The 52,690-nt window shown below is 70.8% G+C and carries 45 protein-coding genes and 2 pseudogenes (1 of these 47 running past the window's edge); 27 read left to right on the forward strand and 20 right to left on the reverse strand.

Translation table 11 applies throughout. The annotated features are described in order from the left end of the window. Both ON759_RS08480 and ON759_RS08485 read right to left on the reverse strand, forming a co-directional pair. Positions 1 to 432, reverse strand: partial view of a DUF4852 domain-containing protein gene (locus ON759_RS08480; RefSeq protein WP_271679939.1) — the 5' portion only. Its footprint begins 408 nt before the window's first position; only the first 432 of its 840 coding nucleotides appear in the window; the start codon lies at positions 430 to 432; its stop codon lies off the left edge, out of view. Positions 433 to 474: 42 nt separating this feature from the next. Then, positions 475 to 1,248: a hypothetical protein gene (locus ON759_RS08485; RefSeq protein WP_271679940.1), complete on the reverse strand. Its 774-nt coding sequence runs from the start codon at positions 1,246 to 1,248 to the stop codon at positions 475 to 477. Between the two features lie 197 nt (positions 1,249 to 1,445). Here ON759_RS08485 and ON759_RS08490 point away from each other — a divergent pair, with 197 nt between their 5' ends. After that, positions 1,446 to 4,190, forward strand: a complete 2,745-nt coding sequence (locus tag ON759_RS08490; protein WP_271679941.1) for a protein kinase domain-containing protein — start codon at positions 1,446 to 1,448, stop codon at positions 4,188 to 4,190. Positions 4,191 to 4,259: 69 nt separating this feature from the next. On the opposite strand, the gene ON759_RS08495 is transcribed toward ON759_RS08490, so the two are convergent. The 3 genes from ON759_RS08495 to ON759_RS08505 all read right to left on the reverse strand — a co-directional run bounded on the left by ON759_RS08495 (position 4,260) and on the right by ON759_RS08505 (position 7,325). Then, a complete protein-coding gene (locus ON759_RS08495) occupies positions 4,260 to 5,510 on the reverse strand; it encodes a heme biosynthesis protein HemY (protein WP_271679942.1) in 1,251 nt (416 codons plus the stop codon). A gap of 69 nt (positions 5,511 to 5,579) precedes the next feature. Beyond that, complete coding sequence (locus tag ON759_RS08500; protein ID WP_271679943.1) at positions 5,580 to 6,539, reverse strand: uroporphyrinogen-III C-methyltransferase; 960 nt, start codon at positions 6,537 to 6,539, stop codon at positions 5,580 to 5,582. Between the two features lie 9 nt (positions 6,540 to 6,548). After that, on the reverse strand, positions 6,549 to 7,325 hold the full coding sequence (locus tag ON759_RS08505) for a uroporphyrinogen-III synthase (protein WP_271679944.1): 777 nt from the start codon (positions 7,323 to 7,325) through the stop codon (positions 6,549 to 6,551). 46 nt (positions 7,326 to 7,371) lie between these two features. Between ON759_RS08505 and ON759_RS08510 the strand changes: the two genes are divergently transcribed. From ON759_RS08510 to ON759_RS08530, 5 genes are all read left to right on the forward strand, one after another. After that, a complete protein-coding gene (locus tag ON759_RS08510; protein WP_271679945.1) occupies positions 7,372 to 7,830 on the forward strand; it encodes a YiiD C-terminal domain-containing protein in 459 nt (152 codons plus the stop codon). Positions 7,831 to 7,885: 55 nt separating this feature from the next. After that, entirely contained in the window at positions 7,886 to 8,305 is a 420-nt protein-coding gene (locus ON759_RS08515) for a hypothetical protein (protein WP_271679946.1), read from the forward strand. Between the two features lie 60 nt (positions 8,306 to 8,365). After that, positions 8,366 to 8,803, forward strand: a complete 438-nt coding sequence (locus ON759_RS08520) for a rhodanese-like domain-containing protein (RefSeq protein WP_271679947.1) — start codon at positions 8,366 to 8,368, stop codon at positions 8,801 to 8,803. 122 nt (positions 8,804 to 8,925) lie between these two features. Next, entirely contained in the window at positions 8,926 to 9,462 is a 537-nt protein-coding gene (gene secB, locus ON759_RS08525; protein WP_271679948.1) for a protein-export chaperone SecB, read from the forward strand. Positions 9,463 to 9,474: 12 nt separating this feature from the next. Beyond that, a complete protein-coding gene (locus ON759_RS08530; protein WP_271679949.1) occupies positions 9,475 to 10,521 on the forward strand; it encodes an NAD(P)H-dependent glycerol-3-phosphate dehydrogenase in 1,047 nt (348 codons plus the stop codon). A 156-nt stretch (positions 10,522 to 10,677) separates the two neighbouring features. On the opposite strand, the gene ON759_RS08535 is transcribed toward ON759_RS08530, so the two are convergent. The 3 genes from ON759_RS08535 to ON759_RS08545 all read right to left on the reverse strand — a co-directional run bounded on the left by ON759_RS08535 (position 10,678) and on the right by ON759_RS08545 (position 12,696). Further along, positions 10,678 to 11,250: an OmpO family porin gene (locus tag ON759_RS08535; RefSeq protein WP_271679950.1), complete on the reverse strand. Its 573-nt coding sequence runs from the start codon at positions 11,248 to 11,250 to the stop codon at positions 10,678 to 10,680. A 137-nt stretch (positions 11,251 to 11,387) separates the two neighbouring features. Next, positions 11,388 to 11,876 carry a tRNA (cytidine(34)-2'-O)-methyltransferase gene (locus ON759_RS08540; protein ID WP_271679951.1) on the reverse strand — a complete coding sequence of 163 codons (489 nt, stop codon included), beginning with the start codon at positions 11,874 to 11,876 and terminating at the stop codon, positions 11,388 to 11,390. Positions 11,877 to 11,991: 115 nt separating this feature from the next. Next, a complete protein-coding gene (locus tag ON759_RS08545) occupies positions 11,992 to 12,696 on the reverse strand; it encodes an SDR family oxidoreductase (RefSeq protein ID WP_271679952.1) in 705 nt (234 codons plus the stop codon). Between the two features lie 91 nt (positions 12,697 to 12,787). Here ON759_RS08545 and ON759_RS08550 point away from each other — a divergent pair, with 91 nt between their 5' ends. The 5 genes from ON759_RS08550 (at position 12,788) to ubiM (ending at position 19,413) form a co-directional block, all read left to right on the forward strand. Beyond that, positions 12,788 to 15,628 (forward strand): M16 family metallopeptidase, encoded by a 2,841-nt coding sequence (locus ON759_RS08550; RefSeq protein WP_271679953.1) that lies wholly within the window; start codon positions 12,788 to 12,790, stop codon positions 15,626 to 15,628. Positions 15,629 to 15,697: 69 nt separating this feature from the next. Beyond that, positions 15,698 to 16,006 (forward strand): DUF4156 domain-containing protein, encoded by a 309-nt coding sequence (locus ON759_RS08555; RefSeq protein WP_271679954.1) that lies wholly within the window; start codon positions 15,698 to 15,700, stop codon positions 16,004 to 16,006. Positions 16,007 to 16,126: 120 nt separating this feature from the next. Continuing rightward, a complete protein-coding gene (locus ON759_RS08560; protein WP_271679955.1) occupies positions 16,127 to 17,143 on the forward strand; it encodes a 3-oxoacyl-ACP synthase III in 1,017 nt (338 codons plus the stop codon). A 58-nt stretch (positions 17,144 to 17,201) separates the two neighbouring features. Further along, positions 17,202 to 18,119 (forward strand): alpha/beta fold hydrolase, encoded by a 918-nt coding sequence (locus tag ON759_RS08565; RefSeq protein ID WP_271679956.1) that lies wholly within the window; start codon positions 17,202 to 17,204, stop codon positions 18,117 to 18,119. 64 nt (positions 18,120 to 18,183) lie between these two features. Next, the gene (gene ubiM / locus ON759_RS08570) at positions 18,184 to 19,413 is read left to right on the forward strand and encodes a 5-demethoxyubiquinol-8 5-hydroxylase UbiM (RefSeq protein ID WP_271679957.1); all 1,230 of its coding nucleotides are present in this window, start codon (positions 18,184 to 18,186) and stop codon (positions 19,411 to 19,413) included. A 3-nt stretch (positions 19,414 to 19,416) separates the two neighbouring features. Here the strand turns inward: ubiM and ON759_RS08575 are convergent, their stop codons facing one another. Next, positions 19,417 to 19,806 (reverse strand): YkgJ family cysteine cluster protein, encoded by a 390-nt coding sequence (locus tag ON759_RS08575; RefSeq protein ID WP_271679958.1) that lies wholly within the window; start codon positions 19,804 to 19,806, stop codon positions 19,417 to 19,419. A 27-nt stretch (positions 19,807 to 19,833) separates the two neighbouring features. Here ON759_RS08575 and oleC point away from each other — a divergent pair, with 27 nt between their 5' ends. The 7 genes from oleC to ON759_RS08610 all read left to right on the forward strand — a co-directional run bounded on the left by oleC (position 19,834) and on the right by ON759_RS08610 (position 26,711). Further along, a complete protein-coding gene (oleC, locus tag ON759_RS08580) occupies positions 19,834 to 21,489 on the forward strand; it encodes an olefin beta-lactone synthetase (protein WP_271679959.1) in 1,656 nt (551 codons plus the stop codon). Further along, positions 21,486 to 22,481 carry a 2-alkyl-3-oxoalkanoate reductase gene (oleD, locus tag ON759_RS08585; RefSeq protein WP_271679960.1) on the forward strand — a complete coding sequence of 332 codons (996 nt, stop codon included), beginning with the start codon at positions 21,486 to 21,488 and terminating at the stop codon, positions 22,479 to 22,481. The genes oleC and oleD overlap by 4 nt, the downstream gene beginning before the upstream one ends. 147 nt (positions 22,482 to 22,628) lie before the next feature. Continuing rightward, positions 22,629 to 23,267, forward strand: a complete 639-nt coding sequence (locus tag ON759_RS08590; protein ID WP_271679961.1) for a ubiquinone biosynthesis accessory factor UbiJ — start codon at positions 22,629 to 22,631, stop codon at positions 23,265 to 23,267. After that, on the forward strand, positions 23,264 to 24,919 hold the full coding sequence (gene ubiB / locus ON759_RS08595; RefSeq protein WP_271679962.1) for a ubiquinone biosynthesis regulatory protein kinase UbiB: 1,656 nt from the start codon (positions 23,264 to 23,266) through the stop codon (positions 24,917 to 24,919). Before ON759_RS08590 ends, ubiB begins: the two co-directional genes overlap by 4 nt. After that, entirely contained in the window at positions 24,916 to 25,656 is a 741-nt protein-coding gene (locus ON759_RS08600) for a pseudouridine synthase (protein ID WP_271679963.1), read from the forward strand. Before ubiB ends, ON759_RS08600 begins: the two co-directional genes overlap by 4 nt. A 9-nt stretch (positions 25,657 to 25,665) precedes the next feature. After that, positions 25,666 to 26,079, forward strand: coding sequence for an alternative ribosome rescue aminoacyl-tRNA hydrolase ArfB (arfB, locus tag ON759_RS08605; RefSeq protein WP_271679964.1), 414 nt, complete (start codon positions 25,666 to 25,668; stop codon positions 26,077 to 26,079). 65 nt (positions 26,080 to 26,144) lie between these two features. Beyond that, the gene (locus ON759_RS08610; protein WP_271679965.1) at positions 26,145 to 26,711 is read left to right on the forward strand and encodes a lysophospholipid acyltransferase family protein; all 567 of its coding nucleotides are present in this window, start codon (positions 26,145 to 26,147) and stop codon (positions 26,709 to 26,711) included. Between the two features lie 106 nt (positions 26,712 to 26,817). Here ON759_RS08610 and ON759_RS08615 read toward each other — a convergent pair whose 3' ends face one another. From ON759_RS08615 to ON759_RS08625, 3 genes are all read right to left on the reverse strand, one after another. Further along, complete coding sequence (locus ON759_RS08615; protein WP_271679966.1) at positions 26,818 to 29,904, reverse strand: TonB-dependent receptor; 3,087 nt, start codon at positions 29,902 to 29,904, stop codon at positions 26,818 to 26,820. Between the two features lie 85 nt (positions 29,905 to 29,989). Next, on the reverse strand, positions 29,990 to 31,069 hold the full coding sequence (locus ON759_RS08620) for a FecR family protein (protein ID WP_271679967.1): 1,080 nt from the start codon (positions 31,067 to 31,069) through the stop codon (positions 29,990 to 29,992). Further along, entirely contained in the window at positions 31,047 to 31,619 is a 573-nt protein-coding gene (locus ON759_RS08625; RefSeq protein WP_271679968.1) for an RNA polymerase sigma factor, read from the reverse strand. The genes ON759_RS08620 and ON759_RS08625 overlap by 23 nt, the downstream gene beginning before the upstream one ends. 289 nt (positions 31,620 to 31,908) lie before the next feature. Here ON759_RS08625 and ON759_RS13945 point away from each other — a divergent pair. Next, positions 31,909 to 32,226 (forward strand): annotated as a pseudogene (locus tag ON759_RS13945) (Type 1 glutamine amidotransferase-like domain-containing protein); the annotation flags it as partial. 426 nt (positions 32,227 to 32,652) lie between these two features. Continuing rightward, on the forward strand, positions 32,653 to 33,660 hold the full coding sequence (locus ON759_RS13950; RefSeq protein ID WP_374380989.1) for an isoaspartyl peptidase/L-asparaginase family protein: 1,008 nt from the start codon (positions 32,653 to 32,655) through the stop codon (positions 33,658 to 33,660). 27 nt (positions 33,661 to 33,687) lie between these two features. On the opposite strand, the gene ON759_RS08635 is transcribed toward ON759_RS13950, so the two are convergent. Further along, positions 33,688 to 34,656 (reverse strand): LysR family transcriptional regulator, encoded by a 969-nt coding sequence (locus ON759_RS08635; RefSeq protein ID WP_271679970.1) that lies wholly within the window; start codon positions 34,654 to 34,656, stop codon positions 33,688 to 33,690. 117 nt (positions 34,657 to 34,773) lie between these two features. On the opposite strand from ON759_RS08635, the gene aceB reads away from it, so the two are divergent. The 4 genes from aceB (at position 34,774) to ON759_RS08655 (ending at position 41,449) form a co-directional block, all read left to right on the forward strand. Continuing rightward, complete coding sequence (gene aceB / locus ON759_RS08640) at positions 34,774 to 36,405, forward strand: malate synthase A (RefSeq protein ID WP_271679971.1); 1,632 nt, start codon at positions 34,774 to 34,776, stop codon at positions 36,403 to 36,405. Between the two features lie 46 nt (positions 36,406 to 36,451). After that, complete coding sequence (gene aceA / locus ON759_RS08645) at positions 36,452 to 37,750, forward strand: isocitrate lyase (protein ID WP_271679972.1); 1,299 nt, start codon at positions 36,452 to 36,454, stop codon at positions 37,748 to 37,750. A gap of 172 nt (positions 37,751 to 37,922) precedes the next feature. Next, complete coding sequence (locus ON759_RS08650) at positions 37,923 to 38,948, forward strand: GGDEF domain-containing protein (protein ID WP_271679973.1); 1,026 nt, start codon at positions 37,923 to 37,925, stop codon at positions 38,946 to 38,948. A 2-nt stretch (positions 38,949 to 38,950) separates the two neighbouring features. Next, positions 38,951 to 41,449, forward strand: coding sequence for a putative peptide modification system cyclase (locus ON759_RS08655; protein ID WP_271679974.1), 2,499 nt, complete (start codon positions 38,951 to 38,953; stop codon positions 41,447 to 41,449). Between the two features lie 65 nt (positions 41,450 to 41,514). Here the strand turns inward: ON759_RS08655 and ON759_RS08660 are convergent, their stop codons facing one another. Then, positions 41,515 to 41,793 (reverse strand): NHLP-related RiPP peptide, encoded by a 279-nt coding sequence (locus ON759_RS08660; RefSeq protein WP_271679975.1) that lies wholly within the window; start codon positions 41,791 to 41,793, stop codon positions 41,515 to 41,517. 65 nt (positions 41,794 to 41,858) lie between these two features. On the opposite strand from ON759_RS08660, the gene ON759_RS08665 reads away from it, so the two are divergent. Further along, a complete protein-coding gene (locus ON759_RS08665) occupies positions 41,859 to 43,097 on the forward strand; it encodes a putative peptide maturation dehydrogenase (RefSeq protein WP_271679976.1) in 1,239 nt (412 codons plus the stop codon). A 21-nt stretch (positions 43,098 to 43,118) separates the two neighbouring features. Here the strand turns inward: ON759_RS08665 and ON759_RS08670 are convergent, their stop codons facing one another. The 3 genes from ON759_RS08670 to ubiK form a co-directional block, all read right to left on the reverse strand. Beyond that, positions 43,119 to 45,197 carry a S9 family peptidase gene (locus tag ON759_RS08670; RefSeq protein ID WP_425608467.1) on the reverse strand — a complete coding sequence of 693 codons (2,079 nt, stop codon included), beginning with the start codon at positions 45,195 to 45,197 and terminating at the stop codon, positions 43,119 to 43,121. 80 nt (positions 45,198 to 45,277) lie between these two features. Continuing rightward, the gene (locus ON759_RS08675) at positions 45,278 to 46,792 is read right to left on the reverse strand and encodes a YifB family Mg chelatase-like AAA ATPase (protein ID WP_271679978.1); all 1,515 of its coding nucleotides are present in this window, start codon (positions 46,790 to 46,792) and stop codon (positions 45,278 to 45,280) included. An 11-nt stretch (positions 46,793 to 46,803) separates the two neighbouring features. Further along, a complete protein-coding gene (ubiK, locus tag ON759_RS08680) occupies positions 46,804 to 47,070 on the reverse strand; it encodes a ubiquinone biosynthesis accessory factor UbiK (RefSeq protein ID WP_271679988.1) in 267 nt (88 codons plus the stop codon). A gap of 184 nt (positions 47,071 to 47,254) precedes the next feature. Here ubiK and ON759_RS08685 point away from each other — a divergent pair, with 184 nt between their 5' ends. Then, positions 47,255 to 47,593 (forward strand): P-II family nitrogen regulator, encoded by a 339-nt coding sequence (locus ON759_RS08685; protein WP_271679979.1) that lies wholly within the window; start codon positions 47,255 to 47,257, stop codon positions 47,591 to 47,593. Between the two features lie 5 nt (positions 47,594 to 47,598). On the opposite strand, the gene ON759_RS08690 is transcribed toward ON759_RS08685, so the two are convergent. Next, positions 47,599 to 49,497 carry a tetratricopeptide repeat-containing diguanylate cyclase gene (locus ON759_RS08690; RefSeq protein ID WP_271679980.1) on the reverse strand — a complete coding sequence of 633 codons (1,899 nt, stop codon included), beginning with the start codon at positions 49,495 to 49,497 and terminating at the stop codon, positions 47,599 to 47,601. Between the two features lie 95 nt (positions 49,498 to 49,592). Beyond that, positions 49,593 to 50,450 carry a polyamine aminopropyltransferase gene (speE, locus tag ON759_RS08695; protein ID WP_271679981.1) on the reverse strand — a complete coding sequence of 286 codons (858 nt, stop codon included), beginning with the start codon at positions 50,448 to 50,450 and terminating at the stop codon, positions 49,593 to 49,595. A gap of 129 nt (positions 50,451 to 50,579) precedes the next feature. On the opposite strand from speE, the gene speA reads away from it, so the two are divergent. Continuing rightward, the gene (gene speA, locus ON759_RS08700; protein ID WP_271679982.1) at positions 50,580 to 52,469 is read left to right on the forward strand and encodes an arginine decarboxylase; all 1,890 of its coding nucleotides are present in this window, start codon (positions 50,580 to 50,582) and stop codon (positions 52,467 to 52,469) included. A 77-nt stretch (positions 52,470 to 52,546) separates the two neighbouring features. On the opposite strand, the pseudogene ON759_RS14015 reads toward speA, so the two are convergent. Further along, positions 52,547 to 52,690: pseudogene (locus tag ON759_RS14015) on the reverse strand (magnesium chelatase domain-containing protein); the annotation flags it as partial.

Genomic DNA, 52,690 nt, shown 5'->3' on the forward strand with positions numbered 1-52,690 from the left:
GGCGTCGTCCACTTCCATCCAGCCGTACGGGTCGGCGCTGGCCTGGGCGATCTTCTGCTCCAGTTGCGGCTTGATCGCTTGCAACAGGTCGTTCTGGCGGAAGGCGTCGCTGGTGTCGCGGAATTCCTTGGAGTAGGCGCTGGCCAGCTTGGTGTAGTCAGGTGGCAGCTTCGATGCCGCTACGTACAGGAACATGATCTGGTTGCCGCTTTCCAGTTCGGTATAGGTGGCCAACGGCTTGGCTGCATCGGGTTGCGCCAGGGAGGCCCTGGCTTCGGCGGCCTTGGCCTTGGCCGTAGCCTCGGCAGTGGCGTTGCCCAGCAGGCCGCTGGGAGCCGATGCTCCTTCAGGATTGGCTTCCGCGTCGTCCTTCTTGCACGCGGACAGGGCCATTACGGCCAGGATGGCGATGGAAGCGAATTTGACAGACATGTGGATGGCTCCTTGATTGATGGGCGAGGGGTATGCCTGTCGTCAGGCGGTGGGCGGCAACAAGACGCGCTTCAAACCGATCGCGCCGATGACGATCGCCGCCAAGACGCAGACCCAGGCGCCGGAGCCGATCTGGATGGCATCGATCAACTGCTCCACGATCTGGCGTTGCAGCCGTGACTCGAAGGAATCCCCAAGCGCACTGGTGGCCTTGGAAGCAGCCAATGCCAGGTCCAATGCCGGCTTGACGGTGGCGAGGATCGGAAACAAGAGCGCCAGCCATGCCAGGCGATTGCGCCAGAACACCGGCAACAAGATCGAGAGGATGGCAAGCCAGACCCAGAGTGCCCCTCCGACCGAGGTGCCCATGGCTTCCGAGGCCGCGGACAGGCCGCCCAAGGTGAAGCTTCGGCCCCCAAAACCGAGTGGGTTGATCGACAGAAACGGCAGCATCAGTGCCGAGAACGCGAAAATGCCGTGCGCGATGAGCAGCGGCTTGCCGAGGCGTTGCAGGGCACCCGTGGGCGCTTGTGAAATATTGCCAGGCGCGGCATCGCGTAGTGAGTGCAAGGCAGCTCCGCCAGCAGCCCCCAACTTGCCTGCCAGATCGGTCGCCTTTTCCTTCAACAGCACGTCATCCGTGACGCGCGTCACGCTTGTGGGCGTATCTCCGTCGAGGACCAGATCCACGACTTGGTTGATGGCAGGTGCGATCTCGCTCCGCCAGTGTGAAATTTCGAACGGAATCTGGCGCTGATTTGCCGAGATCAGCCCTTTCCCGTCGGTGCCGTTGTAGTGGATGATTCTTCCGCGCATTGATCCATGTCCTCGTCGGTTGCCTTGGGGTGGCGTTGCTGGACGAGGAATCTGCAGAGGGGGCGGTACGCCTGTCCTCTCGCTGCGCAAACGAAGTTCAAACGGATTGCAACCCGTTGAATTTCCGGTGTTCAGGGGCGCTAGGCAGGGACGCTAGGCGGCGGTCAACCAGGGAATCCGTCGATCGGAGTGGTGAGATGGCGTTGGATGCACGGGGGGAAGGCGCCGCTGGCGCGAGGACGTATTGCTGGACATTCGGCAACGCCGAATTCGATGAAGCGCGCTGGCAGTTGCGCGTTGCAGGACAGAATGTCGAACTGGAGCACAAGCCGCTGGAGGTGCTGCAGTACCTGCTCAGGCACGCGGGCGAAGCGGTCACCAAGGACGAGTTGCTGGCCTCGGTCTGGGCCGGGAGGGTCGTGGTCGAGGCGGTGCTGACCAATGCGGTCGGCAAGCTGCGGCGGGCACTCGCCGATGAGGCGCAGGACATCATCCAGACGCTGCCGCGTGTCGGTTACCGGTTGGCGGCGCCGGTCGCGCGCAAACCCGTCGAGTTCCTGCCGGATGCGAGTCGCATGGAAGCCGGCGATACCGTGCCGCGTCGACCGAACTGGAAGCTGGACACGCTCTTGGCGCGGACCGACGGCAACGAAGTCTGGGTGGCACGCCATGCCAAGACCCGCGAGACTCGGGTATTCAAGTTCAGCCTCGCCGGCAAGGGATTGGGTGGCCTGAAGCGCGAGGTCACGGTTGCCCGCCTGCTGCGTGAGGCGTTGGGCGAACGCGAGGACTTCGTCCGAGTGCTGGACTGGGATTTCGAGCAGGCCCCTTACTTCATCGAGTCCGAGTTCGGCGGCGTCAGCCTTGATCGATGGCCGGATGCCGACGGCATCGGGAAGATCCCACGCGAGTGTCGGCTGGCGCTATTCACGCAGGTGGTCGAAGCCGTGGGCGCTGCGCATGGTGTTGGCGTCCTGCACAAGGATCTCAAGCCGGCCAATTTCTTGGTGGACGGCGAGTGCGGACAGCCGCAAATTCGGGTCGCAGATTTCGGCAGCAGCCGCTTGTTCGAGTCTGGCGTGCTGGATGGACTGGGGATTACCCGCTTCGACTTGGTGCAGGGCGACTCGCCCTCGCCCGACAGCAGCACGCCGCTTTACCTCGCGCCAGAGGTGGTGGCTGGAAAGTCAGCCACGATCAAGAGCGACGTCTACGCACTGGGGGTCACGCTCTATCAATTACTGGTGGGTGATTTTCGCCGCCCGTTGTCACCCGGCTGGGAACAGGACATCGATGATCCTCTCTTGCGGGAGGATATCGCCGATGCGGCCAATGGAGATCCGGCGAAGCGGTTGGATTCCGCGTCCGCATTGGCAGAACGCATTCGAACGCTGTCGGCAAGGCGCGAGAAGCGCGCGCTGGAACAAGCGGTGCAGGCACGCATCGACGAAGGCGAGAAGCGGTTGGCGAAGGCGCGGGCGCGTCGACCGTGGATGATTGCGGCGACGATGGCGCTGGTGATTGGTCTTGGCGCTACGGGATGGAATCTGAAGCGCGCGTTGGCGGCCGAAAAGCTCGCATCGGAGCAGCGTGACGAGGCGACGAAGCAGGCGAAACGGGCGGAAGCGGTGGTGAAATTTCTGAGCAACGACTTGCTCAGCGCCTTGGCACCTGGCGGTGGAGCATTCGAGAAGGATCCTAGCATCAGGGACATGCTCGAATATGCCTCTTCGAACATCGACGGCAAATTCAAGGACGATCCGGCGACGCTGGGTAGTGTGCATGGCGCGCTTGGTATCTCCTGGCGCTCCTTGGGCGATCGCGAACAAGGTGAGCATCACTTGCGCGAGGCGGTGGCGAGCTATGAGCAAGCCTTTGGGTCCGCGGATGAGGTGACTCTCCGCGCCCGCTATGAGCTGGTGGGCATGTTGGCTTATGCGCAAAAGTTCGATGAGGCCATGACCTATCTAGAGAAGACAGATGCATTGGCCAACGGTCGCTTGAAGGAAGACTCGCCGATGGCGCTGCGCGCGGCATACATGCGGGGCATCATGTTTGGCCAGCAACAGAAAGTGGTCGAAGCTGAGCGTTCCCTGCGTCGTGCCGATGCCCTGCAACGGCGTTTGGCTCCCGACGACGTGATGCAGGGCGTCGGAATCCGGATCAACCTTGCGGATGCCCAGCTCCGCCAAAACAAGCTGCGTGAGGCCGAGGCCCTGCTGAGGGAAACATTGGACGACCCGAACTATGCGCCAGCCAAGATCGGCGAAACCTACGCGTCGGCCATGCAATTCAACCTGGCACGTGTCTTGCGCAACCAGGGGAACTACAAGGATGCCTTGCCGCTTGCGATCAACGCGCAACGGATCTCGGCAAAAGTGATGGGAGAGAAGAGCTGGCAGTCTCTGGTTCAGCTTTCCGGTGTGGCGAATATCTACGACCGGGCCGGTAATTGCCCGGCAGCGTTGGCTGCCTTTCGCACCGTGCACGCCGGAATGGTGGAGAGTTTCGGTGCCGAAAAGCAGGGAACCTTGGTAGAGGCGGGCAATCTTGCTGCGGCGGAAGACGCTTGCGGCGACAAGATTGCCGCGCTGCGCTTGTTGCGCGAAGTCATAGCCGAATTGCACAAGCAGGATGGGCCCGGCAATCCGCACGCCCAAGTTTACTCATTCTCGCTGTCGCAGATGCTGGCCGAGCAGGGCAAGTACGCCGAAGCGTTGCAGATTCTGGGCCGTCTTGACCCCGCAGCGATCACCGCAGGGGATTCGACCCCAGGCTGGTCAGCAAGATTGGATGCTGCGCGTGGTGAGATTCTTATTCGCATGGGGAATCGGACCCAAGGCCAGACATTGCTTGCGACCGCACTTCGGGCCTTGGAACCACTCCAAGTAGACGATGCCGCAGAGCTCGCGAGGCTCCGGACGCTGCTCGTGTCGGACTAGCATCGATCAGCTGAGCGCCAGCACGTTAGAACGGCGCGGGGCCACATGGGATGATGGCGTACGCTCGGCTCACTCCCGCAAGCGCGGCAGGCCGTGCGCGTCGCGCTCCTCGATCGCCGCGTTGTCGGCGATCGACTGGCGCAGGTCGCGCCCGGCGAGGTCGACGACCGGCTCGCCGCGCTGGCTGCGCAGCGCATTCGCATAGGCCTGCCGCGCGCGGGCCTCGTCGCCGAGCTGCAGCGCGCCGTCGCCCAGCGCTTCCCACGCCGCAGCCCCGGCGCCCTGCGCGATCGCGCGATGCAGCCAGGCGTCGGCCTGCAGCCAGTGCCCCTGTTGCTGGGCGACGTGGGCGACCGCCAGCAGCGCGGCGGGATCCGACGGACGCGCCTGCAACCACTGCTCGAGGCGCGCGCGCCGGTGCTCGAGCTGCGCCAGCGGCAGGCTGCCGTAGAGCGCGACCAGCGTGCGGTCCCAGCCGGCATCGAGCGCATCCTCCAGGCGTCCGCTGGCAGCATCGTGCCAGCCCATCGCCGCGGCCCGCCGCGCGTAGGCCGCCACCACCGCGGGCATGGTGTGCAGCGCCGGCGGCAACGCATCCCAGCGATCGGCAAGCGCATTGGCATCGGTCGCCTGCTGCAGGCCGGCTTCCGCCCAACGCGCCTGCAGCGCCTCCAGCGTCGTCGCATCGGCGGCCTGTTGTTGGCGCAACGCGCCGAGCAAGCCATAGGCCTCCCAGCCGCGTCGGAGCGCGGCCAGCGCATCGCCGCGCAGCAGCAGGCCACGCGGCGGCAGCGGTTGCGCTTCGGGGGCATCCAGCGCGGCCAGTGCAGTGGCGGGGTCGCCGGCCTGCAGCGCGCGTTCCGCCGACAGCACGGCGCGCACCGCGGGATGGCGTTGCGCGAGCCCCGCGAGGTGGCGTTCGCCGGAGGCATCGTCGCCGTTGGCGAGGGCCGCACGCACCGCCAGCGCGCGGGTGACCGGTTCAAGGTCGCCGGCATCCGCGGCCTGCCCCAGCAGGCGCTCGGCGCGCGCATGTTCGCCGCGTTCGTAGGCCAGCAGGCCTTCCAGTAGACGCGCCCGGCCCTGGCGTTCGCGATGCCGGGCCCAGGCGCGGAATGGCAACCGCAACAGCATCCACAGCAACGCCAGCGCGAGCGCGGCCGCGAGCAGCAGTCCGATGCCGGCGGCCACGGTGGTGGTGTAGTCCATGCCGCGGAAGCGGACCAGCACGTAGCCCGGGTCCTGCAACAGCACCTGCGCCAGCAGGGCGCCGAGCACGGCCAGCACCAGCCAGGCCAGCACGCGATGGAACAGGGTCATGGCGCCTCCTGCGGCAAGGGGGTTGCGAGGGCGAGCATCGCACCTGCGCCGGCAGCGCGGCGTGAGCGCTCAGCGTCCGCGCAGGGCGCGCAGTTGTTGCAGGCTGGAGCCGGCCAACGGGCTGTCGTGGCGCAACGCGAGCGCGCGCAGCGTCGCCAGCTCGCGCTGCTGTGCCGCCAGCATCGGCGAGCCGGCCAGCAGGCGCCGCTGCCAGGCGCCGATCCGGTCCAGCGCCAGACCCAGCGCGACGCCGTCGCGGCGCTCGATCGCGGCGCGCGCCAGCGCGATGTCCACCTGCGCGGCGGCGAATGCGGCCTCGCGGTCGGTGCCGGCGCGCAAGCCCGCGCTGGCGGTCGGCTGGACCGTGACCACGCGGTCGAGCAGGCGCGCATACCAGGGACGTTGCGGATCGCCGGCGGCGAGCACGGGTGCGGGCGCCTGCAACCCGCGTTCGAGGCCCGCCAGCAGGGTGGCCGCACGCAGCCGTGGATCCGGGCCCAGCGCTTCGAGTGCCGCCTGTTCCTGCACCAGGGTCTGCCGCAGGCTGAGGTAGGCGGGATCGTCGATGCCGGCGAGCAGCGGGGCCGCCAGCGCGAGCGCGCGATGCGCGCCTTCCACGTCGTCGTCGAGGCGCAGGCGTTGCTGGCCGATCGCCAGCAGCAGTTCAAGCTCGTCCAGGCGCAAGGCCTGCGCGCCGTGCCGGTCGGGGTCGGCGAGCCGCGACACGCTGTCCTCCAGCAGGGCCGCGCGCTGGCCGATGCCGAGCAATTCGTCGCGCAGCAGGCGGTTGGTGGCTTCGGCCTGTTGCAAGCGTTGCGCCTGCGCGCGCTGCGCCACGCGCAATGCGTCGAGGCGCGCGGCCATGGCGGACTGGCGGGCGTCGGCGGCGGCGGACGCGCGCGCCTGGGCCTGCTGCCAATGCTGCCAGGCCCAGCCGCCGGCGGCGGCGAGCGCGAGCAGCACCAGGGCCAGCAGCAACAGGCTGCCGGCGCGCGAGCGGCGGGGTGGGCTGGGGGAAGGAGCGTCCACGCGCGGATGCTAGCCGAAGGCCTCGCGCGCGGCGTCGACGAGCGCGGCCGGGCGGGCGCTGTTCGCCGCGTGCACCTGCGCGAAACCGGCTTCGCGTGCGGTCGCCACCAGCCGCGCGCTGGCAGCGACCACCGGCAGCGCGAGGAAGCCCTCGCGCGCGTCGGGCGGGCATTGCGCAAGGCAGGCCTGCAAGGCATCGCCGCTGCTCAGCGCCAGCCAATAGCGATGCCCGGCCGCCAGCGACCCGGCAAGCGCGTCCCAGCGTGCGCCGGGGATCCGTCGGTCGAGGCGGGCATAAACATCCGCGCGCAGCACCCGTGCGCCGCGTGCCTGCAGGGCCGGTGCGAGGCGGTCGCGGCCGCCGATTCCGGTGACCAGGCCGACGCGCAGCCCGCGCACCCGTTGCAGGGCGGGCAGGGCGAGCAGGCCCTCGCTGTCCATCCGCTGGGGCGCTTGTGCGTCCACGCCAAGCCTCGCCAGCGCGCGCCGGGTACCGTCGCCCACCGCGAGCACCGCTTGTCCGCGGCGCACGCGCAGCCGGTGCAAGCGCGCGGCGCAGCGCACCGCGTTCGGGCTGGTGAACACGACCACGTCGGCGGCGAGCGCGGCGTCGAGGGCGTGGCGGGTGCCGGCTTCCTCGCGTGGGGCGATCCGTTGCGGGGACAGCGCCAGCAGGCGCCAGCCGGCGCGCGCGGCGGCATCGCGCAGGCCCGCATGCTGGCCCGCCGGCCGCAGCGACAGCACGGTCCAGGCGGTGGGCGGCTCGGGCGGCGCAAGCGTCGGCATCCCCGCCAGCTTGGCACAGGGCCATCGGCTCCGGCACGCTGTGCGGATGACGACGACCCCATCGCTCGCCGCGCTCGCGGCACACTTCGCCGGGATGCCGCCGGTCGCGGCCATGCAGCCCAGCCTCGACGCCTGGGACGCCGGCGTGCTGCGCCTGCGCGCCCCGCTGGCGGCCAACATCAACGACAAGGGCTGCGCGTTCGGCGGCAGCCTGACCTCGCTGATGACCATCGCCGGCTGGGGCATCGTCTCGCTGACCTTGGCCGAGGCCGGGCTGGACGCGGACATCTACGTGGCCGACAGCCGCGTGCGTTACCTGAAGCCGGTGTTCGAGGACCTGGTGGTGGATGCCGGCTTCGACGATCCGCTCGAGGCCGCCGGCCTCGTTGACGTCCTGCGCCAGCAAGGCCGCGCCAGCGTGCGCATCCAGGCGCGGACGCTGCTCGCCGACGGCGGCGTCGCGGCCACCCTGGTCGCGCGTTACGTGGCCATCGCCAAGGGCTGACGCGGCCGCGGGCCGCGCACGCGGTAGGATGCGGCATCCCCCGAGGAGCGTCGCGATGTCCCGCCTGCTGTTGCGCTGCCTGTTGCTGTGCTGCCTGGCCCTGGTGGCCGGCTGTCCCAAGTCCGCCAGCAAGGGAACGGCGCTCGAGGAACTGCAGTACGCCTATTCCGCCGCGGTGCGCTGGGGCGACTTCGAGGGTGCCTGGAACCTGGTCGACCCCAAGGTGCGCGAGGCGCATCCGCTCACCGACATCGACTTCTCGCGCTACAAGCAGGTGCAGATCTCGGGTTACCGCGACCTGGGCGGTACCACGCTCGGCAACGGCGAGGTCGTCCGCGACATCGAGATCGGGGTGGTGAACCGGCACACCCTCGCCGAGCGGACCGTCCGCTACCGCGAGCGTTGGCGCTACGACGAGGCCGCGAAGACCTGGTGGCTGGTCGGCGGACTGCCCGACCTCTGGGACGAGCGCTGAGCGGGGCTTCGCGTCCGCCGCGCTACAATCCGCGCCCCGATCCCGCCCCGAGCGACCCGCGTGACCCTTGCTGAACTCATGGCCTTCGCCGGCCGGCACCCTTACCTGTCGCTGGCCCTGGGCGGCCTGACCGTGGCCATCGTCTACAACGAGATCGCCGGGCGCCTGTCCGGCATCCGCCGCCTCGGCCCCGCCGAGGTCACTGCGCTGATCAACCACGGCAATGCCTTGCTGGTCGACGTGCGCGGCGCCTCGGACTTCGAGAAGGGCCATATCGCCGGCTCCAAGAACGTGCAGATGACCCAGTTCGACCCCGAGAACAAGCAGCTGGCGCCGGCGAAATCGTTGCCGGTGGTGATGGTCTGCAAGGTCGGCCAGACCGCCAGTTTCGCGGCCAGGCGCCTGCGCAAGGCCGGCTTCACCGACGTGGCCGTGCTCGAGGGCGGCATCCAGGCCTGGCAGGCCGCGGACCTGCCGCTGGTCAAGGGCAAGCGCTGAGCGGACGGGGCTTGGCAAGCGCGGTACGCAGCCCCAGATCCGGTCTTGCACGGCCCGCCGTGCGATAATCTTTGGTTTCCCGCCTTCCATGCGCCGAACGGGCGCATCTCCTGGAGTCACCGATGTCCGATGAAACCCTGAATGGCGCGGCCCCGGCCGCCGATGCCCAACCGCAGCAGACGGGCCCGGCCTTCGCGGTCGAGAAGCTGTACATGAAGGACCTGTCCTTCGAAGCCCCGAACGCGCCGCAGGTGTTCAACGAACCGGGCCAGCCCGACCTGCAGATGAAGCTTGCGCAGAAGGTGCAGCGCCTGGCCGAGAATGCCTTCGAAGTCAGCCTGGGCATCACCATGACCTGCACCATCAACGGCAAGACCGCCTACCTGGCGGAAGTCGAGCAGGCCGGCGTGTTCATGCTCGCGGGATTCGAGGAGCACATCCTCGACGCGATGCTCGGCATCCAGTGCCCGAACATCCTGTACCCGTACGCGACCGCCGCGGTCAGCCAGCTGATCACCTCGGGCGGCTTCCCGCCGTTCCCGCTGCAGCCGATCAACTTCGAGGGCCTGTACGGCGAGACCCTGCGCCAGCGCCAGGCGCAGCTGCAGGGCCAAGGCGCCGATGGCCTGGCCGATGCGGAAACCGCCGGCAACGCCTGACGCCACGACTGCATGACGCAGTCCACGCACCCGTCGGTCGCCGTCCTCGGCGCGGGCTCCTGGGGCACCGCGCTGGCGGCCTTGATCGCCCGCCACGGGCACGCCACCACCTTGTGGGGGCGCGACCCGGCGGTCGCCGCCGCGATCGAGGGCCAGGGCGAAAACCCGCGTTACCTGCCCGGCATTCCCCTGCCGGGCAACCTGCGCGCCACCACCGCGCTGCCCGAGGCGATGGCCGGTGCCGACCTAGTGCTGGTCGTGGTGCCCTCGCATGCGTTCGCCGAAACCCTGCGCGCGCTGGCGCCCCTGCGTCCGCCGCATGCGGGCGTGGCCTGGGCGACGAAGGGCTTCGAGCCCGGCAGCGGACGCTTCCTGCACGAGGTGGCCGGCGACATCCTCGGCAACCGCGGGCAGGACGACGACGTCCCGCTGGCGGTGGTGACCGGGCCGTCGTTCGCCAAGGAAGTGGCGCAGGGGCTGCCGACCGCGCTCACCGTGCATTCCGACGATCCGGCGTTCTGCCAGCAGGTGGCCGACGTGCTGCACGGCCCGGCGTTCCGCGCCTACACCGGCGACGACATGCTCGGGGCCGAGCTGGGCGGCGCGATGAAGAACGTGCTGGCGGTGGCCACCGGCGTCGCCGACGGCATGGGCCTGGGCCTGAATGCCCGCGCCGGCCTGATCACCCGCGGCCTCAACGAGATGCTGCGGCTCAACATCGCCATCGGCGGCCGCCCGGAGACCCTGATGGGCCTGGCCGGGCTGGGCGACCTGGTGCTGACCTGCACCGGCGACCTGTCGCGCAACCGCCGCCTGGGCCTGGCCCTGGGGCGCGGCTCCTCGATCGAGGATGCGGTGCGCGAGATCGGCCAGGTGGTGGAATCGATCCAGACCGCCGACGAGGTCATGCGCCAGGCCGAGCGCCATGGCGTGGAACTTCCGATCGCCAGCAACGTGCGCGATGTGCTGCATGGCGGCATCACCCCGGCCGAGGGCCTGCGCCGGCTGATGGCCCGCGAACAGAAGGCCGAATACCCGCAGGCGCTGTTCGCGCCCTGATCGCGCGGTCCGCCATCCGGCGACGCGTACCCCTTCCGGAAAAGACAACGCCCGGCAGGTGCCGGGCGTCGGGGTCGCGCAGGTGGGGGAGGTCCGGCGCGACCGGTGGCGACCGCCGCGACAGGCAGCGGCGGCCGCGTCCCTTCGGTGCAGGCCTTACCAGGTCAGGCGCGGGCCGACCATCCACTGGGTGTCGCCGCCATTGGCGACCTTGACGTCGGCCGCGACGCCCCAGTTCTGGTTGAACTTCACCTGCGCGCCGAGGCGGCCGTAGACATCGCCGTCGAACTGGTTGCCGTCCTCGTAGCCGAGCATCGCGTAGCCCTCGAACTTCGGGGCCAGGGCCGCGCGCACGCCGCCTTCGATGCTGTAGCCGTCGAAGTCCACGCCGCCGCCGGCGTCGTACTTGTCATAGGCCACGTTGGCGACGAAGTCGGCCTTCGGCGAGAACGCCTTGTTGTAGCCCACGCCGACGCGCCACTGGTCGAAGTCCGTGCTGGTGCCGTCGACCTTCTGGTTGGCGTAGCTGCCGAACAGGTGCACGTTCGGATGCACCGCGACCGAGCCGTTCAGGCCCCAGCCGTCGGCATCGCCGGCATCGGTGTTGGTGCGGACGTAGTTGCCCTGCACGAAGTTGTAGGACAGGCCGTCGGCCGCGGACGCGGCGAAGGGGAGGGCGGCCAGCAGGGTGAGGGCGGCGAGCTTGCTGAAGGCAGGGGAACGCTTCATGGGGATACCTCGATGTTGTTATTGGTCACGCCGGGGCTGCCGGCGTGGGGCGCATTCTGGGCGGCGCATCACAACCCGGCCTGAATACAAAACCAAGCGGTACAGGAACTATTCGGGTTCGGGCGAGGTCGCCCGGCTCACGTCCCGCCGGGATAGCCCGCCTGCCGCCAGGCCTCGAACACGGTGACCGCGACCGCGTTGGACAGGTTGAGGCTGCGATTACCGGGGCGCATCGGCAGGCGCAGGCGCTGCGCGGGCGGGATCGCATCGAGCACATCGGCCGGCAGCCCGGCGGTCTCGCTGCCGAACAGGAACGCATCGCCGGGACGGTAGGCCGGGGTATCGAAGCGCACGCTGCCGCGAGTGGAGAACGCGAACACCCGCGGCGCCGCGCCCTCGACTTCGGCGATGGCGGCGAGCGCGGCTGATAGGTCGTCGTGGACCTGCATCGCGGCGTACTCGTGGTAGTCGAGTCCCGCGCGGCGCAGTTGCCGGTCGTCGAGGTCGAAGCCGAGTGGCCGTACCAGGTGCAGCCGGGCGCCGGTATTGGCGCACAGGCGGATCACGTTGCCGGTGTTCGGCGGAATCTCCGGGCGATGGAGGACGACGTGGAACAACTTGTTCACCCCCTCCCTTGCAGGGCAGGGGAGGGTCGGGGTGGGGTGCGTGTGGCGACGCAGGAAACACCACCCCCTCCCAGCCTCCCCCTGCGCAGCGCGCAAGGGGAGGAGCGGATCCGGGTCACCACGGCAACGGTTCGCCGCGCCAATCGAGGAAGCGCCCGGACTGTCCGGGGCCGCTGCCTTCGATCACCCGCAGCAGGCCCTGCACCGCGTCGGGGACCGGCACGGTGGCCTGCCCGCCGCCCATCTCGGTCATCACCCAGCCGGGATGCAGGGCCAGCACCACGATCCCGCGCGGTGCCAGCGCCCGCGCCAGCTGGACGGTGAGCATGTTCTGCGCCGCCTTGCTGGCGCTGTAGCTGGGGGAGCGGAATTCGGTGCGACTGGCGATCGAGGCCATGATCGTGGAGAGGTTGGCAATGCGCCCGCCGTCGACCAGCATCGGCGCCAGCGCCTGCCCCAGCAGGAACGGCCCGATCGCGTTGACCCGCAGGCTGTCCTCGAGGATGGCCTCCTTGACATGGCCGAAGCGCTCGCCGGAATGCAGCACCCCGGCGTTGTTGACCAGCCAGTCCAGGCGGGCATCGTCGCCCAGCACAAGAGGTAGTTCACGGACCAGTTCGGCGCGCGAGCGTGCGCTGGCGACGTCCAGCGGGAGCACGTGCAGGCGGCCGGGATGCTCGGCAGCCAGCGCGTTCAGGGCGGTGGCCTTGCCGGGCTGGCGGCAGGCGGCGACCACGTGGTCGCCGCGCGCCAGCAGCTGGCGCGCGAGTTCGAGGCCGATCCCGCGGTTGGCACCGGTGACCAGGACGTTGCGCGGCATCGCGGGGCTCCGAGGTGGCTTCCGGCCTAGTGTATCGGCCGCCGGCGGGGGCTAACATCGACGGTTTCGCCGCATCTGACTGGAGTCGTGCATGTCCGTGTTCCGTCCCGCCGCGCTCGCCCTTGCCCTCGCCGGCGCGCTGTCGACCGGCGCCTACGCCCCGCCGGCGCAGGCCGCCACCGCCCCCGCGGTCGACATCCCGTTCGAGCAGTTCACCCTGCCCAACGGCCTGCGCGTCATCGTGCACACCGACCGCAAGGCGCCGATCGTCGCGGTCAACGTCTGGTACCACGTCGGCAGCAAGGACGAGCCCGCCGGCCGCAGCGGCTTCGCCCACCTGTTCGAGCACCTGATGTTCAACGGCAGCGAGAACGCGCCGGGCGAGTTCTTCACCCCGTTCAAGGCAGTCGGCGCCACCGGCCAGAACGGCACCACCAATTCCGACCGCACCAACTACTTCGAGAACGTGCCGACCACCGCCCTCGACATGGCGCTGTGGATGGAATCCGACCGCATGGGCCACCTGCTCGGCGCGATCGACCAGGCCACCCTGGACGAGCAGCGCGGCGTGGTCCAGAACGAGAAGCGCCAGGGCGAGAACCAGCCCTATGGCCAGGTGTGGGACGCCATCGGCAAGGCGATGTACCCCCAGGGCCACCCGTACCACCACAGCACCATCGGCTCGATGAACGACCTCAACGCGGCCTCGCTGGAGGACGTGAAGACCTGGTTCCGCACCTGGTACGGCCCGAACAACGCGGTGCTGGTGCTGGCCGGCGACATCGACCTGGCCACCGCCAAGGAGAAGGCCGCGAAGTTCTTCGGCGACATCCCGGCCGGCCCGAGCATGGCGCAGCCGAAGGTGGACGTCGCCGCGCTCGCCGCGGACAGCCGCGCCGCGATGACCGACAACGTGCCGCAGGCGCGCGTCTACCGCGTGTGGAACGTCGCCGAGTACGGCCAGCCCGACCTCGACCGCCTGCAGCTGTTCGCGCAGGTGCTGGGCGGCGGCAAGTCCTCGCGCCTCGACCGCCGCCTGGTCCACCAGGACAAGCTGGTCGACAACATCAGCGCCGGCGCCTACGGCTCGCAGCTGGGCAGCACGTTCATGGTCACGGCCAGCGTCAAGCAGGGCGTCGACCCGGCCAAGGTCGAAGCGGCGATCGATGCCGAGCTCAAGGCCCTGCTCAAGGACGGCCCGACCCGCGAGGAGCTCGACCGCGCGCGCACCAGCGTGCAGGCCGGCTGGATCCGCGGGGTGGAGCGCATCGGCGGGTTCGGCGGCAAGGCCGATGCGCTGGCCGAGTGCGCGGTCTACACCGGCGACCCGGGCTGCTTCCGCGACAGCCTGAAGACCCTGGCCGCGGCCAGCGTGGACAACGTGCGCGCCGCCGGCAACACCTGGCTCGGCGCCGGCAAGGGTAGCCACACCCTGGTGGTCTCGCCGGGCAAGCGCGAGGAGCTGGCCGAGGAACCGGCGGTGACCCCGGCGCCGTTCAAGGTCCCGGCGGTGGACCCGAAGTACAAGACGCTGGCCTCCACGGTGGATCGCAAGGCTGGGGTGCCGGTCACCACCTCCTTCCCGGACCTCAAGTTCCCGACCCTGCAGCGCGCCACCCTGAAGAACGGCACCCAGGTCATCCTGGCCGAGCGCCACGACATCCCGGTGGTGCAGATGAGCTACGAGTTCCGCGGCGGCAGCGCGGCGGATCCGGCCGGCAAGGCCGGCGCCGCGAGCTTCGCGATGGGCCTGCTCGACGAAGGCGCCGGCAACCTCGATGCGCTGGCCTTCGCCGACCGCATGGAGTCGCTGGGCGCCAACATGGGCGCCAGCGCCGGCCTCGACAGCCAGAGCGCCTACCTGTCGGCGTTGAAGCAGAACCTCGAGCCGTCGGTGGCGCTGTATGCCGACATGCTGCGCAAGCCGCGCTTCGACCAGGCCGAGATCGACCGCGTGAAGGGCCAGTGGATCGCCGGCATCAAGCAGGAGAAGGCGAATCCGAACGGCATCATCCAGCGCGTGGTCCCCGGCCTGGTATTCGGCGCGGGGCATCCGTACGCCGCGCCGCGCACCGGCAGCGGCAGCGAGGCCTCGATCGCCGCGCTCACCCGCGACGACCTGGTGGGCTACCACGCCCGCGCCCTGCGCCCGCAGGACGCCACCCTGGTGGTGGTGGGCGACACCACGCTGAAGGAGATCGTGCCGGTGCTGGAGCGCCACTTCGGCGACTGGCAGGCGACCGGCAGCGCCGCCGCCGCGGCGACCATCCCGGCCGTGGCCGGGCAGAAGGCCGCGCGCGTGTTCCTGGTCGACCAGCCGGGCGCGGTGCAGGCCAACATCGTCGCCGCCGAGCTGGCGCCGTCGAGCAAGAACCCGGCATCGACCGCCTTCGACATGGCGAACATGGTGCTGGGCGGCGACTTCACCGCGCGCCTCAACATGAACCTGCGCGAGGAGAAGCACTGGTCCTACGGCGCCCGCAGCGGCGCCGCCGGCGCGGTGGGCCAGCGCCTGTGGACGGCCTCGGCGCCGGTGCAGATCGACAAGACCGCGGAGGCGGTGGCGGAGATCCAGCGCGAGATCGCCGAGTTCTCCAGCGGCAAGCGCGGCGCCAGCGCGGACGAGGTCTCGGGGATGCAGAAGATCCTCACCCTCAGCCTGCCCGGCGCGTACGAGACCGCGGCCTCGGTGATGGGCACGATCGGCAGCAACGTGCTGTACGGGCGCCCGGACGACTACGTGTTCAAGCGCAAGGCCGAGATCGAGGCGATGACCCCGGCGCAGGTCGATGCGGCCGCCAAGGCGCTGGACCCGAACGCGCTGACCTGGGTGATCGTGGGCGACCTGTCCAAGACCGAGCAGGCGGTGCGCGCGCTGAAGCTGGGCGAGGTGACCATCCTCGACGCCGACGGCAAGCCGGTCGGCAAGTAAGCGTTCCGTTCAGCCACGCCCCCACGATGCCGGCGACACTGCCGGCATCGTGCTTTCTGGAGATGCGGCATGCGTTCGATCCTGTTGGCGGGCGTGCTGCTCGCCGGTTCCGGCTGCACCTTCGTGCACCTGGCGCCGGGTGCCGGCAAGGTCTCGGTGCTGGCCACCGCGCCCTCCGGCTGCGCCAAGCGCGGCGAGGTGGAGGTGTCGGTGAAGGACCGGGTGGGCCCGTATGCGCGCAGCGAGGCGCAGGTCCGCGACGAACTGGAGACCCTGGCGCGCAACGAAGCCCCGGGCCTCGGCGCCGACACGATCAGCCCGCTGGCGCCGCCCCGCGATGGCGGCCAGCGCTGGGCGCTGTGGCGGTGCCGCGGCTGAGGCAGCCGGCGGAAACGTGAACGCGGTCGCCGGCGGCTGGCAGTACGCCAGCGTACGGAGCGGAAACCCGCTATCCTGCGCGGTCCTGCGCATGCCCGCGCCCGTATCGAGTGCCCCACCATGCTGTTCCAACACGTCGCCATCGCCGGCCTGGCCCATATCGATGCGCCGCGCCGGCTGTCGTCCGACGAGATCAACGCGCGCCTGAAGCCGACCCTGGACCGCCTCGGCATCAAGACCGACGTGCTTGGCGACATCGCCGGCATCCACGCGCGGCGCCTGTGGGACGGCGACGTGCAGGCCTCCGACGCCGCCACCCTGGCCGGCGTGAAGGCGCTGGGCGATGCCGGCATCGACCCGGACAAGGTCGGCCTGCTGGTGAACACCTCGGTCAGCCGCGACTACTTGGAGCCGTCGACCGCCTCGATCGTCTCCGGCAACCTCGGCCTGCCCGACACCTGCCAGAACTTCGATGTCGCCAACGCCTGCCTCGCCTTCATCAACGGCATGGACATCGCCAGCCGGATGATTGAGCGCGGCGAGATCGACTACGCGCTGATCGTGGACGGCGAGACCGCCAACCTGGCCTACGAGAAGACCCTCGACCGCATGACCCGCGCGGACGTGACCGAAGAGGACTTCCGCAACGAGCTGGCCACCCTGACCCTGGGCTCCGGCGCCGCGGCGATGGTCCTGGCCCGCGCCGAGCTGGCCCCGGGCGCGCCGCGCTACAAGGGCGGGGTGACCCGCGCCGCCACCGAGTGGAACAAGCTGTGCCGCGGCAACCTGGACGGGATGATCACCGACACCCGCCTGCTGCTGATCGAGGGCATCAAGCTGGCCACCAAGACCTTCGACGTGGCCAAGCAGAAGCTGGGCTGGGTGGCGAACGAGCTCGACGAGTTCGTCATCCACCAGGTCAGCAAGGTCCACACCGCCGCCTTCACCAAGGCGATGGGCATCGACCCGAAGAAGGTCATGACCATCTTCAACGAGCACGGCAACATCGGCCCGGCCAGCGTACCGATCGTGCTGAGCAAGCTGCGCGAGATGGGGCGCCTGAAGAAGGGCGACCGCGTCGCGTTGCTCGGCATCGGCTCCGGGCTGAACTGCTCGATGGCCGAAGTGGTGTGGTGAGCCCGCCACGTTGATCCCGAAGGGCCGGTCCGTCCGGCCCTTTTCATTGCCCAGCCCGATGCGCGACTTCCCCGACTACCCGTTCACCCCGCGCCGCTTCGAGGTGCGCCCCGGCATCGCGATGTCCTTCCTCGACGAAGGCCCGCGCGATGGCGAGGTCGTCGTGATGCTGCACGGCAATCCGTCGTGGAGCTTCTACTGGCGGCACCTGGTGTCCGGGTTGTCGGACCGGTACCGCTGCATCGTGCCCGACCACGTGGGCATGGGCCTGTCGGACCGGCCGGACGATGCGGCTTCGGCATCACCGCGGTACGACTACACCCTGCAGTCGCGCATCGACGACCTCGATGCCTTGCTGCGGCACCTCGGCATCGACGGCCCGGTGACCCTGGCGGTGCACGACTGGGGCGGGATGATCGGCTTCGGCTGGGCGCTGCGCGATCCGGCGCGGGTGCGGCGGCTGGTGGTCACCAACACCGCCTCGTTCCCGCTGCCGCAGGCCAAGCGTTTCCCGGCGCGGCTGGCGATGGGCCGCGATTCGCGGCTCGGCGGCTGGCTGATCCGTCGCTTCAACCTGTTCGCGCGCGGCGCGGCGTGGTTCGGCACCACCCGCTCGCTGCCGAAGGACGTGCGCGCGGCCTATGCCGGGGTGTACGACGGCTGGACCAACGCGATCAGCACGCTGCGCTTCATGCAGGACATCCCGCTGCACGCAGGCGACCGCGCGATGCCCGTGGTCCAGGCCGCCGAGACCGCATTGCCCGGCTACGCCGACCGTCCCGCCTTCATCGCCTGGGGCCTGAAGGACTTCGTGTTCGACCGGCACTTCCTCGCCGGCTTCCGTGCGGCGCTGCCGAACGCCGAGGTGCATGCGTTCGACGATGCCGGCCATTACGTGCTGGAAGACCGCCACGAGGCGCTGGTGCCGGCGATCCGCCGGTTCCTCGACAAGCATCCGCTGCCGACGGTGGCTTGACCCGCATCAAGGCCGCGCCGGCAGGTTCCGGTAGCGTGGCGCCGTCCCCCACGGAGCCCACGCCATGCAATGCGAGATCGCGATCGTCGGCGCGGGGCCGGCCGGCCTGAGTTTCGCGCGCGCGCTCGCCGGCAGCGGGCTGCGCGTGGTGCTGGTGGAGCAGGCGCCGGCCGCCAGCCTGTCCAGCCCGGCCGACGACGGCCGCGAGATCGCGCTGACCCATCGCTCGCAGCAGCTGATGCGCCAGCTTGGCCTGTGGGATCGCTTGCGCGCCAGCGAGATCGGCCTGCTGCGCGATGCGCTGGTGCTGGATGGCGACGACCGCGAGGGCCTGTTGTTCTCGCACCGCGAAGCCGGGCGCGACAACCTGGGCTGGCTGGTGCCCAACCACGCGATCCGCCGCACGGCCTGGGAGGCGGTGGCGGGGCAGGCGGACCTGACCCTGCTCGACGGCGTGCGGGTCGCCGGCGTGTCCACCGATGCCGCGGGCGCGGTGCTGTCGCTGGCGGATGGCCGCAGCGTGCGCGCCGCCCTGCTGGTCGCCGCCGACAGCCGCTTCTCCGAAACCCGGCGCGCGGTCGGCATCCGCGCGCGCATGCACGATTTCGGCCGGACCATGCTGGTCTGCCGCATGCGCCACGACACGCCGCACCGGCAGACCGCGTGGGAATGGTTCCGCTATGGCCAGACCCTGGCGCTGCTGCCGCTCCACGATCCGCATGTCTCGTCCGCGGTGCTGACCCTGCCGCAGCAGGAGATCCAGCGCCTGCAGGCGCTCGACGAGGCCGCGTTCAACGCCGACATGCAGGCGCGCTTCGACGGTCGCCTGGGCACGATGGCGCGGCTCGCGCCGCCGGTCGCCTATCCGCTGGTCGGGGTGTACGCGGAGCGCTTCATCGCCCCACGCTTCGCGGCGATCGGCGATGCCGCGGTGGGCATGCACCCGGTCACTGCGCACGGCTTCAACTTCGGCCTGCATTCGGTGGAGGCGCTCTCCACTCGCCTGCTGCGCGCGCGCCGGGCGGGGCAGGACTGCGCGACCGCTGCGGTCCTGCGCAGCTACGAACGCAGCCACCAGCGCGCCACCCGCCCGCTGTACGAAGCCACCCGCGCGATCGCCGGGCTGTACGGCGACGACCGCCCCGCCGCGCGCGCACTGCGCAAGTTCGCGCTGGGCCTCGGCCGGCATGCCTCGCCGTTCCGGCGGCTGGTGATGGCCGGCCTCACCGACGACGTGGCGCCGGCGACGCCTCGCGCTGCCGCTGCGCCGTTCGCGGGCTTGCCCGTACGCTGAGGCTCAGGCCTCGGGCAGCGGGTTCTTCTCGGCCTCGTCCACCCCGCTCCAGTCGCCGGGGGTCAACGCCGGCAAGCCGTGCGCGATGCGCGCCTTGTCGCATTGCGCGCTGGCCGCGCCGAACTCCCAGCTCGCGGGCACCAGCGCGCACACCGACGGCCGGCGGTCGTGGATGGAGCAGCGGGAATAGCGGCCGATGTCGGCATCCAGCGCGATGCAGCGCGGCTGCGCCTGCGAGGTGCCGCGCATCACGCGTTCGTGGGTGCGCAGCGGCTCGGTCAGTTCGAACGGCACGCGACCGCCGAGCGCCGGGTCCGCCTCCGACCAGTGGAAGCTGACCCGGAAGAAGGCGCAGCAGGCGCCGCACGTCAGGCAGGGGTGTTCGACAGGCATGCGGCCATTGTCGGCGACAATGGCGCCATGACGGAACCGTGCAACATCGCCGCCGCGCTGCCGCGGCTGGCGCGCGAACGCCCCGGACAGGTCGCGATGCGCTGCCCGGGCGCCGGCGGCCGCTACGAGGTGGCGATCACCTATGCCCAGCTGGATGCGCGCAGCGACGCGATCGCGGCGGGCCTGGCGCGGCGCGGCATCGTGCGCGGCACGCGCACGGTGGTGATGGTGCGGCCCACGCCGGAGTTCTTCCTGCTGATGTTCGCGCTGTTCAAGGCCGGCGCGGTGCCGGTGCTGGTGGACCCCGGCATCGACAAGCGCGCGCTGAAGCAGTGCCTGGACGAGGCACAACCCGGGGCCTTCATCGGCATCCCGCTGGCGATGCTGGCGAAGGCCCTGCTCGGGTGGGCGAAGGCGGCGCGCGTGCGCATCACCACCGGCCGCCGCGCGTGGCTGGCCGATGCGACGCTGGCCGAGGTCGAGCGCGATGGCGCGGATGCCGGGCCGCAACTGGCGGACACCGGGCCGGACGAGGTCGCCGGCCTGCTGTTCACCAGCGGCAGCACCGGCGTGCCGAAGGGCGTGGTGTACCGGCATCGGCACTTCGTCGCGCAGATCGAGATGCTGCGCGCGGCATTCGGCATCGCGCCCGGCGGCATCGACCTGCCCACCTTCCCGCCGTTCGCGCTGTTCGATCCGGCGCTCGGGCTGACCTCGATCATTCCCGACATGGATCCCACGCGCCCGGCCAAGGCCGATCCACGCAAGCTGCATGCGGCGATCGCACGCTTCGGCGCGACCCAGTTGTTCGGTTCGCCCGCGTTGATGCGGGTGCTGGCCGACCATGGCGAAGCACTGCCAACCGTGAAGCGCGTGACCAGCGCCGGCGCACCGGTGCCGCCGGACGTGGTCGCGAAGATGCTCGCGCTGCTGCCGCCGGATGCACAGCTGTGGACACCGTACGGCGCCACCGAATGCCTGCCGGTGGCGGTAATCGAAGGCCGCGAACTGCTGACCCTGCGCGCACGCACCGAGGCCGGCGCGGGGACCTGCGTCGGGCGCCCGGTCGCGCCGAACCAGGTGCGCCTGATCCGCATCGACGATGCGCCGATCGCCGACTGGGACGACGCCTTGCAGGTGCGCCCGGGCGATGTCGGCGAGATCACCGTGGCAGGCCCCAGCGCGACCGACAGCTACTTCAACCGCCCGGCGCAGACCGCGCTGGCGAAGATGCGCGAAGCCTTGCCGGACGGCAGCGAACGCATCGTCCATCGCATGGGCGACCTCGGCTGGTGCGATGGCGAGGGCCGGCTGTGGTTCTGCGGGCGCAAGTCGCAGCGCGTGGTCGTCGATGCGCGCACGACCCTGTGCACCGAACAGGTGGAACCGGTGTTCAACACCCATCCCGAGGTGGCGCGCACCGCGCTGGTCGGGGTCGGACGGCGTGGCGCGCAGGTGCCGGTGCTGTGCGTCGAGCTGGCGGCGGGCGTCGATGCGCGCGCGTGGCCGCGCATCGTCGGCGAGCTGCGCCACCTGGCCGACGGCCTGGTGCATACCGCCAAGGTGCAGGCGTTCCTGCGCCATCCGAAGCCGTTCCCGGTGGACATCCGCCACAACGCCAAGATCGGCCGCGAGCGGCTGGCGGCGTGGGCGGCCACGCAATCGCTGGAGGCCAACGCATGAAGATCCTCGTCACCGGGGGAGGCGGTTTCCTCGGCCAGGCGCTGTGCCGGGGCCTGGTCGAACGCGGGCATGCCGTGACCAGCTTCAACCGCGGCCATTACCCGGCGCTCGACGCCATCGGCGTGCGCCAAGTGGCGGGCGACCTGGCCGATCGCGAGGCGGTGATGGCAGCCTTCGCGGGCGGCTTCGATGCCGTGTTCCACAACGCGGCGAAAGCCGGTGCGTGGGGCAGTTACGACAGCTACCACCAGGCCAATGTGGTCGGCACCCAGCACGTGCTCGATGCCTGCCGGGCGCATGGCATCGGCAAGCTGGTCTACACCTCCACGCCCAGCGTGACCCATCGCGCGACCCATCCGGTCGAGGGCGGCACCGCCGAGACCGTGCCCTACGGCGAGCATTTCCAGGCGCCGTATGCGACCACCAAAACGATCGCCGAAAAAGCGGTGCTGGCGGCCAACGATGCGCAGCTCGCCACCGTCGCGTTGCGCCCGCGCCTCATCTGGGGCCCCGGCGACAACCAGATCCTGCCGCGGCTGGTCGCGCGCGCGAAGGCCGGCCGCCTGCGCATCGTCGGCAGCGGCGACAACAAGGTCGACACGACCTTCATCGACAACGCCGCGCAGGCGCATTTCGATGCGTTCGCGCACCTGGCCCCGGGCGCGGCCTGCGCCGGCAAGGCCTACTTCATCAGCAACGGCGAGCCGTGGCCGATGCGCGAGGTACTGAACGGGTTGCTGCGCGCGGCCGGCGCGCCGGAAGTCCACAAGCACCTGCCGTTCCGCGTTGCGTACGCCGTCGGCGTGGCCTGCGAGGGCCTGTGGTCGGTGTTGCCGCTGCAGGGCGAGCCACCGATGACGCGCTTCCTGGCCGAGCAGCTGAGCACCAGCCACTGGTATTCGATGGCGCCCGCCACCCGCGATTTCGGCTATGTGCCGAAGGTGACGATGGCGGAGGGCTTGGAGCGGTTGCGGGCGTCGATTGCGGGATAGCCCGGCGAATCCCGCGCTGGCGGGGCGTGGGCGCAAGCAGGCCATGGATGGCCTGCGTCCGCGACTCAGTCCTGGACGACTGGATGGCGCGGTGCGCCACGCCTTGCCTGCACGGGTTCGCCCTGGGGCGCGGGATAGAATGCCCGCATGACCGAGGCGCCGTTCAACTGGAAGCAGCCCGCCGGCAAGGCGCTGGAGCTTGCGCTCAACCGCGCGCTGGCGCTGGACGAAGACACCCGCGCCGCGCTGCGCGGGCTCGACGGGCAGCGCGTGGCGCTGCAGCTGGCGTCGCCGCCGCTGGCGCTGCAGGTGCAGGTCGCGGGCGAGGCGCTGCGGGTCGGGCCGGTGGATGCCGCGGTCGAACCCGACCTCGGCGTGCGCACCACGCTGGCCGGCCTGCTTGGCCAGCTCCCGATGTTCCGCCGCGACGATGCCCCGCCGGTCGGCAAGCTGCGCATCGAGGGCGATGCCGAGCTCGCGCGCCGCTTGCAGCAGCTCGCGCAGCGCTTCGATCCCGACTGGCAGCGGCCCTTCGTGCGCGTGTTCGGCGAGGTGCTGGGCGTGCAGGTCGCGAAGGCGGTGGCGGCGGGCCTGAAACAGGCGCAGGTGGCCGGCAGGAACCTTGCCGAAACCGCCGCCGAATACGTCACCGAGGAAAGCCGCGACGTGGTCCCGCGCGCCGAGCTCGACGCCTTCCATGACGACGTGGATGCGCTGCGCGACGACGTCGAGCGCATCGCCGCGAAGATCGCGCGGCTGCGCCGCGAACGCGGGGTCGCGCCATGAAGTCCGCGTTGCGCGCCCTGCGCATCGGCCGCGTGTTGTTGCGCTACCGGCTCGACGACCTGTTGGACGGCACCCCCGCGGAGCGTTGGCTGAAGCTGATGCGGCCGTTCGTGCCGCGCGCGGCCGAACCCAGCGTGGCGCACATGCCGCGCGGGGCGCGGCTGCGCCTGGCATTGCAGGAGCTGGGCCCGATCTTCGTCAAGTTCGGGCAGATCCTGTCGACCCGGCGCGACCTGATCCCCGCCGACATCGCCGCCGAACTCACCCTGCTGCAGGACCGGGTGGCCCCGTTCGATGGCGAGATGGCGCGCAACATCGTCGAGCTGGCGCTGGGCCGCGGCATCGACGTCGCCTACGCCAGCTTCGACATCGTGCCGCTGGCGTCGGCCAGCATCGCCCAAGTGCATGCCGCGACCCTGCACGACGGCCGCGAGGTGGTGGTCAAGGTGCTGCGCCCCGCCATCGGCAAGCAGATCGCTGCCGATGTCGCGCTGCTGGAAAGCGTCGCCGCGATCGTCGAGCGCGCGCACCCCAGCGCGGACAAGATCCGCCCGCGCGAGATCGTCGCCGAGATCGAGAACACCCTCGCCGCCGAGCTCGACCTGCAGCGCGAGGCCGGCAATGCCAGCCTGCTGCGCCGCAACTGGCTGGGATCGCCCGACCTGTACGTGCCCGAGGTGATCTGGAGCCATACCGCCGAGCAGGCGATGACGATGGAGCGCGTGCGCGGGATCCCCTCGGACGACATCGCCGCGCTCGACGCCGCCGGCATCGACCGCAAGGCGCTGGCGGCCAAGGGCGTGCGCCTGTTCTACCAGCAGGTGTTCCGCGACAACTTCTTCCACGCCGATGCGCACGCCGGCAACATCTGGGTGGACCCCGAACGCAAGGCGGACCCGCGCTTCATCGCGCTGGACTTCGGGATCATGGGCCAGCTCTCCAGCGACGACCAGTACTGGCTCGCGGAGAACTTCATGGCGATCTTCAACCGCGACTACCGCCGCATTGCCGAGCTGCACGTGCAGGCGGGCTGGATGCCGGCGCACATCCGCATCGACGAACTCGAGGCGGCCGCGCGCGCGGTGTGCGAGCCGTACTTCACCCGCCCGCTCAGCGAGATCTCCCTGGCCGAGGTGCTGGCCAAGCTGTTCCGCACCGCGCAGCGCTACGAACTCACCCTGCAGCCGCAGCTGATCCTGCTGCAGAAGACGCTGCTGAACATCGAGGGCGTGGGCCGCCAGCTGGACCCGGGCATCGACATCTGGGCGGTGGCGCGGCCGGTGCTGGAGAAGATCCTCGCCGAGCGCTACAGCCCGCAGCGGCTGGGCGCCGAATTCCGCAAGCGGTTGCCGGAGATGATCACCCGCGCGCCGGAGATGCCGCGCCTGCTGCATGCCTGGCTGCAGCAGCAGGTCGAGGGTCGCCACGAGCTGCGCATGCGCTCCGCCGACGTGCGCGAGATCGCGGCCACGCTGGGCTCGCTGCAGCGCCGGATCGTGGCTTCGATCCTCGGCGTGGGCCTGCTGGTGGTGGCCGCGGTGCTGTACGCGCTGGAAGCCGGCGGCCCGCAATTGCTGGGAGTGCCGGTGTCGACCTGGATCGCCGCAGTCGGCGGCCTGTGGGCCCTGTTGGCGGCCTGGCCGCGGCGATGAGCGAGGAAGGCGCGGAGCCGCTTTCGCCCGCCCCGCTGCAGGTGCTGCACCTCGATCCGGCGTTCGCGGTGGTCGACAAGCCGGCCGGGCTGATGGTCCACGACAGCGCGTTGGCGCGCGGCGAGACCGACTTCGCCGCGGATCGCCTGCGCGCGCAGTTCGGGCGGCCGGTGTTCCTGGTGCACCGGCTGGACCGCGCCACCAGCGGCTGCCTGTTGCTGGCCTTCGACCGTGATGCCGCGTCCGCGCTGGGCAAGGCGCTGATGGGTGGCGAGGTGCGCAAGGACTACTGGGCGGTGTGCCGGGGCTGGCCCGCGGAGACCGCGTTCACGATCGACCATCCGCTGGACGGCGGCCCGGGCAAGCCGCAGAAGAAGCCGGCGATCACCGAATTCGAAGTGCTGGACCGCTGCGAGCTCGACCTGCCGTCGGCCGGCTTCCCCACCTCGCGCTACGCGCTGCTGCGGGCGACGCCGGTGACCGGCCGCTTCCGCCAGATCCGCAGGCACCTCAAGCATCTCTCGCACCACCTGATCGGCGACACCAGCCACGGCGATGGCCGCCACAACCGCGCGTTCCGCATGCTCGGCATCCATCGCATGCTGCTGCATGCCCGCCGGCTGGCCTTCCCGCACCCACTGAGCGGGTTGCCCGTGGAGGCGATCGCGCCGGTGGATGCCGAGTTCGCGCGCGCCATCGCCCTGTTCCGCCACGGCGACGACGACGCAAACGCCTAGAATCCGCGCATGCAGGTCGCTTCCCTCCACATCGACGACGACGAGCTGGTCGAGCGCTTCGTGCGTGCGTCCGGGCCGGGCGGACAGAACGTCAACAAGGTCGCCACCGCGGTCGAGCTGCGTTTCGACGTCGCCGGCTCGCCATCGTTGCCCGACGCGGTGCGCGCGCGCCTGCTCGCGCGCCGCGACCGCCGGGTGACCGCGGACGGCGTGCTGGTGATCGCCGCGCAGCGCTTCCGCACCCAGGAGCGCAACCGCGAGGATGCGCGCGAACGCCTGGCCCATTTCATCGAAGCCGGCCTGCACGCGCCCAAGCCGCGGATCGCCACCAAGCCCTCGCGCGGCGCCAAGGAGCGGCGCTTGGGCGAGAAGCGCAGCCGTGCGACGATCAAGCAGGGTCGCGGCGGACGGGGTTGGGAGTGAGTGCAGGTGCTGGCGGGGGCCGTGCGGGTCCGGTGGTCCCGGCGTTGCCGCCGAGCGCCCCGCGCATGCCGCCCAACGCGCTGCTCGAGGCCATAGGCCGCGGCCTGCTCCGCCTGGGCGGCTGGCGCATGGTGGGCGCGTTCCCCGACATCCCGCGCGCGGTGGTGATCGCCGCGCCGCATTCCTCGAACTGGGACGGCATCTGGGGCTTCGCCGCCAAGCTGGCGCTCGGCCTGCGCCTGTCGATCCTCGGCAAGCACAGCCTGTTCCGGATCCCGCTGGTGGCCCGGTTCCTGCGCTGGCAGGGCGTGATCCCGGTGGACCGCAGCGCCGCGCATGGCCTGGTCGAGCAGGCGGTGGACGCGCTGCGCGGCGCCGACTGCATGTGGTACGCGATCGCGCCGGAAGGCACCCGCAAGTGGGTCGAGCAGTGGAAGCCCGGGTTCTGGCGCATCGCCCACGGCGCGGGCGTGCCGGTGATCCCGGCGTGGTTCGACTACGCCAACCGGCAGATCGGCATCGGCGAGCCCTTCCTCCTCGGCGACGACATGGACGCGGACATCGCGCGCATCCAGCGCTGGTACAAGCCCTACAAGGGCCGCAACCACGACGTGGTGCAGCCGCGCGACTGACCGCATCGGCACCAAGGCGTGCAGGCCGCGGCAGCGGCGCAACCCCAGGAAAAAAAACCCCGGCGCAGGGCCGGGGCAGGGGGAGGGTGGAGCGTGACGCGCGCGGTCAGTCCAGTGGCTTGCCGCCGAACTTGTAGGTCACCTGCAGGAAGTAGCTGCGGCCGAACGAGTCGAACCACGAGGTGTCGTAGTACGGGTAGTTGGACCAGGTCGCGTCCTCCGGCGGCATCTCGTCGAGCAGGTTGTTGATCGACAGCGACAGCCGCAGGTGGTCGTTGACGTCGTAGCGGGCGCCCGCGTTCACCCGCCAGGTGGCCTCGGTCCACGCGTCGTTGTTGTAGTTGGCGACGCGGCCCAGGTAGGTGCCGAACAGGCTGGCGCCCCAGGCTTCGCGCTCCCAGTTCACGCCCAGGTTCGACTTCACCCGCGGCAGGGTGGTGGCGGCGAAACTCACGTCCAGCATGTCCTCGGTCGGGTCGCCGGGGTACAGCTGGCGCGTGTGCTCGTGCTGCCAGGTGTAGTTGCCGGTGAAGCGGAAATCGCCGGCGCTGGCGGTCTGCAGGCGGTAGTTGGCGGTGACGTCGACGCCCGAGGTCTTCTCGCGGGCGATGTTGATCGGGCTGAAGTGGACGCTGGTGATGGTGCCGTCGGTGTCGCGGATCACCCGCGAGATCGCGTCGACGCAGGTCGGCGAGTTGATGTCCACCGCGGTGCCGTCGTCGGTCACGCCCAGCCGGCAGTCGGCCTCGGTGGCGCGCAGGCGCTCGCGGTCCTGGGCCTGCACCTGGTTGCGCACCTCGATCCGGAAGTAGTCCACCGCGATGTCGAAGTTGGCGGTCGGCGACCACACGAAGCCGGCAGTCATCGACTTGCTGGTCTCCACGTCCAGCTCCATGTTGCCGGTGTAGACGTCGAAGGTGCTCACATCCCAGCTGCCGTCGTCGTAGCACTCGCCGTCGGTGTAGCCGGGCTCGTCGGTGCGGCACTGGTAGTAGTCGGTGGCGAAGCGCGTGCGGTAGTAGTCGTCGCCGGCGAACAGGTAGTGCATGTCGGGTGCACGGAAGCCGGTGCCGTACGAGCCGCGCACCAGCAGGCTGTCCAGCGGACGCCATTCCAGGCCCAGGCTGTAGGTGAACTTGCCGGGATCCTTGTTGCCGTAGCTGTAGCGGTCGTAGCGGCCGGCCAGGCTCGCCTGCAGGCTGGGCAGCAGCGGCATGCGCAGCTCGCCCGCCGCGCTCCAGTGGTCGCGGCTGCCCTTGCCGTCGCCGTACCGCGGGCCGTAGTACGCATCCTCGGTCAGCGCCAGCGGATCCGGGTTGATGTCGTAGCTCTGGCGGCCGTATTCGACGGCGGCGGCGAAGCCCACGTCGCCGGCCGGCAGGGTGAACAGCGTGGTGGTGTCGGTGGTGAAGCTGAGGTTGTCGTTCTTGGCCACCGGGTGCCAGCTCGACATCACCCCGAAGGTCGCGAACTGCGCCGGGGTGAGCGGCGAGAACAGGCGCGTCGGGTCGGCGTCGTAGATCGCGTAGCCGTCGTCGTCGTAGCCCAGCCGCGGGCCGAGGAAGAATTCATTCGCCGCCGCCGCGCTGATCCGCGGCATGTCCACGTCGGCCTTGTACTCGGAATGGTTGTACGCCGCTTCCCAGCCCCAGTCCTCACCGAAGCCGCCGTTGAAGCCGGTGGTCAGCGCCACCGTCTTCTGGGTGGTCTTGTTCATGCGGTTCTCGAGCCCGCCGATTTCCTCCGGCGCGAACTGCCGCGACCAGATCTCGTAATGCCCGGTCGCGGCATTGAAGAACATCTTGTTGCGATAGTTGTTGGTCGATGCCGGGTCGTGGAACTCCCAGCCCATGTGGTCGCTGGCGACGTCGTTGCCGTTGGTGCCGGTCAGCAGCTTCACGGTCTGCTGCGCCAGCTGCACGTCGGCGAACCAGGACAGGGTGTCGGAGATGCGGTACTCGAACGCGCCGTAGGCGCTGGCGCCCGTGCGCTGGTTCTGGATGGTTCGGTACGCGATCGCGCGGTCGCTGCCGCAGTAGGGCTCGCCGAAGCGGTCGTCGGCGGCCACCGTGGTGCCCTCGTTGAGGCCGGCCAGCGCGGCGCAACCGTCGGCGGGCGCGATGTTGACGTCGTCGTCCCAGTCGTAGACCTGCGCGACCAGGCGCGGCAGCCGCCGCCGCGCGGTCGGCGCATCGAGGGTGGAATCCTGGATGCCCCGCTCGTAGCCCCACAGCGGCTTCTTGTCGATCAGCTCCAGGCCGACGATGCCGCTGAAGCCGCCGCGCTCGAAGCCGGTGGACAGGGTCAGGTTGTGGGATTCGCCGCCGCCGCGCGAGGTGTCGCCGTAGCGGTAGTCGACGGTGATGCCGTCGGTGGACTTCTTCAGGATGAAGTTGATGACGCCGGCCATCGCGTCCGAACCGTAGACCGCCGACGCGCTGCCGGTCAGCACTTCGATGCGGTCGATCATCCCGAGCGGGATGTTGCCGATGTCGGTGAAGTTGCTCCGGCTGTTGAGCGGCAGCGGGAAGTCGGCGATGCGGCGGCCGTTGACCAGTACCAGGGTGTGGTTCGGGCCCATGCCGCGCAGGTCGACCGCCTGCGCGCCCGGCGTGGACTGCGCGCTGGTGGTGTTCTGCTGGCCCTGCACGCTGCCGCTGTTCTGGCTGAGCGAGCGCAGCACCTCGGGCACGGTGGTCAGGCCGGAGGCCTTGATCTGTTCGGCGGTGACCACGGTGATCGGCGCCGGGCCCTCGACCTGCGCGCGCGGAATGCGCGAGCCGGTGACCTGCACGGTCTCCAGGTTGGTGACCTGGGTATCGGCAGTGGCCTGCGCCTTCGGTGTCGCCGCCGCGCGCGGCGCTGGGGCCGGGGCGGGCGCCGCGGCCGCGGGCACGATCAGCACCGCGCCGGAGGCATCGCGCTGGGCGCGGAAGCCGCTGCCCTTCAGCAGCCGGTCGAGGCCGCCCTGGCTGGAGACCGCGCCGCGCACGCCGGCGCTGCGCGCGCCCTTGAGCTGGTCAGCGCGATACACGAGCTGGGTGCCGGACTGGCGGGAATAGGCATCCAGCGCGCTGGCGAGGTCGCCGGCGGGGATGTCGAGGGTGATGGTGGCGGTCTGCGCCTGCGCGGCCAGCGCGGCCGAACAGGCCAGCGACAGCAGCAGGGCGCGCAACGGGCGGTGCGAAGTCATGCAGGTGGTTCCCCCAGGGCGCTCGACGTGGCGCCATCCGCCACCAAGACGAACGAACCCGGAAAATCCCCCCGGTGGCAGGGGATCAGCGGCTGCGCAGGACGATGCGCTGGTCCTGGCGCTCGGCGCGGACCGGGAAGCCGGCTTCCAGCAGGCGCACGAAGCCGTCGGCGTTGTCGCCGCGGAAGTTGCCGCCGATCCGCAGCGCGGCCACCCCGGCGTCGCCGATCACCAACTGGCGCGTGTTGTAGCGGTTGAACTCGGCCACCGCCTGCGACAGCGGGGTATCGCGGAACGCGAGCATGCCGTCGCGCCAGCCCAGCAGGTGGTCGGCCTCGCTGGCCGCCATGCTCTGCACCAGCACGCCGTCGGCGGTGACCAGGGCGACACTGCCGGCCGGCAACAGCGCCGAGGGGCGCGCGGCGCCGCCGGCGGCGGGGGACTGCAGGCGCACGGTGCCCTCGGTCACCACCACCCGCAGCCCGGGCTCGTCGCGGCGCACCGAGAAGCGGGTGCCCACCGCGACCACGTCGTAGCCGTCGGTCGCGACCACGAACGGCCGCGACGCATCCTTGGCGACCGCGAAGATCGCCTCGCCGCGCAGCAGGTCCACCCGGCGCTCCCCGCGCGACAGGCGCACCTCGATCCGGCTGTCGCCGGCCAGGGTCGCGCTGGAGCCGTCGGCCAGGGCTTGCGTCGCGACTTCGCCAACCGCGGTGCGGAAGCTGGCGGCATCGACATGCTGGCGATCGCGCCAGGCCCAGCCGGCGAACAGCGCGCAGGCGACGATGCCCGCGGCGGTCGCCAGCCGCCAGCGCGCGCCCGTGGCGCGGGGACGGGGCCGCGCCGGCGGTCGCGCGGCGATCGCCTGCAGCAGTTGCGCGCGACGGTCGCCGGGGGCGGCATGCCAGATCCCGCGGGGCGGCACGCCCTGTCCTTGCCAGCCGGCGCCCAGTGCCTGCAAGCGCCCGGTCTCCTGCCATGCGGATTGCAGGCGCAGGAACGCCACACGGTGCGCGGTCGCGGCCTCCAGCCAGGCCGCCAGCGCGGCGGCGTCGGCATCCGACCAGCCGTCGCCGTCCAGGCGCGCCAGCCAGTCCGCCGCCTGCGCCTCGACGCGGTCGGCGTGGCCGGGCGCGGGATCAGTCGGCGTGCCGGCGGACATCGTCCAGGTCCTCGTGGCCGCCGCCGGCGCGCGCCGCTTCGTCGCCCCCGAACAGGTGCGCGGCGAGCATCCGCATGCCCTTGGCGATGTGCTTCTCGACGGTTTTCTCGCTGATGCCCAGGCGCATGGCCACGTCCCTTTGCGACAGATCCTCGACGCGGCGCAGCCACACCACCTCGCGGCAGCGGTCCGGCAGCCGGTCGAAGGCGTCCGCCAGCCGCAGCAGGGCCTGGCGGCCGCCGCTCCAGCGTTCGGGCGACACGTCATCCACCAAGACGGACGAGGGCTCGAAATCACCCATCGGCTCGATCGAGACCACCCGGCTGCGGCGCAGGCGGTCGGTCATCAGGTGGCGTGCGCTGGCGAACAGGAACGACTTCGGCTGCGCCGGCACCACCCTGGCGGCCGCCTCGTAGACGCGCACGTACAGTTCCTGGCGCAGGTCCGGGACCTCGTCGCGGGCGGGCCAGTGGCGCAGCAGGTAACGCGTGAGCGCATCCTCGTGGACGAGGACGTGTTCCAGGAACCAGCGATCGAGCGCGTCGGGCATCCGGGCACCATAGCGGATGCGCCGGCCGCGCGGACGGGGGAATTCGCGCCGCCGTTCGTCCAGCATGGGGGACGGCATACATGGGAGACGCGGGACGATGAAGCGACGCACGGGATGGTCGATGCTGCTGGCGGCGGTGCTCGCGCTGCAGCCGGCGATGGCGGCGATGGCGGCCGACGTGGGGCATTACGTGCTGGGCGACACCCGCGCGAAGACCCCGGGCAAGGTCCAGCCGGGCCTGCTGCTGATGGGCGGCGGCGACCGCAACTTCGACGCGATGCGCTGGTTCATGCAGCGCGCCGGCAACGGCCACATCGTGGTGTTGCGCGCATCCCAGGGCGGCGAGATCGGCGAGGAGTTCTACCGCGAGGTCGGCGGCATCCAGTCGGTCGAGACCTTCGTGTTCAAGGATCGCGAGGCCGCCACCGACCCCGCGATCCTGGCCGCGCTCAAGCGCGCCGACGGCATCTTCCTGGCGGGCGGCGACCAGTCCCGCTACGTGCGTTTCTGGCGCGGGACGCCGGTGGCTGCGGCGCTGGATGCGCATGTGCGCGCCGGCAAGCCGCTGGCCGGCACCAGCGCCGGCCTGGCCATCCAGGGCGAGTACCTGTACGGCGCGATGGACGGCGGCAGCCAGGTCACCCCGGCCGCGCTGGCGGACCCGCTGGGCGACGGCAACACCATCGAGACCGACTTCCTGCACTTCGCCGCGCTGAAGGGGATCATCACCGACACCCATTTCAGCGAGCGCGGGCGGCTTGGCCGCCTGGTCGCGTTCGTGGCCAAGGGCGAGCACCTCGCCGGCCGGCCGCTGGTCGGGCTGGGCGTGGACGAGGACGCGGCGGTCGCGGTCGCCGGCGACGGCACCGCGCGCATCTACGCCACCGCGCCGGGCGCCGGCGCGACCGTGGTGCGCGGCGGCTTCGCCCAGCGCCAGGCCGAGGACGCGCCGATGAACCTCGACCGCGTGGACGTGGTGGTGGCCGGCGTCGACTCGGTGTTGCACCTGCCGTCGGCGCGCGTCGAGCGGCCGCTGGCGGAACGCCGCTACGCCGTGCGCAATGGCGTGCTGGTGGCGCTGGACCAATCGCGGCTGGTGATCCATGGCGGCGCCGGGGTCGAACCCGGCGACCTCACCCCGGACGAAGAGCAGGCCGCGCGTGCCGCGCTGGAAGCCGCGCTGCGCGCCGGACACGCCAGGCTGCAGGCCGGCGGCTCGCCAGTGGATGCGGTGACCGCCGCGATCACCGTGCTCGAGGATGCGCCGCAGTTCAACGCCGGGCGCGGCGCGGTGTTCACCCACGACGGCCGCAACGAGCTCGACACCTCCCTGATGGATGGCGCGACCGGCAAGGCCGGCGCGGCGGCCGGGCTGCACCGGGTGAAGAACCCGATCCTGCTGGCGCGCGCCATCATGAACAAGTCGAAGCACGTGATGATGGTCGGCGACGGCGCCGAGGCGTTCGCCAAGGCGCAGGGCATCGCGCTGGTCGACCCATCCTACTTCCGCACCGAGAAGCGCTGGAAGGCGCTCCAGGACGCGCTGAAGCAGGAGGCGCAGGCGCAGGCAAGCAACACGCCGCTGGTGCTGCCGGGCAAGGCCTATTTCGGGACCGTCGGGGCGCTGGCGCTGGATGCACGAGGCCATCTCGCCGGCGGCACGTCGACCGGCGGCATGACCAACAAGCGCTACGGGCGCGTCGGCGATTCGCCGATCATCGGCGCCGGCACCTGGGCCGACGACCGCTGCGCGGTGTCCGGCACCGGCTGGGGCGAGTACTACATCCGCGCCGCGGCCGCCCACGAGATCTGCGCGCGGGTGCGGCTGGCCGGCGATCCGCTGGCGCGCGCGGCCGACCGCGTGATCAACCAGGACATCCCGAAGGCCGGAGGCGACGGTGGCGCGATCGCGCTGGGCGCCGACGGCAGCGTCGCCTTCCCGTTCAACACCGGCGGCATGTACCGCGGCTGGATCGGTGCCGACGGCGTGCCGCACGTGGCGATCTACAAGACCGACGCGCTGGAGATGCCCGGCCGCTGAGGCCCGCGTGCGTGGCGGGTGCCGGGGTCATCGCTCCGAGTGCCCGCCCTCGTCGTAGTCGCGCGGGGCCAGCACCTCGGGCTTGATCAGGTCGACGAAGGCGCGCGCCTGCGCCGACAGGAACTTGCCCTTGCGCATCACGATGCCGTAGCTGCGCGAGGGGAACCAGCGCGCCAGCGAGCGTGCCGCCAGCCGCTGGCGGTCGGCCTCGGTCAGGCAGATCGCGGTGACGATGCTGATCCCCAGGCCCATCGCCACGTACTGCTTGATGACCTCCCAGCCGCCGACCTCCAGCGCCACCGTGTACGGCACGCGGTTCTGCTGGAACACCAGGTCGACCAGGCGATAGGTGGTCAGGCGCTTGGGCGGCAGGATCAGGCCATACGGCGAGAGATCCTCCAGCCGCAGGTCGCGCTTGGCCGCGAGCGGATGGTCCGGCGGCATGATCAGCATCGGCTCGAAGCGGTAGACCGGGGCGTAGCCGAGGTCCGCGGGGACATCCAGCATCGAGCCCACCGCCAGGTCGACGGCGTCGTTGCGCAGCAGGTCCAGCCCGCCCGCGCCGGTGACGTTGTGCAGGGTCAGGCGCACGTCGGGGTGGCTGCGCCTGAAGGCGTCCACGATCCCGGGCAGCAGGTACAGGATGGTCGAGCTGCCGGCGGCGACGTTGAGCTCGCCGGCATCCAGCCCGCGCACCTGCTCGCGGAAGTGGGCGGCCAAGTTGTCCAGGCCTTCCACCAGCGGGCGCGCCATCTCGTACAGCAGCTCGCCCTCGCGGGTGGGGGTGAGCCGGCGCCCGCTGCGCTCCAGCAGGCGCACGCCCAGTTCCCGTTCCAGCGCCTGCAGCTGCAGGGTCACCGCCGGCTGGCTGAGGTAGAGCGCCTCCGCCGCACGGCTGACCGAGCCCAGGCGCGCGACCTGGCAGAACGCCCGTAGGGGCTTCAGGCGGGAGCCCTTGTAGGCGAAGCGGAGGGCGCCGGAACCGCTTTCGGCCATTGATCTGATTACAGTATTTGGAAATTTCATAGTACGCATTGACAAATCTGGTTTGTCAAATACCAGACGCGGGCGGATGGTTCGTTTCCCCACGATGCCGCTGTCCCGGAGTCCCCGATGTCCGCAGTCCTGCAAGCCCAGCCGCAGCCCGCCCACGTCCTCCAGCGCCTGCCCGGGCAGGACGCGTTGCTGACGCCGGAGGCGCGCGCCTTCCTCGCCGACCTGCACCGCCGCCACGAGGGCGAGCGCCAGGCTCGGCTCGGCGCCCGCCGGGCCCGCCAGCAGGCCTTCGATGCCGGCGCGCTGCCCGACTTCCGCCGCGACACCGCGGCGATCCGCGCCGCCGCCTGGCGGGTCGCGCCGGTGCCGGCCGCGCTGGCCGACCGCCGGGTCGAGATCACCGGGCCGGTCGACCCGAAGATGGTGATCAATGCGCTGAACTCGGGCGCCAGTTGCTACATGGCCGATTTCGAGGACAGCACCAGCCCGACCTGGGAGAACCTCGTCGCCGGCCAGCAGGCGCTGCGCGAGGCCGTCGCCGGCACCCTGCAGTTCACCGCCCCCGCCGCCGACGGCGCGCCCGGCAAGCAGTACGCGCTGGGTCCCGAGGCCGAGCGTGCGGTGCTGATCGTGCGCCCGCGCGGCTGGCACCTGGACGAGAAGCACGTCGAGGTGGACGGCGAGCGGATGTCGGCCTCGCTGTTCGACCTCGGCCTGTTCGCCTTCCACAACGCCCGCGCCCTGGCCGCGCGCGACCGCGGCCCGTACTTCTACCTGCCGAAGCTGCAGTCGATGGAGGAGGCCGCGCTGTGGGACGCGGTGATGGCCGACATCGAGGCCCGCCTGGGCCTGCCGCGCGGGCAGATGAAGGCGACCGTGCTGATCGAGACGCTGCCCGCCGCGTTCGAGATGGACGAGATCCTGCACGCGCTGAAGGACCGCGTCGTCGGCCTCAATTGCGGGCGCTGGGACTACATCTTTTCCTACATCAAGACCCTGCGCCGGCATCGCGACCGGGTCCTGCCGGAGCGCGGCCAGGTGACCATGGTCCAGCCGTTCCTGCGCGCGTACTCGGAGCTGCTGATCCAGACCTGCCACCGGCGCGGCGCCCACGCGATGGGCGGGATGGCCGCGCAGATCCCGATCAGCGGCGATGCCGCGGCCAACGAGGCCGCGCTGGCGCGGGTGCGCGCGGACAAGCTGCGCGAAGTCACCGCCGGCCACGACGGCACCTGGGTGGCGCATCCGGCGCTGATCCCGCTGGCGCGCGAGGTATTCGACGCCGGCATGCCCGGGCCGAACCAGTTGCACGTGGCGCGCGACGACGTCCATGTCGAGGCCGCGGACCTGCTGCGGCCGTCGCTGGGCACGATCACCCGCGCCGGCTTCGAGGGCAACGTCGAGGTCTGCGTGCGCTACCTCGCGGCCTGGCTGGACGGCAACGGCTGCGTGCCGATCCACCACCTGATGGAGGACGCCGCCACCGCCGAGATCGCGCGTGCGCAGCTGTGGCAGTGGCTGCACTACGCGGATGCCGGTGGCGAGCCGCTGCACCTGGACGACGGCACCCCGGTCGATTTCGCGCTGCTGGAGCGCGCCTTCATCGGCCTGCCCTCCCGCCTCAACGACCGCCTGCGGATGCCCGGCGCCAGCCGCGTCAACGAGGCGATCGGGCTGCTCGACCGGCTCACCCACGCCGACACGCTCGCCGATTTCCTGACCCTGCCCGCCTACGAACGCCTCGACTGATCGTCGACCCCGCCCCCTTTTGCAGCACCCCCACGAGGACACCACCATGAAGAGCCACCTGCCGACCGCCGAACAATTGAAGCTGGACTGGGCGAACAACCCGCGCTGGGCCGGCGTGACCCGCACCTATTCCGCCGAGGACGTGGTCCGCCTGCGCGGCACCGTGCACATCGAGCATTCGCTGGCCCGCCTCGGCGCGGAGAAGCTGTGGAAGTCGCTGCACAAGGAGGACTTCGTCAACGCGCTCGGCGCGATGACCGGCAACCAGGCGATGCAGCAGGTCAAGGCCGGGCTGAAGGCCATCTACCTGTCCGGCTGGCAGGTCGCCGCCGACGCCAACCTGGCCGGCGAGATGTACCCCGACCAGTCGCTGTACCCGGCGAACTCGGTGCCGCAGGTGGTCAAGCGCATCAACAACACCCTGCTGCGCGCCGACCAGCTGCACCACGCCGAGGGCGACGACAGCATCGACTTCCTGCAGCCGATCGTGGCCGACGCCGAGGCCGGCTTCGGCGGCGTGCTCAATGCCTACGAGCTGATGAAGGGGATGATCGAGGCCGGCGCCGCCGGCGTGCACTTCGAGGACCAGCTGGCCAGCGTCAAGAAGTGCGGCCACATGGGCGGCAAGGTGCTGGTGCCCACCCGCGAGGCGGTGGAGAAGCTGACCGCGGCGCGCCTGGCCGCCGACGTGATGGGCGTGCCCACCCTGATCGTCGCCCGCACCGATGCCGAGGCCGCCGACCTGCTGACCTCCGACGTCGACGACAACGACAAGCCGTTCTGCACCGGTGAGCGCACCGTCGAGGGCTTCTACAAGACGAAGAATGGCCTCGACCAGGCGATCAGCCGCGGCCTGGCCTATGCCCCGTACGCCGACCTGGTCTGGTGCGAGACCGGCAAGCCCGACCTGGAGTTCGCGCGCAAGTTCGCGGAGGCGATCCATCGCAAGTACCCGGGCAAGCTGCTGGCCTACAACTGCTCGCCCAGCTTCAACTGGAAGAAGAACCTCGACGACGCGACGATCGCGAAGTTCCAGAAGGAACTCGGGGCGATGGGCTACAAGTTCCAGTTCATCACCCTGGCCGGCTTCCACGCGCTGAACTACGGCATGTTCGACCTCGCGCACGGCTACGCCCGCCGCCAGATGAGCGCGTTCGTCGAGTTGCAGGAGAAGGAGTTCGCCGCCGCCGACCGTGGCTTCACCGCGGTCAAGCACCAGCGCGAGGTGGGCACCGGCTACTTCGATGCGATCACCCAGACCATCCAGGGCGGACAGAGCTCGACGGTGGCGCTGAAGGGCAGCACCGAGGAAGAGCAGTTCCACGGCGAGCGCGTCGCCGCCTGAGCCCGCGCCACGTCCCCGTTCGCCGGCATGCGCCGGCGGATGGACGATGCGGAAAAATCCCGTCCCCGTGCAGGCCGGCCGCGAGACCGGCCTGCGTTGCTTCGGGGAGATGAACGCGGTGCTATCCTCCAAGCTCCTAGGGATCCGGGACTGGCGCGGGGCAGGGACGGGCGTGGTCGCACATGCACACATCGCCGATGCGCGCGCGGACGACGACGTCAACGCGTCCGCGCTGACCGCCGACGAGTACGCCTTGTTCGCGCAAGTGGCGCGCACGCGTCGGGTCGAGGCCGGCCAGCGGCTGTTCCTGCGCGGCGACTTGGGCACGTCCATGTTCGTGATCGCGCGTGGCGCGGTCGACCTCGATTTCGGAGACGACCTGGTCGGCAAGCGCCTGGGCATGCGCGCGTTCTTCGGCGAACTGGGCCTGCTGATCGGTGACCATGCGCGCAGCGCCGACGCGGTGGTGGCCGAAGACGGCGTGCTGCTGGAGCTGGGACGCAGCGAGTTCGACGCATTGGCCGGACGCGACCCGGCCCTGCTTTCGCAGTTCCTGCGCCGCGCGATCATGCGCGTGGTGTTCAACGAGCAGGCGCTGATCGGGCGCCTGCGCCGGCGCAATCAGGAGCTGCAGACCGCGCTGGACACGCTGCGCGCCACCGCGCACCGGCTCAACCAGACCGAGGTACTGACCCGCACCGACGAATTGACCGGCCTGTTCAACCGCCGCGGTTTCGTCGCGCACCTCGACCAGCGCAGGCGGCACAGCAGCCTCGCCGGGCTGACCTTGCTGCTGGTGGATTGCGATCGCTTCAAGGACATCAACGACGCGCACGGCCACCTGGCCGGGGACCGGGTGCTGCAGGGCGTCGCCAACCTGCTGCGGGCGGTGGCCGGGCCGGACGACGTGGCGTGCCGGCTCGGCGGCGACGAGTTCTGCCTGCTGGTCCACGGGCGGGGCCAGGACGAGCTGCTGCGCATGGCCGACTACGTGGTGGACAGCGCCCGCGTGCTGCGCGGCATGCACAGCAAGGCGCCGCAGATGACCACGCTCAGCATCGGCGCCTGCACCATCGTCGCCGGTCGCGAGCCCGACCCCCGTGACGGCGACGAGTGGGAACGCTGGTACACCCAGGCCGACACCGCGCTCTACCGCGCCAAGCGCCTGGGCGGCGATCGCGTGGAGTGGCAGGACTAGGCGTGCAGGCCTTCCCGCAAACCCCGCAGGTGCGCACCCTGCTGCTCACCGACCTGGTCGACTCCACGCAGTTGGTGGAGCGACTCGGCGATACCGCGGCCGCCGAGTTGTTCCGCGCGCACGACCGCATGGTGCTGGACCTGCAGCAGCGCTGGCGCGGGCGCCTGATCGACCGCAGCGACGGCCTGCTGCTGTTGTTCGAACGGCCGATCGACGCACTCGGCTTCGCCCTCGACTACGTGCGCGGGCTGCGCGACCTTGGCCGCGAGCGCCAACTCAAGCAGCCGTTGCAGGCCCGCGCCGGCCTGCACGTGGGCGAGGTGTTGGTGTGGGAGAACAGCCCGGATGCGGTGCGCCTGGGCGCCAAGTCGTTGGAAGTGGAGGGCCTGGCCAAGCCGCTGGCCGGGCGCCTGATGGCGTTGGCGCGCCCTGGGCAGATCCTGCTGTCCGCCACCGCCGAGCCGCTGGCCCATCGCGCTGCGCGCGAACTCGGCGAGCGCGGCGAACTGCTGGTGTGGAAGTCCTATGGCCGCTGGCGCTTCAAGGGCGTGCCCGAGGCGCAGGAGGTGTTCGAGGTCGGCGAACCCGGGCTGGCGCCGTTGCGGATGCCGGCGCATACGCCCAAGGCCTGGCGCGACCTGCCGCTGTGGCGGCGCCCGGTCGCGTTGGCGGCCGAGGCGTTGCTGGTGGCCGGCATCGCGCTCAGCGGCTGGTTCCTGACCCGGCCGCAGCCGGCGATCGCCTTCAACGAACGCGACTGGGTGGTAGTCGGCGACTTGCGCAACCTCACCGGCGACCCGCGCCTGGACGACGCGCTTGAACAGGCATTCCGGATCAGCCTCGAGCAGTCCCGCTACGTCAACGTGCTCAGCGACCTCAAGGTGCGCGACACGCTGGGGCGCATGCAGCGCAAGCCGGACGACCGCGTGGACCGCAACCTGGGCTCGGAGATCGCCCTGCGCGACGGCGCGCGCGCCGTGCTGCTGCCCACCGTCGCGGAAGTCGGCGGGCGGCTGCGGGTGAGCGCCGAGGTGATCGATCCGCATACCCAGACCACGGTCTACGCGGTGTCGGCCGATGGCCGTGGCGTGGAGTCGGCGCTGGGCTCGATCGACACCGTCACCGACCAGTTGCGCGAGAAGCTGGGCGAGGCGATGCAGAACGTGCAGAAGACCTCGGTGCCGTTGCCGAACGTGGCCACGCCCAGCCTGGAGGCATTGAAAGCGTTCGCGGTGGCGCGCAACGTGGCCAGGACCACCGCCGATCGCGAGCAGGCGCTGGGCTTGTACCGGCGAGCCCTGCAGCTGGACCCGGAGTTCGCGCTGGCGCATGCGGACATGGCGCGCGTGCACGCATCGCTTGGCGAGGTCGCGCTGGCGGCCGCCGAGTGGCGCAAGGCGTTGCAGTTCCCGCAACGGCTGTCGCCGCAGGAGCGGCAATCGATCGAGTTGATGCTGCTGCAGCATGGCGCCGTCGACGCCTATTTCCGCAAGGCGAACGAGTACGTGGCGCTGTATCCCGACGACTACCGCACGTTGAGTCGCCTGGCGACCAACATCTGGCACCAGCGCAACGATTTCCGGGCCGCGGAAGCATTGGCGCGTCGTACGCTGGTGCCGCAATACGACCGACTCGCCATCAGTCACGACACTCTGGGCACCTACCTGCTGGGGCAGGACAAGCGCGATGCGGCGTTGGTCGAGTATCGCAAGGCGAGAACCCTCGGCTTCTCGGCATACGCCGAGTTCTATGCGCGCGCTTTCGATCTGCACGGCCAGCATGCCGAGGCCGACAGGGTGTATCTGGCGAGCACAAGCGGTCGCAAGGGCTGGCAGGGCGATGCCGGCGTGGTCACCTGGATCGATCGCGGCGATTGGCGCAAGGCGGGTGAGGCTGCGCGCCGTTGGGCGGCGGAGGCCGAAGCCTCAGGCGATACGGTCGAGTTGCTGCGCGCGCGGGCGGCGGAGGCCAGTGTCGCCAGCTTGGGAGGCGGGGGCAACGACGCGGCCGCCAGGCGCGTGCTGCTCGAGTCCGCGGGCAAGTGGGGCGCGGAGGCCGATGCCGCATTCCCGCCGACGTCGACCGAGGTCCGCTTGTATGCCGGCCTGCTCGCGGCCCACGCCGGTGATCGCGCCGGGGTGGACGCGGCGCTGGAGGCGACCCGTGCCAGCCCGATCCTGCGCGACTATCCGACCGTGACCCAGCTGCAGCAGGTGCTGTTGGCCGAGCAGTCGCGCCTGGATGGCAAGCCGCAGGCGGCGGTCGAGCGCTTGGCTCCGCTGGCACGACAGGACACCGCGCTGGTGGCCGTGCACTGGGCGCTGATGCGCGCCGCGCATGCGTCTGGCGATGCGGCGATGGCCGATGCGCAAGCGAAGTGGCTGGCAACCCATCGCGGGCGGGTCTTCACCGAAAGCACCACCAGCGAAGTGCTGCGCTTCTTCAACATCGCGGTGTCGAACGACGCGCGCGACAAATCAGCGCCTGCCGGCAATAACTGATACCTGAAAACGAGGCTGCCCCGGCAGCCAGGCGGCCGGGGCATCGCATCGCGTGGTGGCGCAGGTCAGTAGCCTTCTTGGGCCGACAGCGCGCAATCGTATCCTTGGATCCCCACCATCAACGCTTCGATCTTGCTGCGCTGTGCCTTGATCTGCGCCGGCGACGCCAGCGTGGCGCCGGGCTTCAGCGCGATGCACGGCGCTTCCTCGGTGTGGCCGAGCGTGCGCAAGGCATCGGCAGGCGCCTTCGCGAACGCGGCGCGGAACGCCTCGTCGCTTTCCAGCTTGTCCAGCAGCTTCTTGGCGATGCCTGGCGGCAAACCCGCCGGTCCGTCCTGTGCCATGGTGTTCCCCCGTGTGAATGGAACCCGGACAATATCACCGCAACGAGGCAGTGCGGTGGTGGGCCATGGCGATCAGGCGTTGTGCGGTGGCGTGGCTGGAGCCGCGCGAGGTGGCGAACTTCCAGCTCGACGACCTGCTGTCCGGAGGCACCGGCATCGTCAGCCGGCTAGCGTGGTTCGCGCATGCGCCGCACCTGCCGGAGGCGATCGAGATCGATGCCGCGCTGGTGCCGCTGGTCGGCGCGCTCGGCCCGCTGGACTGGATCGAACGTGGCGACCTCGAGGCGCGCTTCGGTGCCGAAGCGGTGGAGGCGATGCTCGCCAACGGCGTGTGGGTCAGCAACGCGGCGGACGATCCGCTTGCGGCTGCGGATGAGGCCTTGCGCACGCAGGGCTGGTATCCGGCCACTGCGGTGGCACACATGGCCTCGCGCTGGGAGGGCGTCGACGGTCCGAAGGGCATGGCCGAGCAGGACCTGGACAGCAACGAAGGCATCCTGCGCAACCATGGCATGCCGCCATCGCATGCATTGCCTTCCGCGACCACGGCAGCCGATGTCGCCCTGCCGGCCATCGCCCGCGACGACTTCGACGCCCTGCTCGATACCCGCACGACCTGCCGCAACTACGACCTCGACGCGGTGTTGCCGCTGGCGACGTTTTCGCAGCTGCTGGCGCGGGTGTTCGGCGCGCGCGGGATCGGCCGCCCGGCACCCGGCTTCGAGGTGTTCAAGCGCACCAGCCCGTCCGGCGGTTCGCTGCACCCGACCGAGTGCTACCTGATCGTGCAGCGCGTGGACGGGATCGCCCCCGGGCTGTACCGCTACCGCATCGATGGGCACGCGCTGGAAGCGGTGATGCCGGGGGTCGCCCCGCCGCAGCCCGGTGATGCTGGTACCTGTGCACGGGGTGATGCCGCGCCGCGTGCGTGGAGCGCAGACGAATTGCGTGCATTCGCGCGAATAGCGGTGGCCGGGCAGGACTTCTTCGCCGACGCGGCGGTGCTGTGCGTACTGGCACCGCGCTTCCATCGCAATTTCTGGAAATACCGCAACCACGCCAAGGCCTATCGCGTCTGCGTGCTCGACGTCGGCCACCTGTCGCAGACCTTGCAGCTGTGCGCCACGCAGGCCGGGCTGGGCCCGTTCGTCACCGGCGCGATCAACGAGGTCGACCTCGAGCGTGCGTTCGGCATGGCGGGTTACGCGCAGAGCCCGCTGGTGGTCTGCGGCTTCGGCAAGCGCGCGGCCACGCTGGTGAAGTCCGAGTTCGATCCCAACCGCAGGGCGTGGCCGCGCGGGTGACCCCGCGCGGCCGCCGTCGCGTTACTTCTTCACCTCGGCGGTGTGCGACTTCAGGGCCTCGGCGAGCCCGGGCACGCCGTCGGCGCCGGCCGGCACCTGGATGCTGGAGCCGGTGAAGTCGCTGCCGATCGGCTGCGATCGCCCGCCCAGGCACTGGCCCAGGAAGCCCTCGGTGACGGCGTTGAAGGCCTTGTTGTTCTCCGGCCGCGCGAAGCCGTGGCCTTCGTCCGGGAACAGGACGTAGGTGACCGGGATCTTCTTGTCCTGCATCGCCTTGACGATCTGGTCGCTCTCGGCCTGGTTGACGCGCGGGTCGTTGGCGCCCTGGCCGATCAGCAGCGGCTTGCTGATCTTGTCGACGTGGCTGATCGGCGAGCGCTCCGCCAGCAGCTGCTTGCCGGATTCGGTGCGCGGGTCGCCGACGCGCTTGGCGAACTGCTCGAAGAACGCGGCCCAGTACGGCGGGATGGTGGCCAGCAGGGTGTTGAGGTTGGACGGCCCGACGATGTCCACGCCGCACTTGAACGCGTCCGGGGTGAAGGTCAGCCCGACCAGCGTGGCGTAGCCGCCGTAGCTGCCGCCCATGATCGCGACCTGGTCCTTGGTGGTCACGCCGCCCTTGACCGCCCAGTCGACCGCATCGATGAGGTCGTCGTGCATCGCCGCCGCCCATTGCTGGTCGGACTTGTTGATGAAGGCCTTGCCGAAGCCGGTGGAGCCGCGGTAATTGACCTGCAGCACGGCATAACCGCGGTTGGCCAGCCACTGCGTGTAGCCCGAGTAGCCGTAGCCGTCGCGGGCCCACGGACCGCCGTGCACCAGCAGTACCATCGGCACGGCGGTGTCGGCCTTGCCGTCTGCATTGGCATCCGCGTGCCTGGGCAGGGTGAGGTAGCTGACCAGGGTCAGGCCGTCGCGCGACTTGATCTCCTGCGGCCACATCGGCACCAGCGGCTTGCCCTCCAGCGCCGGGCGCGCGGAGAACAGCTTCTCCGGCGTGCCGCCGCGTACGTAGCGGTAGTACGCCACCGGCGTTTCAGCCGCGCTGTAGGCGACGATCCAGGTCTTGTCGTCGAGCGTGCGCGCGGTGACGCTGAAGTCGCCCGGGCCGATCGCCTTGAGCTTGTCCATGTCGGCGGCGATCGCGGGATCGACCACCTTCCATTCGTTCTTGAGGTAGTCGACCGCGACCGCCTGCGCTTTGCCGGTCTTCGGGTCGTCCAGCGATCCGCCGATGTCGGCGCGCGCGTCCTCGGCGACCAGCGTCTTCGCGCCGCTGGCGGTGTCGATGGCGTACAGCGCGGCGGTGTCGCGGCCGCGCGAGTCGATGAAGTACTGGGTCTTGCCGTCCACCGTGAAGCCGCCCGGCGCGGTGGTCAGCGAATCCGAGAACGGGATGTCGCCGACCAGCTTCCAGCCGCCCTTGCCATCCGGTTCCAGCAGGTCGCTGCCGCCGTCGGCGCGCGACTTGGTCGCCATCCGCACCTTGAAGTCGGGGTCGGCGATGTAGCTCGCGAACTCGCCGGTGTTCTTCTGCACCAGAGTGCGCTGGCCGCTGGCGAGGTCGACTTGGTACAGGTCGTGCCAGCTGGGGTCGCGGTCGTTCATCCCGACCAGCACCGACTCGGGGTGCAGGTAGCTGACGCCGACGACGTAGGCGCGGGTCTTGGGGAAGTTGCTGAGGTCGCGCGCCTGCCCCGAGGCGAGGTCCACCGAGAACAGGTGGAAGTTCTCGTCGCCGCCGGTGTCGCGCATGTACAGCAGGGTGTCCGCGCGGTGACTCCAGAAATACTCGCGGATGCCGCGCGCCTTGTCGTCGGTGACCGCGCGGGCCTTGGCCGGGTCGTCGGCGGGCGCGACCCAGACGTTCATCACGCCGTCGACCGCGGCCACCCAGCTGAGGTACTTGCCGTCCGGGCTGATCTGCACGTTGGCGCGCTCGGGGTTGCCGAACAGCGCGTCACGCGGGATCAGCTCGACGTCGGCCAGTGCGACGGGCTTGCTGGCCGGCGGCGTGGCGGCATCGGCGGCGGGGTTGGAGCGCTCGCAGCCGGCGAGCACGCAGGCGGCGAGGGCGGCGGAGAGCAGGGTGCGGTGCAGGTGCGCGTGCATGGACGATCCCCGGTGGTGTGTACGACACCAATACGCGATCCCGGGGTGGTCGCGGACGTGCCGGAAGTTCAGGCGGCCTCGCGGGCGCTGCCGCGGTCCAGGCGCCGGTAGCCGATCGCCTCGGTCAGGTGCGGGGTCTCGATGCCCGCGCTGTCGGCGAGGTCGGCGATCGTGCGGGCCACCCGCAGGATGCGGTGCAGCGAACGCGCCGACAGCTGCAGGCTGTCCACCGCGCGTTCCAGCAGGGCGGTATCGCGCGGGGCGAGTCGGCAATGCGCCTGGGTCTGGCCTTGATCGAGGTGGGCATTGGCCGCGCCGGCACGGGCCAATTGGAGTGCGCGTGCCGCGACCACCCGCTCGCGCACCCGTTCGCTGGCTTCGCCGCCGGGCGCCTCCGGGCGCAGCGCGGTCGGCGGCAGGCGCGGGACCTCGACGTGCAGGTCGATGCGGTCGAGCAGCGGACCGGAGAGGCGATGGCGGTAGCGCCGGATCATCTCGTCGTTGCACAGGCAGCGGCCGGAGGGATCGCCAGCCCAGCCGCAGGGGCAGGGGTTCATCGCCGCCACCAATTGGAAGCGCGCCGGGAAATCGCAGTGCCGTGCCGCGCGCGAGATGCTGACGCTGCCGGATTCCAGCGGCTCGCGCAGCACCTCCAGCGCGTGCCGGCTCCATTCCGGGAGCTCATCGAGGAACAGCACGCCGTGGTGGGCCAGCGAGATCTCGCCCGGGCGCGGATCGGCGCCGCCGCCGACCAGCGCGACCGCGCTGGCGGTGTGGTGCGGGGCCCGGAACGGGCGCTGGCGCCAGCGCGCCAGGTCCAGGCCGCGGCCGCTGGCGGAGGCGATCGCGGCGGCTTCCAGGGCTTCGGCGTCGGTGGGTTCCGGCAGGATCCCGCACAGGCGCGAGGCGAGCAGGGTCTTGCCGCTGCCGGGCGGCCCCACGAACAGCAGGTGGTGGCAGCCGGCGGCGGCGATCTCCAATGCTCGACGCGCATGCGCCTGGCCGCGCACGTCGGCGAGGTCGGGCGAGGGGCCGGGCTGCGCGGTCGCGGGTTCGGCGCGGGGCAGTTGCCTGCGCCCGTCGAGCGCGGCGCAGACTTCGAGCAGGGTGCGCGCGGTGTGCACGTCGACGTCGGTGGCGAGCGCGGCCTCGGCGCCGTCGCCGGGTGCGACCAGCAGGCGATGGCCGGCGGCGCCGGCGGCCAGCGCCGCCGCCAGCGCGCCATCGACGCCGCGGATCTCGCCGGTCAGGGCCAGTTCGCCGACGAATTCCCAACCGGCCAGCGCCTCGTTCGCCAGTTGCCCGCTGGCGGCCAGGATGCCCAACGCGATCGCCAGGTCGTAGCGCCCGCCGTCCTTGGGCAGGTCCGCCGGGGCGAGGTTGACGGTGATCCGGCCGTTCGGGAAATCCAGTTGCGCGCACTGGATCGCCGCACGCACGCGGTCCTTGGCCTCGCGCACCGCGGCCTCGGGCAGGCCGACGATGTGCATCGCCGGCAGGCCGCCGGCCAGGTGCACCTCGACCCGCACCTCGGGCGCGCGCACGCCCACCCGCGCACGGCTGTGCACGATCGCAAGTCCCATGGTGGCGGCCCTCAGTGCTGGGGCGGCTTGGATGCGTCGCCGGCGGCGGCGAGTTCGGCGAGCTGCCGTTCCAGCGCCTCCAGCTTGTCGCGGGTGCGCGCCAGCACCGCGCGCTGCACGTCGAATTCCTCGCGGGTGACCAGGTCCAGCTTGCCGAGCCCGGCCTGCAGCACCGACTTGAAGTTCTGCTGCAGTTCCTCCCGGCCCTCGCGCAGGCCCGGCGGGACCAGGTTGCTGAGGCGGCGGGCGAGGTCGTCGAGTTGGGCGAGGTCGATCATCGAGGCGGTCTTCATGGGCGGCTCCTGCGGCCGGCGGGCCGTTCCCGACAGGCTGCGGCGCCGGGGGCGCCGCGTCCGTCGGCGCAGGACGCGTCGCGGGGTGGGGGAATTCCCAGCCTTGCGCGGCGCCAGTATGCAGGGTCGCCGCGCGCTATGCTCGCGCCATCGAGCGAAGGAGCACGCGATGAAAATGGTGATGGCCATCATCAAGCCGTTCAAGCTGGACGATGTCCGCGAGGCGCTGGCGGAGGTCGGCGTGGCCGGCATCACCGCGACCGAGGTCAAGGGCTTCGGCCGGCAGAAGGGCCACACCGAGCTCTACCGTGGCGCCGAATACGTGGTCGACTTCCTGCCCAAGATCAAGCTGGAGGTGGCGGTGACCGACGACCGCGTGGACGTGGTCACCGAGGCGATCATGCGCGCGGCCGGCACCGGCAAGATCGGCGACGGCAAGATCTTCGTGTGGGGCCTGGACCAGGTGGTGCGGATCCGCACCGGCGAGATGGACGCCGACGCCCTCTAGCGCGGTCAGGCTTCGGCGCGGTCGCGGCCGCGCTGCTTGGCGCGGTAGAGCGCCGCATCGGCGCGGTCGAGCAGGCTGTCGCGGTGCTCGTCGCGCCGGCATTGGGCGATGCCGATGCTGACGCTGACCCGCAGCTCCGGGTCGATCTTCGGGAAGCGCAGCCCGCGCGTCGCCTCCAGCAAGCGTTGCGCGACCACGGTGGCCTGCGCGAGGCTGGTTTCCGGGCACACCACCACGAATTCCTCGCCGCCCACCCGGCCCAGCGGGTCGCGCCCGCGCAGCTGGGCCTCCCACGCGTCGACCGCGGCGCGCAGGACGGCATCGCCGGCCGCGTGCCCGTAGCGGTCGTTGACCGTCTTGAAGTGGTCGAGGTCGAGCATCAGCAGCGACAACGGTTTCTCCTCGGCATGCGCTTGCGCCAGCGCGCGCGCGGCCTCGTCCTCGATCCCCATCCGGCTGGCCGCCCCGGTGAGGGGATCCCGCATCGCCAGCGTGTGCATCGCCCGCGACCTGGCGCGCTGGCGCCAGGCCAGCGATGCCAGCAGGGCGACCAGCAGCGCGCCCAGCGCCAATGCGGCGGTTTGCCAGCGGCGAACGCGTTCCAGCACCGCCACTTCCTGCTGCTTGCCCAGCGCTTCCGCGCGCAGCCTGCGGTTGTCCCATTCGCGGCGCTGGATCTCGGATTCGTACTCCAGCAGGAGGCCCTGTTGGAGCCGCATCTTGCCCTGCAGCTTGAGTTGCAGGCCGGCGTAGCGCTTGTAGTCTTCCAGCGCGGCGGCGGTCCAGCCGAGCGCCTCCTCGCTGGCGGCGCGCGCCTTGAACAAGTCGGCGAGGTAGCGCTGGTTGCCGTTGCGTTCGATCAGCGGCTGCGCCTGCCGGTACCGTTCCATCGCGCCGATATGCTGCCCTTGTCGCGCCAGGGCTTCGCCGGTGAGCAGCAACAGCATGTCGTCGTTGGAGGTGTCTTGTTCGGCGGCAAAGCCGGCCCGCGCCAGCGCCAGCGTCTCCAGCGCGGCCTTCGGGTCGCCGAGGGCGACCTGCGCCCCGGCGAGGCCCAGGCGCGCGGCATTCGCGCTGTAGTTGTCGCGTTCGCGCTCGGCGATGGCGAGCGCGCGCCGGAATGCATCGCTGGCCTTCTCGGGGGCGCCGGATTCGTCGTGGAGGAAGCCGAGCTGGATCAGGTTGGTGGCCACGGCCTCCCAGTCGCCGCGCGCTTCCAGGCGCGTCGCCGCCGCCTCGAAATGGCGGCGCGCCTGTTCGAAATCGCCCATCCGCCGGTAGCCGATCGCCATGCTGAGCATCAGCGATTCGACTTCGCCTTCGATCCCCGCGCCGCGATAGGCGGCACGCGCGCGCTGGAAATCCAGCATCGCGCGCGCCTGCTCGCCGAGCAGGGACAGGATGTCGCCGCGTGCATGCAGCGCCTCGCCGAGGAGTTGCTGCTCGGGCCCGCCTTGCAGCAGCGCGATGGCCTTGTCGATCTCGGGCAGGCCGCGCTGCGAACCGCTGGCGGCCATCAGGTAGGCGGTGCGGCACAGCATCGCGCGCGCCTCGGAGGCCACGTCGCGGACGTCGCGCGCGCGGCGCAGCGCTTCGTCGGCGTAGGCCAGGCCCTGCGCCGGATCCTTCCAGCGATCGCTGCCGCAGTACAGGGCGCGGAAGCGTGCGTCGCGGAGCGGATCGCCGGCCGGCAGCTGGGCGCGCAGGCGTTCCAGGTCGGCGTCGTAGGCCGCGCGGGTGGCATCGAGCGAGGCGGGACCGACCACGCGCTGGAAGGTCTGGTCGAATGCAGCGGCGCGGGTGCTGCCGGGCTCGGCCTCGTCGCGACGGACGACGTCGCTGGCATGCGCCGCCCGCGCGCCCGCCAGCGCGGCCACGAGCAGGATCGCCGTCAGGATCGTCAAACGGCCTCGCACAGCCTGTCTTCCATCGCCCGGGAACGCCACCCTATCCAGCCGAGGATACCCGCACCGTGCGCCCGGTCGCACTTCGTCCGCGGTCAGCCGGCGGCCAACGCCTCGGCCACGAACGGCGGCAGCGCCTGCGCGCCCTTGTGCAGGTCGGCGCTGTAGTAGGCGGTCTTGAAGCCCTTGGCGCGCGCGTCGGTTTCGCGGAAGCCGAAATCGGCGCCGGCGGCCTTCTTCGCCATCGTGCAGCTCCACCAGCCGGTGGGGTAGCAGGGCTGCGGGAACGGCAGGGTCTGGAAGCTGGCGAAGCCGGCCTTGCCCATTTCCGCGCGCATCTCCCTGATCAGGTCGAGCAGGACCAACGGCGATTCCGACTGCTGCACCAAAATGCCGTCGTCCTTCAGCGCGCGGTGGCAGCTTTCGAAGAAGGCCTGGTTGAACAGGCCCTCGGCCGGCCCGACCGGATCGGTGGAGTCCACGATCACGATATCCACGCTGCCGGGCGCGCAGTTCGCCATGTAGGCGATGCCGTCGTCCCACAGCAGTTCCGCGCGCGGGTCGCCGTTGGCCTCGCACAGTTCGGGGAAATACTTCTCCGCCATCCGCGTGACCTGCTCGTCGATGTCGCACTGCACGGCCTTTTCCACGCCGGGGTGGCGCAGCACCTCGCGCAGCGTGCCGCAGTCGCCGCCGCCGATGATCACCACCCGCTTGGGATCGGCGTGGGTGAACAGCGCCGGGTGCGACATCATCTCGTGGTAGAGGAAGTTGTCGCGGGTGGTGAGCATCATCGCGCCGTCGATCAGCATGACGTTGCCCCAGTCGGTGCTCTCGTAGATCTCGATGTGCTGGAACGGCGACTGCACCTCGTCCAGCTTGCGGGTCACGCGGAAGCCGATCGCCGAGCCGGCCTTCTCGAAATGCTCGTGCAGCCAGGTGGTCTCGGTCATCGCGGTGGGTCCGGGCAGCCAGGTGGGGCGCGGATTGTAGCGGATGCCCGATGACCGGGACGCCGGCGCGGCGCACGCCCGGGGCGCAAGGCCTACAATGCGCTCCCCCCGATCCCCGGCGCTCCCGACATGACCGATTGGTCGCCCGACCAGGCCCGCAAGACCTACTCGATCCCGCACTGGGCCGACGGCTACTTCGACGTCGACGCGCAGGGCCGGATCGCGGTGCGTCCGGCCGGCGCCGACGGCCCGGTGGTCGCGCTGCCGGAGATCGTCGACACCGCGATGAAGTCCGGTGCCAAGCTGCCGGTGCTGGTGCGCTTCCCCGACATCCTCGGCCACCGCCTGCGCAAGCTGCAGTCGGCGTTCGCCCAGGCCCAGCAGGACTGGGACTATGCCGGCGGCTACACCGCGGTGTACCCGATCAAGGTCAACCAGCACGCCGGCGTCGCCGGCACCCTGGCCTCGCACCACGGCGAGGGCTTCGGCCTGGAGGCCGGCAGCAAGCCGGAACTGATGGCCGTGCTGGCGCTGAGCCGCCCGGGCGGGCTGATCGTCTGCAACGGCTACAAGGACCGCGAATACGTCCGCCTGGCGCTGATCGGCCGCAAGCTGGGCCTGCAGACCTTCATCGTCATCGAGAAGCCCTCCGAGCTGAAGCTGGTGCTGGAAGAGGCGCAGGCGCTGGGCGTGCAGCCCTGCCTGGGCGTGCGCATGCGGCTGGCCTCGCTGGGCGCGGGCAAGTGGCAGAACAGCGGCGGCGACAAGGCCAAGTTCGGGCTCGACCCGCGCCAGCTGCTCGACCTGTGGAAGCGCCTGCGCGACGCCGGCCTCGGCGACTGCCTGCAGCTGCTGCACTTCCACATGGGCAGCCAGATCAGCAACGTGCGCGACATCGCCAACGGCATGCGCGAGGCGACCCGCTACTTCGTCGAGCTGTCGCGGCTGGGCGCGCGCGTGCGCTACCTCGACGTCGGCGGCGGCCTCGGCATCGACTACGAGGGCACCCGTTCGCGCTCGTACAACTCGGTCAACTACAACATCGGCCACTACGCCTCCAGCATCGTGCAACCACTGGCCGAGGCCTGCGCGCAGCACGGGCTGGCGCCGCCGCGCATCGTCACCGAGTGCGGGCGCGCGATGACCGCGCACCACGCGGTGCTGGTGGCCAACGTGTCCGAGGTGGAGCGCGCGCCGGAGGGCCGCGTGCCGGAGTCGCACGCCGACGAGTCGCACCCGGTGCGCCAGCTGCGCGACCTGCACGCGGAGCTGCCGCAGCGCCCGGCGGTGGAGGTCTTCCACGAGGCCGCGCAGGCGCACGCCGAAGGCCTCGCGCTGTACGCGCTGGGGCAGGTCGACCTGGTCCAGCGCGCGCGCATCGACGACCTGTTCTACGCCATCGCGCACGCGGTCAAGGCGCGCCTGACCTACGACGAGAAGAGCCACCGCGACCTGCTCGACGAACTCAACGAGCGCCTGGTCGACAAGTACTTCGTCAACTTCAGCGTGTTCGAGTCGATGCCGGACGTGTGGGCGATCGACCAGGTGTTCCCGATCGTGCCGATCGAGCGCCTCGATGAAGCGCCGACCCGGCGCGGCGTGATCGCCGACCTGACCTGCGACTCCGACGGCAAGATCGACGTGTACGTCGAGAACGAGGACCTCGACTCCTCGCTGCCGCTGCACGAGTTGCGCCCGGGCGAGCGCTACCGCATCGGCTTCTTCCTGGTCGGCGCGTACCAGGAGATCCTGGGCGACATCCACAACCTGTTCGGCGACACCGACGCGATCGAGGTGCGCACCGACGGCGACGGGTGCCGCATCGTCCAGCAGCGCCGCGGCGACACCACCGACGTGATGCTGGACTACGTGGGCTACAAGCTCGACGACCTGCGCCGCCGCTACAAGGCGCTGGTGACGTCGGCCGGGCTGGAAGGCCCTGAGGCCGACCGCCTGAACGAGGCGCTGGAGCGCGGGTTGACCGCCTATACCTATCTCAGCGACGAGCCGCTGGACTGAGCCGGGCCGCGGGGCCGCGCTGCGGCCTAGCGGTCGATGCGTGCCTGGGTCGCGGGGGGGGGGGGGGGGCCCCCCCCCCGCCCCCCCCCCCCCCCCCCCCCCCCCGCCGCCAGCGCGCCATCGACGCCGCGGATCTCGCCGGTCAGGGCCAGTTCGCCGACGAATTCCCAACCGGCCAGCGCCTCGTTCGCCAGTTGCCCGCTGGCGGCCAGGATGCCCAA

The organism is Thermomonas mangrovi (genome assembly GCF_028201335.1).
GTDB lineage: Bacteria > Pseudomonadota > Gammaproteobacteria > Xanthomonadales > Xanthomonadaceae > Thermomonas > Thermomonas mangrovi.

Coding starts and splice junctions, on each gene's coding strand:
- ON759_RS08550 (WP_271679953.1), top strand. CDS start 12,788: ATGTCCGTGTTCCGTCCCGCCGCGCTCGCCCTTGCCCTCGCCGGCGCG.
- speA (WP_271679982.1), top strand. CDS start 50,580: ATGACCGATTGGTCGCCCGACCAGGCCCGCAAGACCTACTCGATCCCG.
- aceA (WP_271679972.1), top strand. CDS start 36,452: ATGAAGAGCCACCTGCCGACCGCCGAACAATTGAAGCTGGACTGGGCG.
- ON759_RS08620 (WP_271679967.1), bottom strand. CDS start 31,069: ATGTCCGCCGGCACGCCGACTGATCCCGCGCCCGGCCACGCCGACCGC.
- ON759_RS08635 (WP_271679970.1), bottom strand. CDS start 34,656: ATGGCCGAAAGCGGTTCCGGCGCCCTCCGCTTCGCCTACAAGGGCTCC.
- ubiB (WP_271679962.1), top strand. CDS start 23,264: ATGAAGTCCGCGTTGCGCGCCCTGCGCATCGGCCGCGTGTTGTTGCGC.
- ON759_RS08610 (WP_271679965.1), top strand. CDS start 26,145: ATGCCGCCCAACGCGCTGCTCGAGGCCATAGGCCGCGGCCTGCTCCGC.
- ON759_RS08660 (WP_271679975.1), bottom strand. CDS start 41,793: ATGGCACAGGACGGACCGGCGGGTTTGCCGCCAGGCATCGCCAAGAAG.
- ON759_RS08615 (WP_271679966.1), bottom strand. CDS start 29,904: ATGACTTCGCACCGCCCGTTGCGCGCCCTGCTGCTGTCGCTGGCCTGT.
- ON759_RS08535 (WP_271679950.1), bottom strand. CDS start 11,250: ATGAAGCGTTCCCCTGCCTTCAGCAAGCTCGCCGCCCTCACCCTGCTG.
- ON759_RS08490 (WP_271679941.1), top strand. CDS start 1,446: ATGGCGTTGGATGCACGGGGGGAAGGCGCCGCTGGCGCGAGGACGTAT.
- ON759_RS08575 (WP_271679958.1), bottom strand. CDS start 19,806: ATGCCTGTCGAACACCCCTGCCTGACGTGCGGCGCCTGCTGCGCCTTC.
- speE (WP_271679981.1), bottom strand. CDS start 50,450: ATGACCGAGACCACCTGGCTGCACGAGCATTTCGAGAAGGCCGGCTCG.
- ON759_RS08590 (WP_271679961.1), top strand. CDS start 22,629: ATGACCGAGGCGCCGTTCAACTGGAAGCAGCCCGCCGGCAAGGCGCTG.
- ON759_RS08625 (WP_271679968.1), bottom strand. CDS start 31,619: ATGCCCGACGCGCTCGATCGCTGGTTCCTGGAACACGTCCTCGTCCAC.
- ubiK (WP_271679988.1), bottom strand. CDS start 47,070: ATGATCGACCTCGCCCAACTCGACGACCTCGCCCGCCGCCTCAGCAAC.
- ON759_RS08555 (WP_271679954.1), top strand. CDS start 15,698: ATGCGTTCGATCCTGTTGGCGGGCGTGCTGCTCGCCGGTTCCGGCTGC.
- ON759_RS08515 (WP_271679946.1), top strand. CDS start 7,886: ATGTCCCGCCTGCTGTTGCGCTGCCTGTTGCTGTGCTGCCTGGCCCTG.
- ubiM (WP_271679957.1), top strand. CDS start 18,184: ATGCAATGCGAGATCGCGATCGTCGGCGCGGGGCCGGCCGGCCTGAGT.
- ON759_RS08505 (WP_271679944.1), bottom strand. CDS start 7,325: ATGCCGACGCTTGCGCCGCCCGAGCCGCCCACCGCCTGGACCGTGCTG.
- secB (WP_271679948.1), top strand. CDS start 8,926: ATGTCCGATGAAACCCTGAATGGCGCGGCCCCGGCCGCCGATGCCCAA.
- ON759_RS08530 (WP_271679949.1), top strand. CDS start 9,475: ATGACGCAGTCCACGCACCCGTCGGTCGCCGTCCTCGGCGCGGGCTCC.
- ON759_RS08510 (WP_271679945.1), top strand. CDS start 7,372: ATGACGACGACCCCATCGCTCGCCGCGCTCGCGGCACACTTCGCCGGG.
- ON759_RS08560 (WP_271679955.1), top strand. CDS start 16,127: ATGCTGTTCCAACACGTCGCCATCGCCGGCCTGGCCCATATCGATGCG.
- ON759_RS08675 (WP_271679978.1), bottom strand. CDS start 46,792: ATGGGACTTGCGATCGTGCACAGCCGTGCGCGGGTGGGCGTGCGCGCG.
- ON759_RS08600 (WP_271679963.1), top strand. CDS start 24,916: ATGAGCGAGGAAGGCGCGGAGCCGCTTTCGCCCGCCCCGCTGCAGGTG.
- aceB (WP_271679971.1), top strand. CDS start 34,774: ATGTCCGCAGTCCTGCAAGCCCAGCCGCAGCCCGCCCACGTCCTCCAG.
- ON759_RS08545 (WP_271679952.1), bottom strand. CDS start 12,696: ATGCCGCGCAACGTCCTGGTCACCGGTGCCAACCGCGGGATCGGCCTC.
- arfB (WP_271679964.1), top strand. CDS start 25,666: ATGCAGGTCGCTTCCCTCCACATCGACGACGACGAGCTGGTCGAGCGC.
- oleD (WP_271679960.1), top strand. CDS start 21,486: ATGAAGATCCTCGTCACCGGGGGAGGCGGTTTCCTCGGCCAGGCGCTG.
- ON759_RS08685 (WP_271679979.1), top strand. CDS start 47,255: ATGAAAATGGTGATGGCCATCATCAAGCCGTTCAAGCTGGACGATGTC.
- ON759_RS08565 (WP_271679956.1), top strand. CDS start 17,202: ATGCGCGACTTCCCCGACTACCCGTTCACCCCGCGCCGCTTCGAGGTG.
- oleC (WP_271679959.1), top strand. CDS start 19,834: ATGACGGAACCGTGCAACATCGCCGCCGCGCTGCCGCGGCTGGCGCGC.
- ON759_RS08665 (WP_271679976.1), top strand. CDS start 41,859: ATGGCGATCAGGCGTTGTGCGGTGGCGTGGCTGGAGCCGCGCGAGGTG.
- ON759_RS08485 (WP_271679940.1), bottom strand. CDS start 1,248: ATGCGCGGAAGAATCATCCACTACAACGGCACCGACGGGAAAGGGCTG.
- ON759_RS08495 (WP_271679942.1), bottom strand. CDS start 5,510: ATGACCCTGTTCCATCGCGTGCTGGCCTGGCTGGTGCTGGCCGTGCTC.